At 72.9% G+C, this 42,375-nt stretch carries 41 protein-coding genes, 1 tRNA gene and 3 pseudogenes; 24 read left to right on the forward strand and 21 right to left on the reverse strand.

What is annotated here, in order from left to right; all coding sequences use genetic code 11:
• Window positions 1-231 (forward strand): annotated as a pseudogene (locus ONA70_RS11755) (hypothetical protein); the annotation flags it as partial.
• Between the two features lie 142 nt (window positions 232-373).
• On the opposite strand, the gene ONA70_RS11760 reads toward ONA70_RS11755, so the two are convergent.
• The gene (locus tag ONA70_RS11760; protein ID WP_265006420.1) at window positions 374-1,147 is read right to left on the reverse strand and encodes a CPBP family intramembrane glutamic endopeptidase; all 774 of its coding nucleotides are present in this window, start codon (window positions 1,145-1,147) and stop codon (window positions 374-376) included.
• 134 nt (window positions 1,148-1,281) lie between these two features.
• Here ONA70_RS11760 and ONA70_RS11765 point away from each other — a divergent pair, with 134 nt between their 5' ends.
• Window positions 1,282-2,403 (forward strand): globin domain-containing protein, encoded by a 1,122-nt coding sequence (locus ONA70_RS11765; RefSeq protein WP_265006421.1) that lies wholly within the window; start codon window positions 1,282-1,284, stop codon window positions 2,401-2,403.
• A gap of 117 nt (window positions 2,404-2,520) precedes the next feature.
• Here ONA70_RS11765 and ONA70_RS11770 read toward each other — a convergent pair whose 3' ends face one another.
• Entirely contained in the window at window positions 2,521-4,050 is a 1,530-nt protein-coding gene (locus ONA70_RS11770) for a peptide deformylase (RefSeq protein WP_265006422.1), read from the reverse strand.
• 336 nt (window positions 4,051-4,386) lie between these two features.
• Between ONA70_RS11770 and ONA70_RS11775 the strand changes: the two genes are divergently transcribed.
• Window positions 4,387-5,172 carry a hypothetical protein gene (locus tag ONA70_RS11775; RefSeq protein WP_265006423.1) on the forward strand — a complete coding sequence of 262 codons (786 nt, stop codon included), beginning with the start codon at window positions 4,387-4,389 and terminating at the stop codon, window positions 5,170-5,172.
• A gap of 24 nt (window positions 5,173-5,196) precedes the next feature.
• Here ONA70_RS11775 and ONA70_RS11780 read toward each other — a convergent pair whose 3' ends face one another.
• Window positions 5,197-7,008 carry a DUF2079 domain-containing protein gene (locus ONA70_RS11780; protein WP_265006424.1) on the reverse strand — a complete coding sequence of 604 codons (1,812 nt, stop codon included), beginning with the start codon at window positions 7,006-7,008 and terminating at the stop codon, window positions 5,197-5,199.
• A gap of 210 nt (window positions 7,009-7,218) precedes the next feature.
• Here ONA70_RS11780 and ONA70_RS11785 point away from each other — a divergent pair, with 210 nt between their 5' ends.
• Window positions 7,219-7,929, forward strand: a complete 711-nt coding sequence (locus ONA70_RS11785) for a class I SAM-dependent methyltransferase (protein WP_265006425.1) — start codon at window positions 7,219-7,221, stop codon at window positions 7,927-7,929.
• 63 nt (window positions 7,930-7,992) lie between these two features.
• On the opposite strand, the gene ONA70_RS11790 is transcribed toward ONA70_RS11785, so the two are convergent.
• Window positions 7,993-8,526 carry a YbhB/YbcL family Raf kinase inhibitor-like protein gene (locus ONA70_RS11790; protein ID WP_265006426.1) on the reverse strand — a complete coding sequence of 178 codons (534 nt, stop codon included), beginning with the start codon at window positions 8,524-8,526 and terminating at the stop codon, window positions 7,993-7,995.
• Between the two features lie 203 nt (window positions 8,527-8,729).
• Between ONA70_RS11790 and ONA70_RS11795 the strand changes: the two are divergent.
• A pseudogene (locus tag ONA70_RS11795) lies at window positions 8,730-9,467 on the forward strand (class I SAM-dependent methyltransferase); the annotation flags it as partial.
• 53 nt (window positions 9,468-9,520) lie between these two features.
• On the opposite strand, the gene ONA70_RS11800 reads toward ONA70_RS11795, so the two are convergent.
• A tRNA-Ser gene (locus ONA70_RS11800) sits at window positions 9,521-9,610 on the reverse strand.
• Between the two features lie 96 nt (window positions 9,611-9,706).
• Between ONA70_RS11800 and ONA70_RS11805 the strand changes: the two genes are divergently transcribed.
• Both ONA70_RS11805 and ONA70_RS11810 read left to right on the forward strand, forming a co-directional pair.
• The gene (locus ONA70_RS11805) at window positions 9,707-10,246 is read left to right on the forward strand and encodes an AAA family ATPase (protein ID WP_265006427.1); all 540 of its coding nucleotides are present in this window, start codon (window positions 9,707-9,709) and stop codon (window positions 10,244-10,246) included.
• A gap of 9 nt (window positions 10,247-10,255) precedes the next feature.
• The gene (locus ONA70_RS11810) at window positions 10,256-11,230 is read left to right on the forward strand and encodes an NAD(P)H-quinone oxidoreductase (protein ID WP_265006428.1); all 975 of its coding nucleotides are present in this window, start codon (window positions 10,256-10,258) and stop codon (window positions 11,228-11,230) included.
• Between the two features lie 4 nt (window positions 11,231-11,234).
• Here ONA70_RS11810 and soxR read toward each other — a convergent pair whose 3' ends face one another.
• Window positions 11,235-11,702 carry a redox-sensitive transcriptional activator SoxR gene (gene soxR, locus ONA70_RS11815; RefSeq protein ID WP_265006429.1) on the reverse strand — a complete coding sequence of 156 codons (468 nt, stop codon included), beginning with the start codon at window positions 11,700-11,702 and terminating at the stop codon, window positions 11,235-11,237.
• A gap of 46 nt (window positions 11,703-11,748) precedes the next feature.
• Between soxR and ONA70_RS11820 the strand changes: the two genes are divergently transcribed.
• Both ONA70_RS11820 and ONA70_RS11825 read left to right on the forward strand, forming a co-directional pair.
• Window positions 11,749-12,444: a transketolase gene (locus ONA70_RS11820; RefSeq protein ID WP_265006430.1), complete on the forward strand. Its 696-nt coding sequence runs from the start codon at window positions 11,749-11,751 to the stop codon at window positions 12,442-12,444.
• A 2-nt stretch (window positions 12,445-12,446) separates the two neighbouring features.
• Window positions 12,447-13,334 (forward strand): transketolase family protein, encoded by an 888-nt coding sequence (locus ONA70_RS11825; protein ID WP_265006431.1) that lies wholly within the window; start codon window positions 12,447-12,449, stop codon window positions 13,332-13,334.
• 16 nt (window positions 13,335-13,350) lie between these two features.
• Here ONA70_RS11825 and ONA70_RS11830 read toward each other — a convergent pair whose 3' ends face one another.
• From ONA70_RS11830 to ONA70_RS11860, 7 genes are all read right to left on the reverse strand, one after another.
• The gene (locus tag ONA70_RS11830) at window positions 13,351-14,049 is read right to left on the reverse strand and encodes a glycosyltransferase family 2 protein (protein ID WP_265006432.1); all 699 of its coding nucleotides are present in this window, start codon (window positions 14,047-14,049) and stop codon (window positions 13,351-13,353) included.
• A gap of 153 nt (window positions 14,050-14,202) precedes the next feature.
• Window positions 14,203-14,805, reverse strand: coding sequence for a hypothetical protein (locus tag ONA70_RS11835; RefSeq protein ID WP_265006433.1), 603 nt, complete (start codon window positions 14,803-14,805; stop codon window positions 14,203-14,205).
• A gap of 59 nt (window positions 14,806-14,864) precedes the next feature.
• The gene (locus tag ONA70_RS11840) at window positions 14,865-16,322 is read right to left on the reverse strand and encodes a sensor histidine kinase (RefSeq protein ID WP_265006434.1); all 1,458 of its coding nucleotides are present in this window, start codon (window positions 16,320-16,322) and stop codon (window positions 14,865-14,867) included.
• Window positions 16,315-17,007 carry a response regulator transcription factor gene (locus tag ONA70_RS11845; protein WP_265006435.1) on the reverse strand — a complete coding sequence of 231 codons (693 nt, stop codon included), beginning with the start codon at window positions 17,005-17,007 and terminating at the stop codon, window positions 16,315-16,317. Before ONA70_RS11845 ends, ONA70_RS11840 begins: the two co-directional genes overlap by 8 nt.
• Window positions 17,008-17,087: 80 nt before the next feature.
• Window positions 17,088-17,600 (reverse strand): hypothetical protein, encoded by a 513-nt coding sequence (locus ONA70_RS11850; protein WP_265006436.1) that lies wholly within the window; start codon window positions 17,598-17,600, stop codon window positions 17,088-17,090.
• Window positions 17,601-17,757: 157 nt separating this feature from the next.
• Window positions 17,758-19,359, reverse strand: a complete 1,602-nt coding sequence (locus ONA70_RS11855; protein ID WP_265006437.1) for a glycoside hydrolase domain-containing protein — start codon at window positions 19,357-19,359, stop codon at window positions 17,758-17,760.
• A 260-nt stretch (window positions 19,360-19,619) separates the two neighbouring features.
• A complete protein-coding gene (locus tag ONA70_RS11860) occupies window positions 19,620-20,792 on the reverse strand; it encodes a thiolase family protein (RefSeq protein ID WP_265006438.1) in 1,173 nt (390 codons plus the stop codon).
• 135 nt (window positions 20,793-20,927) lie between these two features.
• Here ONA70_RS11860 and ONA70_RS11865 point away from each other — a divergent pair, with 135 nt between their 5' ends.
• The gene (locus tag ONA70_RS11865; RefSeq protein WP_265006439.1) at window positions 20,928-21,362 is read left to right on the forward strand and encodes a PH domain-containing protein; all 435 of its coding nucleotides are present in this window, start codon (window positions 20,928-20,930) and stop codon (window positions 21,360-21,362) included.
• A 22-nt stretch (window positions 21,363-21,384) separates the two neighbouring features.
• Here ONA70_RS11865 and ONA70_RS11870 read toward each other — a convergent pair whose 3' ends face one another.
• Both ONA70_RS11870 and ONA70_RS11875 read right to left on the reverse strand, forming a co-directional pair.
• Window positions 21,385-22,311 (reverse strand): rhomboid family intramembrane serine protease, encoded by a 927-nt coding sequence (locus tag ONA70_RS11870; RefSeq protein WP_265006440.1) that lies wholly within the window; start codon window positions 22,309-22,311, stop codon window positions 21,385-21,387.
• Between the two features lie 25 nt (window positions 22,312-22,336).
• A complete protein-coding gene (locus ONA70_RS11875; RefSeq protein WP_265006441.1) occupies window positions 22,337-22,867 on the reverse strand; it encodes a peptidylprolyl isomerase in 531 nt (176 codons plus the stop codon).
• 118 nt (window positions 22,868-22,985) lie between these two features.
• Here ONA70_RS11875 and ONA70_RS11880 point away from each other — a divergent pair, with 118 nt between their 5' ends.
• A complete protein-coding gene (locus ONA70_RS11880; RefSeq protein WP_265006442.1) occupies window positions 22,986-23,723 on the forward strand; it encodes a hypothetical protein in 738 nt (245 codons plus the stop codon).
• Between the two features lie 76 nt (window positions 23,724-23,799).
• Here ONA70_RS11880 and corA read toward each other — a convergent pair whose 3' ends face one another.
• The 3 genes from corA to ONA70_RS11895 form a co-directional block, all read right to left on the reverse strand.
• Window positions 23,800-24,948 carry a magnesium/cobalt transporter CorA gene (corA, locus tag ONA70_RS11885; protein ID WP_265006443.1) on the reverse strand — a complete coding sequence of 383 codons (1,149 nt, stop codon included), beginning with the start codon at window positions 24,946-24,948 and terminating at the stop codon, window positions 23,800-23,802.
• A gap of 359 nt (window positions 24,949-25,307) precedes the next feature.
• A complete protein-coding gene (locus ONA70_RS11890) occupies window positions 25,308-26,402 on the reverse strand; it encodes an aminotransferase-like domain-containing protein (RefSeq protein WP_265006444.1) in 1,095 nt (364 codons plus the stop codon).
• Between the two features lie 162 nt (window positions 26,403-26,564).
• Window positions 26,565-26,957, reverse strand: coding sequence for a CBS domain-containing protein (locus tag ONA70_RS11895; protein WP_265006445.1), 393 nt, complete (start codon window positions 26,955-26,957; stop codon window positions 26,565-26,567).
• A 115-nt stretch (window positions 26,958-27,072) separates the two neighbouring features.
• On the opposite strand from ONA70_RS11895, the gene ONA70_RS11900 reads away from it, so the two are divergent.
• From ONA70_RS11900 to ONA70_RS11915, 4 genes are all read left to right on the forward strand, one after another.
• A complete protein-coding gene (locus ONA70_RS11900) occupies window positions 27,073-27,522 on the forward strand; it encodes an NUDIX hydrolase (RefSeq protein WP_265006446.1) in 450 nt (149 codons plus the stop codon).
• Window positions 27,523-27,699: 177 nt separating this feature from the next.
• Window positions 27,700-28,431 carry a phosphocholine cytidylyltransferase family protein gene (locus ONA70_RS11905; RefSeq protein WP_265006458.1) on the forward strand — a complete coding sequence of 244 codons (732 nt, stop codon included), beginning with the start codon at window positions 27,700-27,702 and terminating at the stop codon, window positions 28,429-28,431.
• A complete protein-coding gene (locus tag ONA70_RS11910) occupies window positions 28,419-29,486 on the forward strand; it encodes an iron-containing alcohol dehydrogenase family protein (protein WP_265006447.1) in 1,068 nt (355 codons plus the stop codon). The genes ONA70_RS11905 and ONA70_RS11910 overlap by 13 nt, the downstream gene beginning before the upstream one ends.
• The gene (locus ONA70_RS11915) at window positions 29,461-30,183 is read left to right on the forward strand and encodes a CDP-alcohol phosphatidyltransferase family protein (RefSeq protein WP_265006448.1); all 723 of its coding nucleotides are present in this window, start codon (window positions 29,461-29,463) and stop codon (window positions 30,181-30,183) included. The genes ONA70_RS11910 and ONA70_RS11915 overlap by 26 nt, the downstream gene beginning before the upstream one ends.
• 145 nt (window positions 30,184-30,328) lie before the next feature.
• On the opposite strand, the gene ONA70_RS11920 is transcribed toward ONA70_RS11915, so the two are convergent.
• The gene (locus tag ONA70_RS11920) at window positions 30,329-31,600 is read right to left on the reverse strand and encodes a glycosyltransferase family 4 protein (protein WP_265006449.1); all 1,272 of its coding nucleotides are present in this window, start codon (window positions 31,598-31,600) and stop codon (window positions 30,329-30,331) included.
• Window positions 31,601-31,624: 24 nt separating this feature from the next.
• Here ONA70_RS11920 and ONA70_RS11925 point away from each other — a divergent pair, with 24 nt between their 5' ends.
• From ONA70_RS11925 to ONA70_RS11940, 4 genes are all read left to right on the forward strand, one after another.
• Window positions 31,625-32,485 (forward strand): Fpg/Nei family DNA glycosylase, encoded by an 861-nt coding sequence (locus ONA70_RS11925; protein WP_265006450.1) that lies wholly within the window; start codon window positions 31,625-31,627, stop codon window positions 32,483-32,485.
• Between the two features lie 326 nt (window positions 32,486-32,811).
• Window positions 32,812-34,317 (forward strand): sugar transferase, encoded by a 1,506-nt coding sequence (locus ONA70_RS11930; protein ID WP_265006451.1) that lies wholly within the window; start codon window positions 32,812-32,814, stop codon window positions 34,315-34,317.
• 40 nt (window positions 34,318-34,357) lie between these two features.
• On the forward strand, window positions 34,358-35,581 hold the full coding sequence (locus ONA70_RS11935; RefSeq protein ID WP_265006452.1) for a sensor histidine kinase: 1,224 nt from the start codon (window positions 34,358-34,360) through the stop codon (window positions 35,579-35,581).
• Between the two features lie 2 nt (window positions 35,582-35,583).
• Entirely contained in the window at window positions 35,584-36,345 is a 762-nt protein-coding gene (locus tag ONA70_RS11940) for a LytR/AlgR family response regulator transcription factor (RefSeq protein WP_265006459.1), read from the forward strand.
• Window positions 36,346-36,361: 16 nt separating this feature from the next.
• On the opposite strand, the gene ONA70_RS11945 is transcribed toward ONA70_RS11940, so the two are convergent.
• On the reverse strand, window positions 36,362-36,571 hold the full coding sequence (locus tag ONA70_RS11945) for a hypothetical protein (protein ID WP_265006453.1): 210 nt from the start codon (window positions 36,569-36,571) through the stop codon (window positions 36,362-36,364).
• A gap of 24 nt (window positions 36,572-36,595) precedes the next feature.
• Here ONA70_RS11945 and ONA70_RS11950 point away from each other — a divergent pair, with 24 nt between their 5' ends.
• From ONA70_RS11950 to ONA70_RS11970, 5 genes are all read left to right on the forward strand, one after another.
• Window positions 36,596-37,273, forward strand: a complete 678-nt coding sequence (locus ONA70_RS11950; protein ID WP_265006454.1) for a response regulator transcription factor — start codon at window positions 36,596-36,598, stop codon at window positions 37,271-37,273.
• Between the two features lie 68 nt (window positions 37,274-37,341).
• Window positions 37,342-38,343, forward strand: a complete 1,002-nt coding sequence (locus ONA70_RS11955; protein WP_265006460.1) for a sensor histidine kinase — start codon at window positions 37,342-37,344, stop codon at window positions 38,341-38,343.
• Window positions 38,340-39,959 (forward strand): DUF4153 domain-containing protein, encoded by a 1,620-nt coding sequence (locus tag ONA70_RS11960; protein WP_265006455.1) that lies wholly within the window; start codon window positions 38,340-38,342, stop codon window positions 39,957-39,959. The genes ONA70_RS11955 and ONA70_RS11960 overlap by 4 nt, the downstream gene beginning before the upstream one ends.
• A gap of 31 nt (window positions 39,960-39,990) precedes the next feature.
• Complete coding sequence (locus tag ONA70_RS11965) at window positions 39,991-40,437, forward strand: hypothetical protein (RefSeq protein ID WP_265006456.1); 447 nt, start codon at window positions 39,991-39,993, stop codon at window positions 40,435-40,437.
• 1 nt (window position 40,438) lies between these two features.
• Window positions 40,439-42,079: a sodium/solute symporter gene (locus ONA70_RS11970; protein WP_265006457.1), complete on the forward strand. Its 1,641-nt coding sequence runs from the start codon at window positions 40,439-40,441 to the stop codon at window positions 42,077-42,079.
• 15 nt (window positions 42,080-42,094) lie between these two features.
• On the opposite strand, the pseudogene ONA70_RS11975 reads toward ONA70_RS11970, so the two are convergent.
• Window positions 42,095-42,375, reverse strand: a pseudogene (locus ONA70_RS11975) (hypothetical protein); the annotation flags it as partial.

Genomic DNA, 42,375 nt, shown 5'->3' on the forward strand with positions numbered 1-42,375 from the left:
GTGCGGTCGGCGGGCGCGCCGGTTGACGGGCCGTGGCCGCGCGCCGCCGAGGCGGCCTGGCGGTTGGCGACGCCACTGGCCGCGCAGGCGGGCGGCTGGCTGGGGCTTCGGCTGGCCTCGCGGCTGCTGCCGGGCGCGGCGATGCTCACCGCCGCGGCCGGCGACTCGGCGGCCGCCGAGCGGTTGGCTGCCCGGGCCACCGCCTTCTACCGGCCGGCCCGCGCCCGCTGACCGGGGCGGGCCGGGCCGCGGCACGGGGGCCGGCCGCTGATCCACTCGGGCTGGCGCATCTCGGGCCTTCTGGCGGGCGGAACGCCGCGACATGCCGTATCTCGCGGCGCCCCGACCGGACCGCCGGCGCGACGCGCGGGGGTCAGAGCCAGCTGAACCAGGACTTGGGCAGCAGCGCGTAGCCGACGAAGGCGACCACGTCGAGCAGGGTGTGCGCGACGATCAGCGGGGCCACCCGCCGGGTACGCAGGTAGAAGAGGCTGAAGATCACGCCCATAACGGCGTTGCCGAGGAACGCGCCGAAGCCCTGGTAGAGGTGGTAGGAGCCGCGCAGCACGCCGCTGGTCCCGAGCACCGCGCCGAGCCGCCAGTTGAGCTGCCGCAGCCGGGTGACCAGGTAGCCGACCACGATCACCTCCTCCAGCACGGCGTTCTGCACGGCGGCGAGGATCAGCACCGGCACCGCCCACCAGAGGTGTGGCAGGGCGGCCGGGACCAGGGTGGCGTTGATGCCGAGCTGCGCCGCCGCCCAGAACAGGGCCAGCCCGGGCAGGCCGATGAGCGCGGCCAGGCCGGCACCCCGGGCCAGGTCCGATCCGGGCCGGGTCAGGTCCACCCCGAGCGCCCGCGCCGGGTCGCCGGGGTCCCGCGCCAGCAGGTGTACGGCGAGCAGCACCGGCAGCAGCGCGAAGCAGATCCCGAGGAGTTGGTACGTCAGGTCGAGGTACGGCCGGGCCGACACCGAGGTGTTCAGCGAGGCGGTCTGCTTCGACAGGCCACCGGTGGCGGTCAGCTTGGCGACCAGGGAGACCAGCGCGTACACGGCCGACTGGCCGAGGGAGAGGCCGAGCACCAGGAGCGTCTCGGTGCCCAGGGTCCGGCGGGACACCGGGCGGGTGAGCTCGTCAACCGTCACCGGACCACTGTGCCGCACGGCGACGCGCGTCGGCACTCAGATGAGCCGGTCGCACATTCTGTGCGACCGATGGGCACGCTCCGTGGACATTCTGTGAGGGCCGATCCGCCCGTCAGGAGAAGGAGCGTGCCCCGGTGGAGAACTTTGCCCGGCTGTTGAAGGAGAGCTGGACCCTGGTCGAGGAGGAGCGCGAGCGGCTGAGCGGCCACTTCTACGCCCGGCTGTTCCTCCTCGACCCCGAGCTGCGCAAACTCTTCCCGGTGCAGATGAACGGGCAGGGCGACCGGATCCTGGAGGCGATCGTCACCGCCACCCAGACGGTGGACGACCCGGAGAGCTTCGACGAGTACCTGCGGGCGCTGGGCCGGGACCACCGCAAGTACCACGTCGAGGCCGGCCACTACGAGACCATGGGCGTCGCCCTGCTGGACGCGCTGCGCAGCACCGCCGGGGACGGCTGGAACCTGGAGTACGACCAGGCGTGGCGGGAGGCGTACGCGAGCATCTGCGAGCGGATGCTCGCCGGCGCGGCGGCGGACGAGAACCCGCCGTTCTGGCATGCCGAAGTGCTCACCCACGAACGGTACGGCCCGGACACCGCCGTGCTGACCGTCCGCGCCCTGCAGCACCCGCTGACCTGGCAGGCCGGCCAGTACGTCAGCGTCGAGGCGCCCCGCTACCACCCGCGGGTGTGGCGGACGTACTCGGTGGCGAACGCCCCGAACGAGGACAACGTGCTGGAGTTCCACGTGCGTACGCCGGCCGAAACGGCAGGCTGGGTGTCCGGGGCGCTGGTCCGCCGGACGAAGCCGGGCGACCTGCTGCGGGTGGCCGCGCCGATGGGCTCGATGACGTTGGACCGGACGTCCACCCGGGACGTCCTCTGCGTGGCCGGCGGGGTCGGGCTGGCCCCGATCAAGGCGTTGGTGGAGGAGCTGACCCGGGTCAACCGGACCCGGTGGGTGCACGTCTTCTACGGCGCCCGCCGCCCGGAGGAGCTGTACGGCCTGCCGGGCCTGGAGGAGTTGGTGGCCGCGCACCCGTGGCTGTCGGTGACCCCGGCCTGCAGCGCGGACCCGGACTTCGACGGCGAGCAGGGGGACATCTCCGACGTGGTCACCCGGTACGGCCCGTGGACAACGCACGACTGCTACGTCTCCGGCTCGGCTCCGATGGTCCGGGCCGCCCTGCGCGCGCTCGCTGCCGACGACGTCCCGCCGGACAACATCCGGTACGACACCTTCGGCAGCCGCTAAGCCCTTTCTCCCCCCGAGTCGGGCCGCGTGCTCCTGCCCCCAGGGGCACGCGGCCCGGCCCCCGATCGCCGGTACGCGGGCCGGGCCGGCAACCGGCCCGCGTACCGGAATCACCGTTCAGTAGCGCCAGGGGTGGCCGGTGTCGCGGTACTCCTCGACCGGGACCAGCGGCACGCCGGGGGACATCCGGTCGACGTAGAGGTGCCCGTCCAGGTGGTCGATCTCGTGGGCCACCAGCCGGGCCATCGCGTACTCGAAGGACGTGATGACGCGGCTGCCGTCCCACAGGGCGTGCTCCACGTCGATCCGGAGCGGCCGGGGCACCAGGCCACGCTGGTCGAAGAACGAGAGGCAGCCCTCGTACTGCTCGTCGGTCTCGGCGGCGGCGTCGACCACCCGGGGGTTGAGCAGGACGACCGGCTCGGCGGCCCGGTCGGCGGGGCGGACCACGGCGGCGGCCCAGCCGAGCCCGAGTTGCGGTGCGGCGATGCCGACGCCCTTGCTGAACGGGTGCAGCTCGTCGAGGCGGACCAGGGTGGCGGAGAGCCGGTCGACGACCTCCCGGGCAAGGTGTTCCTCGCGGGGCAGGTCGAGCTGGCGGGCGGGCCGGCGGAGCAGGTCGTCGCCGCGCTGCACGATGCCGATGCCGCGCATCCGGTCGCTCGCCTGCACCCGCACGCCCGGCCCGGGACCGTCCGGCTCGGTGTCCGGCGGCAGGCCGCGGAACCGCCACTGCAGCCGGTAGCGAGCGTTCAGCGGTGGGTCGTCGGTGGCCCAGTCGAAGATCGCCCGGTCGCCCTGGTCACGCCGCTGGATCGGGGTACGCAGCGGCCCCTCCTCCGAGGAGAGGGACGTCTCGGCCCCCCATACCTTCGGGTCGAGGTCGGTGGGGAGGTCGAGCCGGACGGCGAGCTGCCGGGTGGGCAGGCGTACGGCGCGCTGGAACCACGGGCCCCACTTGTCCCGGCCGACCCGGTACGCGTACTCGATGGTGGCCCGGTCGCCGGGATAGAGCGGGAAGCGGCCCTCGGCGTTCTCGAAGAGCAGCCAGATCTCCTTGAACGCGTCCCGGTCGTGCTTGGCCCGCCAGTGCATCAACTCGCGCGTGCCCCCGTCGTCCCGGTACGCCGCCAGTTGCAGCTCGGCGAAGGTGAGCGGGTGCTCCCGGTGGTGCCGGTTGGAGCGGCCCGGGTCGTTGGGATAGCGGTCCACGGCGACCCGGACCAGGTAGCGGGTGACCGGGTCGGTGCCGGCGTTGTACAGCTCGCGCCGGATGACGCAGTGGTAGGCCTCGTCGGCGTAGGTGAGGGTGGCGGACTCCCGCTCGACCACCAGGCCGGTGCCGGGCGGCAACCACTGGCCGGGCACGGGCGGCTCCCGGTGGTTGCCGCCGGAGCGGCCGTGCCGGAGTTCGTCGTACTCGCGGAAGCGCTGCCAGATCGCCCCGCTGGCCTCCAGGACCGCCTCGGCCCGGCGGGCGAAGTCCTCGGTGGGCCGGTGCCGGCGCCCCTCCACGTGGCTGACGTACGACGGGTCGAAACCCATCAGGATCGCCAACTGCTTCTTGGTCAGCCCTCGGTCGGTGCGGTGCCGGGCGAGTTCGGCCGCGAACGAGTCGGCGGCACGCTCGATGGGTGAAGTCGACATCGGCTTCCTCGTACGCGGGAGCACCATTTTCACGTTCCGTGGCCGAGCGTGTACGGAAACTGCCTCGTATTCGACACTCACCTTGACAATTCAGCGGTAAGCATCGATGCTTGCGCCGCTCGCCGACCCACTCGGCGGCGTTTCCCGCCCACCCGGCCGGGTAGTACGCGGCACGCGGCAACGGGCCGCCGGAGTGACCGGGACCTCACCCCACCATCCCCCGCACGACTTCCCCCGACCAGACAGCTGTGGTTAGGCTAGCCTTAGTTCGGGCCGACGGCAGGCGCCGACCGGTGGGGACCATCAGACAGGGGACGGGACAAGGTGACTGCGGTGATGCCGAGGCGCGACGTCGTCGCCGCGCCGCTCGCCCCGGTGACCGCCACCCTGCGCGCCATGTTCGGCACCGACGACGTGCCGGGGCTCGCCCCCGGCCTGCTGGTCACCACCGACGAGGCCCACTGGTCCCCGGCGGCCCGGCTGATCGACGGCACCCTGCTGCCCGAGTTCCTCCGCGCGGCGACCCGGCGCTTCGGCGGCACGCCGCATGCCTGCGCCGCACTGGCCTGGAAGTCGTACAGCTACTGGACCGCGCTGCCGGTGGTGCTCGGCTGGGCCTCGGCCCGGCGGGTGCCGCTGCTCGACCCGGCCGACGTCCTGGTCCACTTCGAGGACCACCACCAGCTGCTCACCCTGGGCCTGCGCAGCTCGACCACGGTCGCCGTGCTGCCCGGCGACCCGCTGGCGCTCGCCGGCCACCCGGACGTCCGGGTGGTCGCCGACGAGGCGGCGCTGCTCGGCGCGCTGCGCGCCACGCTGCTCGACGCCCACTTCGCGCCGCTGATCGCGGCCATCCAGACCGAGGTCCGGCTCGGCACGCGTACGCTGCTCGGCTCGGTCGCCTCGGGAATCTCGCACGGCATCCTGCGCGCCTCGGACGCCCTGCCCGGCTCTGCCGCCGAGACGATCGGGACGTTGCTCGACACGCTTGAGCTCGGCGATCTGGTGGAGCTGGTGCCCGGCCCGGCCGGGGAGCCGACCGTGCAGCGGCGGACCTGCTGCCTGGCCTTCACCCTGCCGCGACCGAAGATCTGCCAGGGCTGCTGCCTCCGCCCGTCCTGAGCGTCCCGCCCCTCAACCCCCCGGTCACCCCACCAGCGGGCGCACGTCCCAGAGCCACACGTCGCCCGTGAACGTCGGTTCGATGCCGGTCAGCGCGGTCATCCCCCGGCCCAGCGCATCGGCCTGTCGCAGCCGGGGGTCGAGGATCACCGCGCCGGCCCGCCAGTAACGCAGGTCGTCGACCGCGTCCACCCGGTCCTGCGGGGTGATCGGCGGCACCCCACCGGTGGTCCGAATCTTGGTGAAGAAATCGCTGGTGGGTCGGGGTGGGGCGGTGAAGAGCGCCACCCGCCCCTTTCCGGGCCGGGTGTCCGGATAGAGGAAGTAGCCCCGGGCCAGCGGCAGGTCCAGTCGGGTCTGCGCGGACCAGCGCAGCGGATCGGGGTACGTGGTGTCGGGCAGCGGCAGGGTGACGATGCTGTGCCCGCCGGCCACGTACGGCCGGTAGGCCCCGGAGGTGACGAAGGCCGGGATCGGGTCGAGGCGCACCGCGGGCAGCGGGGTGGGCAGGATCGGCAGCAGCGCCATGGTCAGCACGGTGCCGGTGGCGAACCAGAGCTGCGAGCGGGCCGCCGGATGCCGCCGGACCAGTCCCCGGACGTGCTCCGCGCCGAGCGCGAGCAGGATCCCGATGATCGGGGTGAGCGCCAGTGACCAGCGGGTGGGCACCACCGAGTGCAGGACCGGCAGGCCCTCCAGCACGGCCCACGGTGCGGGGATGCCGGTGTCCTGCCCGTCGAAACGGATCTCCCGGCCGAGCGAGAAGACGGCGAAGATCAGCCCGACCCCGGCCAGGGCGAGCACCACCACGTTCCGCCGCAGCCACCAGACCAGCGCCACCACCAGGACGGCGAGCGGCCAGCCGAAGAAGGCGTTCTCCTCGGTGGCGTTCTTGGCCAGCCATCTGCTGCCCCGGGCGTCCCCGGCGAGCGACTCCCGGGACCAGGCGACGAACGAGGCGAGGTCGGTGCGGTAGCCCCGGATCAGCCGGGACAGCCCCTGGTACGCGCCTGGTCCGAAGAGTTGCACGTACAGCGGGTAGGCCAGCACCACCCCGGAGAGGACGGCGGCCACCGCGAGCCCGGCGCAGAAGGGCCGGGCCACCCGGCGCAGCGCGGGCCGGGCGACGGCGAGCACGACCACCACCACGCCCAGCCCGATCGCCGTCATCAGCAGGATCTCCAGATTGAGGAAGGCCTGCCAGACGATCATCAGGCCGAGCAGTACGCCGTTGCGCAGCCAACGGCCCGGCTCGGCCAGGCGCAGGGTCCGCCAGACGATCAACGGCACCACGAACTGGCTGACGATGTTGGGGTGGGCGTTGGCGTGCGAGACCATCGCCGGCGCGAAAGCGCAGAAGCCGGCGCCGAGCCAGGCCGGTGCCCGAGCGCCGATCAGCACTCGGGAAAGGACGAAGTACCAGGCGATGCCGGTGGCGGCCATGCCGAGGGTGAGAAAGACCAGAAATGCCCACCGCGGCCCGAACAATACGGTGATCGGCGTCATTGGTAGCGAAATGGATAATACGGACGTATTCGCCATCAGGTTCACACCGTCCGGCACATTCATCCGGTCCGTGGTGAACGGATAGGCGAATTGCGTAACTACTCGCGCACCGTGCGCCATCATCCACTCGAACTGCGCCTGGTCGGAGCGGTTGTCCCGCACCCCGGCCGCGGGGCTCGCCCAGAAGCGCGCGGTGACCAAGAATGCGAGCAGCACGAAGCTGAGCACGGCAGCGAGGTCGATCCACCGCCCACGCGCCGGCCGCTCGCCCTCGTCGGGCGCACTCTCGGCGGCACCACCGTCGGCGGCGTCCGATTGAGGAGTAGTCATGACAATTCAGAGCGTAGTCAGGGTATGGCAGGGCCGTGACATGTTTCTGGGTACTGGCGTACTATGTGCCGGGTTCGCCAACCGCCGATCACGTGCCCTCTCCCGACCGCAATTCGGCCACCCCCGGTGCCCCGATTTTCCCCTCAGCCATCCAGATGGTTGACTCTGTCGGTCCAGGCGCGGGTCAGTCATATCGTGAGGAATCGACGCATGGCAGAAATCACTGGGGATCAGCGCGTCCAGTCGGAGGTGCTCGAAGGGCTGGCGACGGCGGTCAACCACCGCAGGTGGTTCGTCGAGCTGGCCGTGCCCTACCTCGGTGACAATCCCATCGAGATCGGCAGCGGCCTCGGGGACTACGCCCTGGAGTGGTCCGAGCACCTGCCCCGGATCACTGCGACCGAGGCCGACCCCGACCGGCTGGTCCGGCTCAAGGAGCGGCTGGCCGACCGCCCCACCATCGAGGTCCGGCAGATGCTGCTCCCGCACTCCGAGCGCGGCGACTACAGCGCGGCCGTGTCGTACAACGTGCTGGAGCACATCGAGGACCACGTGGGCGCGCTGCGCAGCATGCGCGAGCTGGTCCGGCCCGGCGGCGCCGTGATCATCATCGTGCCGGCGTTCCAGTTCGCGATGAGCCCGGCCGACATCGCCACCGGCCACGTCCGGCGCTACACGAAGAAGACGCTGGCCGCGGCGATGACCGAGGCCGGGCTCACCGTTGAGAAGATCCACTACGCGAACGCGCTGGGCCTGATCGGCTACTTCATGGCCACCAAGGTCTTCCGGCTGATGCCGAAGGAGGGCCCGATGGTGAAGATCTACGACACCCTGGTCCTGCCCGCCACCAAGGCGGCCGAGCAGGCCGTACGCCCGCCGTTCGGCCAGTCCGTCTTCGCGGTCGCCCGCGTCCCGGCCTGAGGTGTAAGGAGGGGCCCCTTGTTAACAGACGTCTGTTAACAAGGGGCCCCTCCTTACCTCCGGTCAGTCCTTGATCTGGTACGTCGGGCGGATCACCGCCCGGGCCAGGGTGTGGAACGCCAGGTTGAAGCCGACGAAGGCGGGGCTCGCCTCCTTGCCGACGTCGAGGCGGTCCACGTCGACCGCGTGCACCGCGAAGACGTACCGGTGCGGGCGGTCGCCGGGCGGCGGGGCGGCACCGCCATAGCCGGTGTCGCCGTAGTCGTTGCGGATGCTGAACGCACCGCCCAGGTCGCTCTCCTTCACCCCGGTCGGCAGCTCGGTCACCGAGGCGGGCACGTTCACCAGCACCCAGTGCCAGAAGCCGCTGCCGGTCGGGGCGTCCGGGTCGAAGCAGGTGACCACGAAGCTCTTGGTCTCCTCCGGGAAGCCCGACCAGGACAGCTGCGGGGAGACGTTCTCGCCGCCGGTGCTGCCGTGCGCGTACCGTGCGTCCATCGGCTCGCCGTTGTGCACGTCATCACTGGTCAGCGTGAACGACGCCACCGTCGGCAGCAGCTCGTACGGGTCCGGGGCGATCGGTCGTTCCAGGGTCATCGAAACGGTCCTTCCGGGTGCGCGCGAATTCCTGCGCACCTTCATACCCCTTCCACGCCCCGGAACGAACCGAAAGCGCGTCGTGTCCGAACGTGACGACCCGTGCGTGCACGTGAAAACGTGACCTACTCTCCAGGGCAGCGACGCCCGGCCCCGTGCGGCGTGGGGCTGGTGACGGCCAGGGAGGCGGCGACATGTCCAGCGCGCAGTTGTACGACACCATCGGAGCCACTTACACCGTGACGCGGCGCACCGAGCCGCGGATCGCCGCAAGGGTCTGGGCTGCGCTCGGCGATGCGCGGACGGTATTGAATGTCGGGGCTGGTACCGGCTCCTACGAGCCCGCCGACCGTGACGTCACCGCGGTGGAACCGTCGGCGCTCATGCGTGCGCAGCGCCCCGCAGGCACAGCACCGTGCGTGGCTGCCGCTGCGGAGAGCCTTCCGTTCGAGGACCAGTCCTTCGACGCAGCGATGGCTTTTGCCACCATCCATCACTGGCAGGACCCGATCGCCGGCCTGCGCGAGCTGCGGCGCGTTGCTCGCCGCGTGGTGGTGTTCACGCACGACACCAGTGACACCGGATGGCTTCGTCGATTCTGGCTCACTCGCGACTACCTTCCTGAAGTCGCGGACCTCCTTGTCGGCCGGCCTTCGCTGACCGAGCTGGCCGGCGCGATCGGAGCCCGCGTGGAGCCGGTGCTCATCCCGTGGGACTGCGTTGACGGCTTCTTCGAGGCCTACTGGCGCCGGCCCGAGGCATACCTGAACGAGAACGTCCGTCGCGGGGTATCGGTCTGGGCCAGAGTCGGGCCGGACGCCGAGCAGAGGGCCGTGCACAGCCTTCGTGCCGACCTCGCCTCAGGTCGGTGGGCAGAACGCAACCGTGACCTCGTCGATCTCGACGCGGCAGAGCTCGGCCTTCGCCTGCTTATCGCCTGAACCGGCGGTCCAGGCCCCACTGCGCTGGTCAGGGGGCGTTTTTGCTGATCAAGTGGCGGAGGGTGTGGGATTCGAACCCACGAGGACATCGCTGCCCTACCGGTTTTCAAGACCAGCGCCATCGGCCACTAGGCGAACCCTCCCGGACACGTCCCCGAGAGGTACGCGACCGTGCATAGTCTGCCACGGACCGCACACCGGCCAACCCGGCGTCCCACCCCCATTGACAGAATGGGCCGGTGTGGGAGACCCCGGGAGTGGTGCTGATCAGCGGAATCATGGCGGCGGGCAAGTCCACAGTGGCCCAGTCGCTGGCCAGCCGGCTGACCCGGTCGGTGCACCTGCGCGGTGACGTGTTCCGCCGGATGATCGTCGGTGGGCGGGCCGAGATGGGAGCACAGCTCTCCCCGGAGGCGTGGCGGCAACTCCGGCTCCGCTACGACCTGGCCGCCGCGGCGGCGGACCGTTACGCCGCCGAGGGCTTCACCGTCGTGCTCCAGGACGTGGTGCTCGGCGCCGCCCTGCCGGCCATGGTCGAGCGGATCCGGCACCGGCCGCTGGCGGTGGTGGTGCTCGCCCCGCGCGCGGAGGTGGTCGCCGCTCGCGAGCGCGGCCGGCTCAAGCAGGGGTACGGCGACTGGCCGGTCGCCGACCTGGACGCCGAGTTCCGGGCGGACACTCCCCGGATCGGGCTCTGGCTGGACACCTCGGCGCACACGCCGGACGAGACGGTGGACGAGATCCTGGCCCGGGCGTGGACGGAGGGCCGGATCGGGTAAGACTGGGCCATGCACGCGATGACGATTCCGAAACCCGGTGGACCCGAGGCCCTCGTCTGGTCACAGGTGCCCGACCCGGAGCCCGGCCCCGGCGAGGTGGTCGTCGAGGTGCAGGCCAGTGCGGTGAACCGGGCCGACCTGCTGCAACGGCAGGGACACTATCCGCCGCCGCCGGGCGCGCCCGCGTACCCGGGGCTGGAGTGCTCCGGGGTGATCGCCGCGCTCGGGCCGGACGTGGCCGGCTGGGCCGTCGGTGACGAGGTCTGCGCGCTGCTGGCCGGCGGCGGGTACGCCGAGCGGGTGGCCGTGCCGGCCGGGCAACTGCTGCCGGTGCCGGCGGGCGTCGACCTGGTGGACGCCGCGGCGCTGCCGGAGGTGGCCTGCACGGTCTGGTCGAACGTGGTCCAGCTCGCCCGGCTGGCGAAGGGCGAGACCCTGCTGGTGCACGGTGGCGGCAGCGGCATCGGCACGTTCGCCATCCAGCTCGGCGTGGCGCTCGGCGCGACCGTGGTGGTGACCGCGCGGGCGGCGAAGCACGCCCGGCTGCGCGAGCTGGGTGCCGCGCACACCATCGACTACCGGGAGCAGGACTTCGTCGAGGAGGTTCGCCGGTTCACCGACGGCCGGGGCGCGGAGGTGATCCTCGACATCATGGGCGCCGCGTACCTGCCCCGGAACGTGGCGGCGCTGGCCACCGGTGGCCGGCTGGTGGTGATCGGCATGCAGGGCGGCCGAAAGGGCGAGCTGGACCTGGGCGTGCTGCTGGCGAAGCGGGCCTCGGTCCACGCGACGGCGCTGCGCTCCCGCCCGCTGACCGAGAAGGCGGAGATCGTCCGGGGCGTACGCGAGCAGGTGTGGCCGCTGGTCGAGGCGGGGACAGTACGGCCGATCGTGCACGCGCGGGCCAAGATGGCCGACGCCGCCGACGCGCACCGCCTGGTGGAGACGAGCGACCACGTGGGCAAGGTGCTGCTGGTCCACTGACCGGTCAGGCCGCTTCGCCATCCGGCTCGACGGGGCCGGGCAGCACCAGCCGGGCACCCGGCCCCTCGGCGGCCAGCGAGTCGCCCGGGTTGTAGAGGGTGCAGCGCTGCAACGACAGGCAGCCGCAGCCGATGCAGCCGTCCAGGTCGTCGCGGAGCTTGCCGAGCAGCCGGATCTTCTCGTCCAGCCGGTCCCGCCAGGACCGGGACAGCGCGGCCCAGTCGTCCGGGGTGGGCGTACGCGAGGACGGCAGCGAGTCCAGCGCCTCCTTGATCTCCTCCAGCGAGACGCCGACCTGCTGGGAGATCCGGACGAACGCCACCCGGCGCAGCTCGGCGCGGGCGTACCGGCGCTGGTTGCCGCCGGTGCGCTCGGCCCGGATCAGCCCCAGCCGCTCGTAGTAGCGCAGCGCGGAGGGGGCCACGCCGCTGCGCGCGGAGAGCTGGCCGATGGTCAGGGTTGCTTCGTGCATCACAGGGCCTTGAGTTGAAGTGCACTTCAACTCCGAGGCTATCCGCATGACGACGACGACCGCCACCGACCCCGCCCTCCTGGCGGCACTGCTGGACCGGGTACGCGCCGACCGCGACTTCGGCCCGAACGTCTACTCGACCCTGGACGTGCTCCAGGTGCTCTACGACCGGGTGCTCCGGATCACCCCGGAGACCGTCGACGACCCGGACCGGGACCGGTTCCTGCTCTCCAAGGGGCACGCGGTCGCCGGCTACTACGCGTTGCTCGCCGCGAAGGGTTTCGTGCCGGTGGCGTGGCTGGACGACCAGGGCGGCCCGGACAGCCGCCTCGGCGACCATCCGGACCGGCTGCTGGTGCCGGGGGTGGAGATCGGATCCGGGTCGCTGGGACACGGCCTCGGGCTGGGCGTGGGCACGGCGCTCGGCCTACGCGCCCAGGGCCGGACGGACCCCCGGGTGTACGTGCTGCTCGGCGACGCCGAGCTGGACGAGGGTTCCAACCACGAGGCGATCGCGTACGCGGGGGCGACCGGGCTGGCCAACCTCACCGCGATCGTGCTGGACAACCACTCGGCGAGTCACGGCTGGCCGGGCGGCGCCGCCGGCCGGTTCACCGTCAACGGCTGGACCGCGGCCACCGTGGACGGCCGCGATCACGCCGCCCTGCACGCCGCCCTCACCGGGCACGACCACCACCGGCCGCACGTCGTCGTCGCGGTCGTCACCGACAACGGGGAGTGAGCATGCGCGACACCTTCGTGGCCACCGCCACCGAGTTCCTGGACGACCCGCGGACCGCCGTGGTGCTGGCCGACATCTCCGCCGCCGCGTTCGCCCCGGCCGCCGCGCGGCACCCCGACCGGGTGCTCAACGTCGGCATCCGGGAGCAGCTCATGGTGGGCGTGGCCGGCGGGCTGGCGCTGACCGGGCTGCGGCCCATCGTGCACAGCTACGCGCCCTTCCTGGTGGAGCGGGCCTACGAGCAGATCAAGCTGGATCTCGACCACCAGGGGGTCGGGGCGGTGCTGGTCAGCGTCGGCGCGTCGTACGACCGGGCGGCGGCGGGACGGACCCACCTCGGGCCGGCCGACGTGGCGCTGATCGACACGCTGCACGGCTGGACGGTGCACGTGCCGGGTCACCGGGACGAGGTGCCGGGGGTGCTGCGCGACGTGGTGTGCGGCCGACGGGACTCGGCGTACGTGCGGCTCTCCACCCAGAGCAACGGGACCGCGTACCCGGACGCGGGTGACCTGCGGGTGGTACGGGACGCCGGGCCGGGCGCGCCGCTGCTGGTGGCGGTCGGGCCGGTGCTGGACCGGGCGCTCGCCGCGGTCGGCGACCGGCCGGTCACCGTGGCGTACACCCATCGGCCACGGCCGTTCGACACCGCCGGGCTGCGGGCCCTCGCGGGCACCGAGGTGATCCTGGTCGAGCCGTACCTGGCGGGCACCTCGGCCCGGGTGGTCGGCGCGGCGCTGGCCGACCGGCCGCACCGGCTGCTCACCCTCGGCGTGGACCGTACGGAGCTGCGCCGCTACGGCTCGGCGGAGGACCACGACCGCTGGCACGGCCTGGACGCCGCCGGATTGCGCCGCTCGGTCGACGCGTTCCTGTCGCCGGCGGGCTGAGTCGGGAGGGGCGGCGTCAGCCGGTGACGGGCCGGCGCCGGGCGCGCTCGCGGGCCAGGATCCAGACCGCCTCGACGCCGTCCTTCCAGGTGATCTTCTTGCCCTCTTCGCGGTTCCGGGCGCGGTAGCTGATCGGGACCTCGTACGGGCGGATTCGCCGGCGCAGCAGCTTGCCGGTGACCTCGGCCTCCATGCCGAACCCGCGGGACCGGATGTCGAGCGAGCGGTACAGCTCCAGCGGCATCAGCTTGAAGCAGGTCTCCAGGTCGCCGATGTAGGAGTTGTAGAGGACGTTAGCCACGGTCGTGACGCCCTTGTTGCCCATCACGTACCAGAAGCTGTAGGCGCTGTGGCTGCCGAAGGTCCGATTGCCGTAGACCACTTTGGCCCGCCCGTCGAGCACGGGCTCCAGCAGCTTCGGGATGTCCTGCGGGTCGTACTCGAGGTCGGCGTCGAGGATGACCATGTACTCACCCTCGGCGTTGTCGACCGCGGTCTTGATGGCCGCGCCCTTGCCCGCGTTGCGCTGGTGGGTGACGACCCGCAGCCGCTGGTCGTCGACCCGGTCGAGCACCTCGGCGGTGCCGTCGCGGCTGCCGTCGTCGACCACGACGAGTTCGATCTCGCACGGGTAGTCCACCGCCAATGCCTGCTTCAAGGCATCCGCTATGCGTTCTTCCTCGTTGTAGACCGGCATGAGGATCGAGAGCTTCACGGGTTCTCCACGGTGGCGAAAGCAAGTCGGCCCTAGCGTAACCTGGCTGATCCCCGCCTCGGTGAGTGCAGCGCCCGGAGGTTTGTCAAGGTCCTGCGGAGAGCGGACTCGAACGGGGACGGCCGCCCTTCGGAGCGGCCGCCCCGCATCCGTTCACCGCTGCTTGAACGGGACCACGATCAGCCGGGCCACGCCGCCGTCGCCGTCTTTCGCACCGGCCACGCCGACCGTCGTACCGACCTTGATGTCGCTGGACCGCACGGTGTGCCGACGCTCGACCACCCGCAGCTTCTCGTCGAACGTCCAGGTCATGGTGAAGCCGTCGGAGCACTTGACGGTCATCGACCGGCCGTCGATGGCGGTCACCTGGCCGCGCTGCACGGCGATGGTCCTCGTGCCGCCGTCCTTGGCCTGCACCACGACCTCGCCGTGCAGGATGTTCTGCCGCAGCAGCACCCGGGCCCGGTGCCGCTTGCGCCACTCCTGCCCCTTCTCACCGCGCTTGTCCTGCGGTCCGGCCTGCTCACCGGCGGAGGCCGAGGGGGCCGGGGCGGCGACCGGATCCACGTCCAGGTCGGCGGCGTCGAAGCCCATCGCGGCGAGCGCCTGCCCGTCCGCGCCCATGGCCGCGGCCACCTCGACCGCGGTCTCCTTCGCCGTCTCCTGCGCGACCTGGGCGGGGCCGCAACCGGCGAGGCCGAGCGCGGCCGCCGCGAAGAGCGCGGTGACGCCGGTGACGATTCCCTGACGTGCCATCGGTTGTCCTCTCTCGTCCGTGGTGACCCCAGCGTGCACCACGCAGGCGGGGGAAGGGGTCAGGCCGATGTTCGGATCAGGTAAGGATCGGCGGGCAGCCGGACGGTGAAGGCCGCCCCGCCCTCCGTGGCGTGCCCGGCGGTGATCACGCCACCGAGCCGGCGGACCAGCCCGGCCGCCAACGCCAGGCCCAGCCCGCTGCCCACTTTGCGCACCCCGCGGTACCGCTGGTGCAGCGCGCCGCGCTCGAACACCACCGCCAGGTCGTCGTCGGTGAAGCCGGGTCCACCGTCGCGGACCTCCACCACGCCGCCGGCGGCCGGGTCCGCGCCGGCCGGCCGGACCGCGAGCACCACCGGCGCCCCCGGGGGTACGACCCGCAGCGCGTTCTCCAGCAGCCCGTCCACCACCTGCCGGATCCGCCCCGGATCGGTGTACGCGGGCACCGGCCCGCCCGGCGTCTCCACCCGGAACGGCACGCCGACCGCCGCGCACCGGTCGGACCAGGTCCGTTCCGCGTCGGCGGCGAGCCGGGTCAGGTCGACCGGTCCCGGCTCCAGCGGGAAGTCTGCTGCCTCCAGCCGGGCCAGCGCCAGCAGGTCGCTGACCAGCCGGTCCAGGTGCTCGGCCTCGGCCAGCATGGTCCGGCCGGTGTCCGGCACCCCGTCCGCGTCGATCACCCCGTCGGCCAGCGCCTCGGCGTAGCCGCGGATGGCGGTGAGCGGGGTGCGCAGCTCGTGCGACACGGAGAGCAGGAACTCCCGCTGCCGCCCCTCGCTGGTGGCCAGCGCGGCGGCCAGCCCGTTGAGCGCGTGCGCCAGGTCGGCCACCTCGTCGGGCGGCTCGACCGGCACCCGGACCGCCCGGTCCCCGGCGCGCAACCGGGCGGCGGCGGTGGCGGCGACCCGGATCGGCCGGGCCAGCCGGCGGGCCAGCAGCAGGCCGGCGCCCACCCCGGCGGCGAGCCCGGCGAGCAGCGGCACCCAGAGGCTGAGCAGCACCTGCCGCCAGGGGCCGCTGGTGGTGGTCCGGGTCAGCACCACGCCGTCGCCGCCGGCGAGCGCCCGCCCCTCGACCAGGGCCCGGTGCCCGTCGACCAGCCGGCGGCCGGAGACGTTCCCGCCGGCCGCGACCCGGCTCACCAGCTGGCGGGGCAGGCCCGGACGGTCCACCTGCCCGGCCCGGATCAGGTAGACGTCGATGTCCTGCTGGCGGAGCTGGCGGATCAGCCGCTCCCCGGCGCTGTCCCGCTGGCGTACCGCGCGGACGCGGAGCACGTCGGCGGCGAGGCGGGCCTGGGCGGCCAGCGCCGCCTGGTCCCGCCGCTCCGCGCCGCGTACCGCCAGGGGGACCGCGACCAGCGCGGTGACCAGCACCGACACCAGGGCGACCGCGCAGGTGACCAGCACCGCGCGGACGGTCAGGGTGTGCGCGAAGCGCCGGCGGGGCGGCGCCGGGGCGGGGCGCGGTCCGATCACCGGCAACGCGACGGTGGGCTGGTGGGCGGGCTCAGGCATCGGCTGCGTACCCGACGCCACGGTGGGTGCGGATCACGCTGGCCGGGCCGAGCTTGGCCCGGACCTGCGCGACGTGCACGTCCACGGTCCGGGTGCCGGCGTGTGCCGCGTACCCCCAGACGCCGGCGAGCAACTCCTCTCGGGTGAAGACCCGGCCGGGCCGGGCCATCAGGTGGGCGAGCAGGTCGAACTCGGTGGAGGTGAGCTGGACCGGGGTGCCGGCGGCGGTCACCGTCCGGCGGGCCGGGTCGAGGGTGACCGGGCCGACCACCCGAGGCTGCTCGGCGCCCGCCGGCGCGCCAGCGGTGCGGCGCAGCACCGCCCGGACCCGGGCGACGAGTTCGCGCGGGCTGAACGGCTTGGTCACGTAGTCGTCGGCGCCCAGTTCCAGGCCGACGATCCGGTCGACCTCGTCGTCCCGGGCGGTGAGGAAGATGACCGGGGTCCAGTCGCCGGCCTCGCGCAGCTTGCGGCAGATCTCGGTGCCGGCCAGGCCGGGCAGTGCGATGTCGAGCACGCAGGCCACCGGGCGCAGCCGCCGCGCGGCGGCCAGGCCGGCCGTCCCGTCCCATTCCACGTGTACGCCGAAGCCGTCCCGGGTCAGGTAGAGCCGGACCAGGTCGGCGATGGCCGGCTCGTCCTCCACCACGAGGACGAGCCCGCGCTGCGCGGCGTCGGCGGTCACCGGCCCATGATGACCGACCGGCGGCCGCCGGGGACGTCAGGGGAATGTTCGGATTCGGTAAGAGCGGGCTCTGAGCGCGGTCAGCGCACCGGGGCGGGGCGGAACACGGCCGGCCGGGCGAACGCCGGCGGCTCGCCGATGGTGGCGACCAGCCGCTCTGCGGGTGTGCGGAGCCGGGTGCGGAAGGCGTGGTTCAGCAGTGCGTCGAGCTGCCACACCTGCTTCGGGTGGTGGGTACGGATGAGGAACCGCTCGCGGACGCCGTCGATCGCGGTGGCCGCCAACTCGACGCACTGCGAGCGCGCGTCGGGGCTCCAGGTGACGTTGCTCAGCTCGCGCAGTTCGGTGTTGAGGTGCAGCCGCAGCCGGTGCAGCACCCGGGTCTGCCGGGTCACCACGAGGCGGCGGTGGGTGAGGAGCATCAGGTACTCGCCGCCGATCGGGTGGTCCGGGCGGCTGCACCGGGTGACCAGGATGGTGGCGTCGCCGGAGCCGACGCACCGGCGGAAGACCGGCATGTGCCGATTGGCAGTCTGGGTCGCCAGGCCGGTCTCGGCGGCGGCCGGAAGGAACGTTCGCGAGAACACGTCCATGCAAGATGCAACGAGCATGTGAGCAGGAGTGATATGGCTCACTCCTGAATTGCGGAACTTCCACCCGTGCAAATCGCACCCGCGGTGCGACGCCGCGGATGGGGGTCGCCCGGCCGGACCCCGCTGCGGGTACGGCGACGTCCGGCCGGTGACCGCGTCAGAGCAGCGGCGTCATGTTGCCCCAGCCGGTGCCGATCCGGACGGCCGACGCCCAACCCGCGCCCTGCCACGGGTAGCGGAGCAGATAGCCGGTCGACGTCTGCACCGCGACCAGGTCCGGCTGCCCGTCGCGGTCGAAGTCGCCGACCTGGACCATGTCCCGCACCGCGTTCCAGCCGCTGCCTACCTTCGTCCGGGTGCCGAGCCGGCCCGCCGCCCTCCCGGGGTAGAGCCACAGGTCGCCGGTGCTCTTCTCCCGGGCCAGCAGGTCCGGGTAGCCGTCCCCGTTGAAGTCGCCGCCACCGTTCAACTCGTCGAGGGTCTGCCAACCGCGCCATGCGAGCAGGACCCGGGGGCCGAACCCGGTGCCCTTACCCGGATAGAGGTAGAGCGCGCCGGTGGAGGTGTGCACGGCAAGCAGATCCTGATAACCGTCCCGGTTGAGGTCACCGATCGGGGTGAGCTCCCGCATCCGGTTCCAGCCCGTACCCACCAGCACCCGGGTGCCGAACCCGGACCCGGTCCCCGGGTAGAGCCACAGGTAGCCGGTCGACTTCTCCCGGGCCAGGATGTCCTCGCCACCGGACCGGTCGAAGTTCCCCACCCGCAGCAGGGCGTCCATGCTGTTCCAGCCGGTGCCGAGGCTCAGCCGACCACTCAACGAGGTGCCGTTGCCGCCGTAGAGGTAGAGCTGGCCGGTGGACGGCTCCCGGTAGCCCACGTCCGACCAACCGTTACGGGTGAAATCACCGAACGGCGTGGCGGGCAGCGGGGCGACGTCGAGGTAGTCGCCGTCGATGTTGATGGTGACCCCGCCGTAGGTCTCGTTGTGCGGGCCGACGTGCTGCTTCATCCGCCGCTTCGGCGACCAGTAGCCGGCCGGAATCGTCGGGTCGTCGGCCGTCGCCACCTTGTCCCAACGGGCGAAATGCACGTAGTCGGGGCGGACGTAGCCCGCCGTGTTGTAGGCGGCGACCTGGTCGGCCACACCCCGGGCCACGCTGCTGTAGAAGCCGGAGAGGTAACCCTGATCGTGCAGGCGCGCGGTCCAGGCGCTCATGAACGTGGTGACCGCCGTGGTGCAGGCGGCGTCCCCACCGGAGTAGTCCTCCATGTCGTAGACCAGCACGCTGTCCCTGGGCAGGCCCAGCTTCTGTGCCTGGAGGACGGCGTCGTCGGCCTGGGAGCGACCCTGGGCGGCGGCCTGCGTGGGGTCGATCCTGGCCTTGCTCGTCTCGAGGCAGGGCGCCTGGAGGCCGACGTACATCGGCACCAGGTGCCAGCCGGCCGCCACCTGCGTGGCGACCCAGTCGGCGGTGAGGTTGGGCTGGGTGCAGCCCCGGTCCACTCCACCGAAGTAGATGGTGACCGCCTGGTAGGGCGAGTTGGCCCGCCAGGCCGCCATGGCGGCGCTGCTCGGCGCGGTGCAGGCGTCGAAGCCGAGACCGGTGTAGGTGCCGGGTTGCGGGCCGACGGCCGCCAGGGCCGGGCTGCTGCTGACGGCGAGCCCGGCGCCGGCGCCGACGACGGCAGCGGCTGTGGCGGCCAGCGTCCGGCGGAAAACCTGGCGCAGCCCAGGCGGCGAGAAGGTGGGTGTCATGATTCCCCGAATCTGTCCCCGTGGTCAGAAGGCCGGCGGCGGACGCCTGGCGTCACTCGCTCCACACGGCCCCAAGATTCTTGCCAGGTCAACGGCCGCCTGTCGACCCCGAACCGAATCTCGTCCCTTTCGCGGCAGTTTGTTAGCCAGTGCAGGGACCGGCCGTCGGGTCCGGTCCAGGCGACCGGGAAACCGTCCAGGGCCAGCAGGAACCGGGCCGGATCGTCCGGAATGGACAGGCCCTCGGGGAACGGGTCGGCTCAGAGCAGCTCGACGATGGTGGCGTTGGCCATGCCGCCGCCCTCGCACATGGTCTGCAGGCCGTAGCGGATCCCGTTGTCCCGCATGTGCTGGAGCATGGTGGTCATGATCCGGGCGCCGGACGCGCCGAGCGGGTGGCCGAGGGCGATCGCCCCGCCGCGCGGGTTCAGCCGCTCCGGGTCCGCCTCGGTCTCGGCCAGCCAGGCCAGCGGCACCGGGGCGAACGCCTCGTTCACCTCGTACACCCCGATCTCCTCGATGCCCAGCCCCGCGCGGCGCAGCGCCTTCGCGGTGGCCGGGATGGGCGCGGTGAGCATGGTGACCGGGTCGTCGGCGGTGACCACGGCGGTGTGCACCCGGGCCAGCGGGCGCAGGCCGTGCCGGCTGGCCCACTCGCTGGTGGTGACCGCGAGCGCCGCGGCGCCGTCGGAGATCTGCGACGCGGAGCCGGCGGTGACCACACCGTCGGCCCGGAACGGGGTGGCCAGCTCGCCGAGCTTGGCCAGCGAGGTGTCCCGGCGGATCCCCTCGTCGGCGGCGAACTTGCCGCCGTCGGCCAGGGGCACCGGGGCCAGCTCCGGGTCGAACGCCCCGGCGTCCTGCGCGGCGGCAGCCTTCTCGTGGCTGGCCAGCGCGAACTCGTCGAGCTGGGTACGCGAGAACCGCCAGCGCCGAGCGATCAGCTCGGCGCCGACCCCCTGGTTGAACGGGAGCGGGTTGTCCTCGGCGACGCCCTCGACGCCCCGGTAGCGCTCCAGGATGGCCGGACTGAACGGCATGCCGCCAGCGACGCTGGAACCCATCGGCACCCGGGTCATCGACTCGACGCCGCCGGCGACCACCAGGTCGGCCTGGCCGGACGCGACGGTGGCGGCGGCGAAGTGCAGCGCCTGCTGGCTGGAGCCGCACTGCCGGTCGAGCGTGGTGCCGGGGACCGATTCCGGCCAGCCGGCAGCCAGCACGGCGTTGCGGGCGACGTTCCAGGACTGCTCGCCGACCTGCGACACGCAGCCCCAGACCACGTCGTCGACCTCAACCGGATCGATGCCGGTCCGCTCGGCGAGGGCACGCAGCACGTGCGCCGAGAGATCGACCGGGTGCACGCCGGCGAGGCTGCCCTTGCGCCGCCCGACCGGGGTCCGTACCGCACCGACGATGACCGCGTCACTCATGTCTACTCCCCGGTAACTTGGGCTGGCTCGATCCTACGTCCTGAGGCGGCCGGTCGTCCTCTCCCCGGTTGCCGGGCGTCGCCGGTTTCCGGCGGACATCGCGACCGGTGGGACGGCTGGCATGCTGGGGCGGTGATGCCACAGTCGCCCCCGGCCCGCCAGTGGCGGGTGCCGGCGGTCCTGCCGGTGGTCAAGCTGGCCGGCGTGCTGATCCTGGTCGCGCTGGGTCTGCTCTTCGCCGGCAGCGACCGGGTCCAGCTGGTGCTCGCCGGGCTGGCCGCCGCCGCGCTGGCCGGCTGGGCGGTACGGGATCTGGTCGCGCCGGTCCGGCTGGCCGTCGACGCACAGGGGATCACGGTGATCCGGGGCTTCGCCGGCCGGCGGTTGCTGCCCTGGCCGGCGGTGGAGGCGATCCGGGTGGAGCGGCGTACCCGGCGCGGGTTGACCGCCGAGACGCTGGAGGTCGACGCGGGCGAGTCGCTGCACCTGTTCGGCCGGTACGACCTGGACGCGCCGCCGCAGGAGGTCGCCGAGGCACTGCGCGCCGCCCGGGCCGCCGCCGGACGCTGAGCGCGCGCCCTGCTTACCTCGGTCAGCCGGTCAGCATGGCGGTGCGCACCAGCACCAGGCCGAGCAGCGCCACCGCGATGATCGTGCCGCCCGCCGCCTGGAACAGGGTCCGCCGCATCCGTGGCGCGTACGCCAGGGCCAGCGCCATCACCGCGCCAGCGACCAGGCCGCCCAGGTGGCCGGCGATCGAGATGTGCGGCACGGTGAAGGTGAAGACCAGGTTGATCACCAGGATCGGCACGATGGCCGAGGTGTCCCGTCCGAGCCGGCGCATGATCACGAAGATCGCGGCGAACAGGCCGAAGATGGCGGTCGACGCGCCGGCCGAGGTCTGGTTCGGCGCGCTGAACAGGTAGACCGCGACGTTGCCGCCGAGCCCGGCGACCAGATAGAGCGCGAGGAAGCGCAGCGGGCCGAGCACCGCCTCCAGAGTCCGGCCGAGCACCCAGAGCCCCCACATGTTGAGCAGCAGGTGCGGCAGGCCGTAGTGCAGGAACATCGCGGTGACCAGCCGGTACCACTCGCCGGAGGCGATGCCGTGGACCGGGCCGAAGGGGACGTACGAGGCGTAGGCGAGCACGGCACCCCAGTTGGTCAGCGGCGTGGAGCCGCTGATGGCCGCTTCCGTGACCCTGTTCCCGGCCGAGGCGAGGGAGAGGAGCATCACCAGCACGTTCAGGGCGATCAGCGTCTTGGTGACGTAGCCCTGGCGGCCGGCGGCACCGCCCCCGAAGGCGGTACGCGCCGGCCGCACGCTGCGGCGTCCCTCGCTGACGCATTCCGGGCACTGGTGCCCGACCGAGGCCTCCCGCATGCACTCGGGGCAGATCGGCCGGTCACAGCGGGTGCACCGGACGTAGGTCGCCCGATCGGGGTGCCGGTAGCAGACCGGTGCGGTCGGCACCGGTCCGTCGGTGGCGTCACCTGCCTGCCCGGAGCGCTGAGTCATGCGAGCAAAGGTACCTGCGTAACGCTCAGGCCGGCTTGTGCTCGATCTCGACGCGCTCGATGACGACGTCCTGGAGCGGGCGGTCGCTCGGGCCGGTCGGGGTGTTCGCGATCGAGTCCACGACCTTGGCCGACTGCTCGTCCGCCACCTGGCCGAAGATGGTGTGCCGGTTGTTCAGGTGCGGCGTCGGGGACACCGTGATGAAGAACTGCGAGCCGTTGGTGCCCGGCCCGGCGTTCGCCATCGCCAGCAGGTACGGCCGGTCGAAGCGCAGCTCCGGGTGGAACTCGTCGGCGAACTTGTAGCCCGGGCCGCCACGACCGGTACCGGTCGGGTCGCCCATCTGGACCATGAAGCCGCTGATCACGCGATGCGAGATGGTGCCGTCGTAGTACGGCCCGCTGCCCGGCTGGCCGGTGCGCGGGTCGATGTACTCCCTGGTGCCCTCGGCCAGCTCCAGGAAGTTGCGGACGGTCTTCGGCGCGTGGTTCGGGAAGAGCTCCAGCCGGATCGGGCCAGCGTTGGTGTGCAAGGTGGCGTAGACAGCCTCGGCCACGGGTACTCCTCACTTGTTGGTCAGTTCCATGCGGATCCTCCCATGTGCCCGATCTGGCCGTGCGGAGGCATCCGAAGGTGGAGGATGACGGAGGAACAAACTCCCAGGAGGTGGGACCGTGTTTGGAATCGGGCGGCGCAAGACCCAGGGGCAGCTCGCGAAGGCCGAGCTGAACCAGGGCATCGGTCACCTGAGGCAGGCCGCGACGCACGCGGCGAAGGGTGCCGGCGCCACGGTCGGCCCGCGGGTCCAGGCAGCCCGGGGTGCCGTCGCGCCCACCGCGGTCATGGTCCGGGACCGGGCCTCGACCGGGGTCGCCTCGACCGTCGCGGCGCTCGCGCCGCTGGTCATGGCCATGCGCAACGCGCAGGCCGAGGCTGCGGGCCGGACGACGAAGGGCCGGAAGGCCGCCGCTGCCAAGCCGGCCGCCGTGTCGAAGAAGGTCAAGGCCAAGAACATGAAGATCGCCAAGAAGAAGCAGAAGAAGTCGCGCGGCATGATGGCCGGCCTGCTGGCCGCCGGCACGGTCGCCGGCCTGGCGGGGGCGATGGCCATGCGCCGCCGCCGCGAGCAGTTGGAGTGGACCGAGTACGACCCGGCCGGCAACCTGGAGCCGATGCGCGAGGACGTGGACACCATCATGGTGGAGACCCCCGACCCGACCGCGAAGGTGACCCAGGCCGGCGCCGGCGGCGCGTCGACCGCCAAGGCGAGCAGCCAGCCGGTGATCCAGTCGACCGACAAGGTTCCCTCGGTCGCCGAGGGCGCCCGGGACGTCTCCGGCCGCCCGGCCGACGACGTCACCAAGGCGCTGAACACCGAGAAGAACACCGCCAAGGCCAGCGGCCGCCGCTGACCCGGCGGGCCACGCAAAGCGCCGGCCGCGTGGGGTACGCCCCGCGCGGCCGGCGCTTCGACGTGTCGGTGCGGGCTCAGAGCCAGCCGTTGCGGCGGAACAGCCGGTACAGGGTGAACGAGGACACCAGCATCAGCGCCCAGACGCCCGGGTAGCCGTAGGTCCAGTCCAGCTCCGGCATGTACTTGAAGTTCATGCCGTAGATGCCGGCGATCGCGGTCCACACCGCCCCGATGGCGGCCCAGGCCGCGATCTTGCGCATGTCGTTGTTCTGGTCGACGGTCACCTGGGCCAGCCGGGCCTGGAGGATCGAGTTGAGCAGGTCGTCGTACGAGTTGACCTGCTCGACCGTACGGCTGAGGTGGTCCTGCACGTCCCGGAAGTAGCGCCGTACCTCCTGCGGCACGTCCCGGTTCATCTGCGAGGTGAGGGTGAGCAGCGGGCGCTGCAGCGGCACCACCGCCCGCTTGAACTCCACCAGCTCCCGCTTCATCTGGTAGATCCGCTGGATGCGACCGCTGCCCTGCCGGTCGAAGACGTCCGCCTCCAGCACATCGAGGTCGTCCTCCAGCCGGTCGGCGACCTCCAGGTAGAGGTCCACCACCCGGTCGGTGACCGCGTACGCGACCGCCCACGGGCCGTGCTCCAGCAGGTCCCGCTTCGCCTCCAGGTCGGCCCGGACCGCCGACAGCCGGCAGGCGTCCCCGTGCCGGACGCTGATCAGGAAGTTCGGCCCGATGAAGAGCATCACCTGGCCGGTCTCCACCACCTCGGAGTTCTCGGTCAGCTCGGTGTGCTCGCAGTAGCGGGCGGTCCGCAGCACCAGGAAGGAGACGTCGCCGAAGCGCTCCAGTTTGGGGCGCTGCTCGGCCTTGACCGCGTCCTCCACGGCCAGCTCGTGCAGCCCGTAGGTGGCCGCGATGGCGCTCATCTCGTCCAGCTCCGGCTCGTGCAGGCCGATCCAGACGAAGGCGTTGCGCGCCTTGGCGGCCGCGGCCAGCGCGTCGGCGTAGTGCCAGTCGCCGGGCATGCGCTTGCCGTCGACGTACAGGCCGCAGTCGACGATCCCGCTCCGGCCGGGACCGGCCGGTTGGGGGGTACGCGGGGAGCCGTCGGCGTTGAGGATGCGGGACATGGCGCGGACCGGTGCCGCCCAGGCCCGTGGCCTGAGCCCCCGGCCGCCGTTCTGTCCGGCGGTGCGGTCGCGTGCCACTCGGTCGGTCATCTCGCCCCCTCCCCACGATGCTGCGGCTTGCAGGTTACGCCGATTCGGGCGAACCGCAGCGTGGGCGAGCGCGGCGGTGCGGGGACCGGTGCGAGGCTCGTCACTCGACGGGTGGCGCCGGGCGGGCCGGCCGCGTCAGGGGGGTGAGGGGCGACACGGCCCACCCGGCACCCTTGGGGGGCGGGAGTGGTGCTGCCGCGCCGAGCGGTCCGGGCGGGGGCGAGATGCGGCTCCCCGGTCGACGGACCCGTCACCGAAGAAAGGGTGAACGGCGCTCGCAGCATTGTGTGCCGCCGGCCGGCCCAGCGGGAGGGCTGAGCCGGCCACCATCGTCAAACTGTCGGAAACCCGACAGAAATTCAGCCCCGAACGGCCGCCATCGCCTCGGCGAGCCGCCGGACACCCTCGTCGATCCGGTCCGCGGTCACCGCGGAGAAGGCCAGCCGCAGCGCGTGCCGGCCGCCCTCGATCAGGAAGTCACTGCCCTTGACCACCGCGACGCCGCGCTCGGCGGCCGCCGGGGCGAGCCGGTCCACCTCGACGTCCTCCGGCAGCTCCACCCAGAGGAAGTAACCACCGTCCGGCTCCACGAACCGGGCCTCCGGGATGTGCCGCCGCAGCGACTCGGCCAGCACCCGGGCCCGCTCGCCGAGCGCGCTCGACACGGTACGGATCGACCGCTCGACGTCCCCCGAGACGCAGAACTGGTGCACGATCGCCTCGGACACCATGCCGGGCGAGATGTAGAGGTTGGTGGCCTTCTTGGCGATCGACGCGATCAACTCGGCCGGGCCGACCAGGTAACCGACCCGGACCCCGGGGCAGACCGTCTTGGTGAAGCTGGAGGCGTGCACCACCACGCCCCGGGTGTCCATCGACAGCATCGACGGCAGCGGCTCGCCCCGGAACCGGATGTCCGCGTACGGGTCGTCCTCGAAGATCGTGAAGTTGTACTCGGCGGCCAGGTCGAGCAGCTCCCGGCGCTTCTCGAGCGAGAGGGTCACGCCGGCCGGGTTCTGGTAGTTCGGGATCACATGGGCCAGCCGCGGCCGGACCCCCGACTCCAGCAGCTTGCGCAGCTCGGCGGTGTCCAGACCGTCCGGCTGGATGGTCACCCCGTGGATCTCGCCGCCCATCTGCTGGAGGTTGAGCAGCGTCCGGTCGTACGTCGGGCGCTCGACAACCACCGCGTCGCCCCGGCGGACCAGGTGGTCGAAGAGGAAGGCGTCGGCCTGGAGCGAGCCGTTGGTGATCAGCACCTGATCGGCCTCGACGCCGTGCTTCTCCGCGATCCACTTGCGCAGGGGCGGGTAGCCGACGGAGGTGCCGTACGCCGTGATCCCGGCGGGGTCGGCGTCGAAGGCGCGGACGGCGGCGGCCTTGAGCCCCTCGACATCGACGATGTCCAGCGAGGGAGCGCCACGGGCGAAGGAGATCAACTGCTCGGCGGTCATGCGCACGAGCCTAGGGCCTGGTCCGGGCGGTCCGGCCGGCATACACGCGAAGTTCAACATGCGGGCGGTCGATCCGCCCGACCGGCCGATACGGGACCCGAAGCGGGCTCGCGAACACCCCGTCCCGGGGGCCCCGCGGGGCCCCGGCCGACGTCTTGCGGATCAGACCGTCGTCGTGGCGTGCCGGCCGGCCCAGACCCGCATCAGGTCGCGCACCGAGATCACCCCGGCCACCTCGCGGCCGTCCAGCACCACCAGGTGCCGGAAGCCGCCCCTCGCCATGGCCGCCGCCGCTTCCTCGACCGTCCAGTCCGGACCGGCGTAGACGACGTCCCAGGTCAGGTGGGACCCGGTGCACTCCACGTCCGGGTCGAGCCCGGCGCCGATGGCGTTGAGTACGTCACGTTCGGTCATGATCCCGATCCCCTCGGAGTCTGGGTCGATCACGACCGCCGACCCGACCCGGCGGGCCGACATCATCCGGGCCGCCTGGCGGAGCGTGTGCTCCGGGCCGACCACGAGCACCTGGCTGGACATCGCTTCCCGAACCTGCATCACACATCACTCCTTCGGGACGGTGGCACCGGTACGGACATGGTGCGCCATCGATGCGTACCGGGACAAGACCGGGCATCGCCGCGAACGGCTCCCACTCGCTACTGTCGGTCCTGTGCCCACCGAGCCTCTCCGCTGCGCCGGCGCGCTGATCGTGGACGACGACGGCCGCATCTTCATCCAGCGTCGGTCCCCCGAGCGACGGCTCTTCCCGAACTGCTGGGACATCGTCGGCGGCCACCTCGAACCGGGCGAGACCGTCGAGGAGGCGCTGCGGCGCGAGGTCGCCGAGGAGACCGGCTGGTCGGTGTCGCACGTGCTGGGCCTGGTCGGCGAGTACGCCTACACCGCCGACGACGGGCTGGCCCGGGTGGAGACCGACTTCCTGGTACGGGTGGACGGCGACCTGAGCCGCCCCACCCTGGAGGCCGGCAAGCACACCGAGTTCCGCTGGCTGGCCGAGCGGGAGGTCGAACTGCTCGACGAACACCGTGACGTCAACGACGGGCTGATCCGGCGGATCGCCGAGGACGGCTTCGCCGCGCTGCGCTCGATCGGTCTGTGAGCGCGACCGTCGAGCTGCCACCGCACCGGTCCGCCGTGCCGGCCGCCGAGGAGCGCGTGCCGGTGCTCGCCGTACCTGGCCGCCCGGCCGGGCTGAACCACGGATGACGGCGGGCGGCCGACCGGCCGCCGGTATCCTCCACCGGTGACGAGCAGTAGTACTGAGGAGGAAGCCGGCATGATCGGGATGGTCCTCGCGGCCGGCGCGGGACGGCGCCTGCGCCCGTACACCGACACCCTGCCCAAGGCCCTGGTGCCGGTCGACGGCGAGACCACCATCCTGGACATCGCGCTGCGCAACCTCGCCGAGGTGGGGCTCACCGAGATCGTGATCGTGGTCGGCTACGCCGCCGACGCGGTCCGCGAGCGGCAGGCGGCGCTGGAGGAGAAGTACGGCGTCAGCCTCACCCTGGTGCACAACGACAAGGCCGAGGAGTGGAACAACGCGTACTCCCTCTGGCTGGCCCGGGAGCACTTCTCCCGCGGCGTGCTGCTGGTCAACGGCGACACCGTGCACCCGGTCAGCGTGGAGAAGACCCTGCTGGCCGAGCGCGGCCCGGGCATCCTGCTGGCGATCGACAACATCAAGGCGCTGGCCGAGGAGGAGATGAAGACCACCTTCGACGCCGCCGGCCAGCTCACCCGGATCACCAAGCTGATGGACCCGCTCGACGCGTACGGCGAGTACATCGGGGCGACGCTGATCGAGCCGCAGGTGGCCGACGCCCTCGCCGACGCCCTGGAGGCGACCTGGCGGCGCGACCCCAACCTCTACTACGAGGACGGCTACCAGGAGTTCGCGGACCGGGGCGGCGAGGTGCGGGCGGCGCCGATCGGCGACGTGGCCTGGGTCGAGGTGGACAACCACGCCGACCTGGCCCGGGCCCGGGAGATCGCGTGCCGCTACTAGCCCGGACCATCCTCACCCCGCTGCACATCGACGTCCGGCGGGGCGCGGTGGCGGACCTCGCCGCGATCCTCGTCGACGGCCGGATCTCGGCCGGGGGCGACGTGGCGGTGGTGGTCGGGCCGGGGCAGGGTGAGCAGATCGCCGAGCTGATCCGGCCGTCGCTGCGCTCGGCGGACGTGTTCACCGTGGCCGGCGGCACCCTGGACGCCGCCGACGACCTCGGGGCCAAGCTGCGCCACCGGTCGTACGACGCGGTGGTCGGCATCGGCGGCGGCAAGACCATCGACGTGGCGAAATACGCCGCCACCCGGCGCGGGCTGCCCATGGTCACCGTGGCGACCGGCCTGGCCAACGACGGCATCGCCTCCCCGGTGGCCAGCCTGATCACCGACGGGATCAAGGGCTCGTACGGGGTGCACATCCCGATCGCCGTGATCGTCGACCTGGACTTCGTCGAGGCCGGCCCAGAGCGGCACAACCGGGCCGGGATCGGCGACGTGGTGAGCAACATCAGCGCGCTGGCCGACTGGGAGCTGGCCCGGCAGGTACGCGGCGAGCCGGTCGACGGGCTGGCCGCGTCGCTGGCCCGGATGGGCGCTGAGGCGGTGCTGGCCCATCGGGGTGACATGGGTGACGACGCGTTCGTCACGGTGCTGGCCGAGGCGCTGATCTCCACCGGCCTGGCCATGGCGGCCTGCGGTACCAGCCGTCCGGCCAGCGGCGGCTGCCATGAGATCATGCACGCCATCGACGCGCTCTACCCGGGCACCGCCTCGCACGGTGAGCTGGCCGGGCTCGGCGCGCTCTTCTGCACCTTCCTGCGCGGCGACGAGCGCCGGTTCGCGGAGATGTCCGCCTGCCTGGCCCGGCACGGCCTGCCCCGGCTGCCGGCCGAGGTCGAGCTGACCGACGACCAGTTCGTGGAGGCGGTGCAGTTCGCGCCGGCCACCCGGCCGGACCGCTACACCATCCTCGAACACCTCGCGATGTCGCCTACCGAGACGCGGGAGCGGCTGGCAGACTACGCCGATGCACTCCGCGACCGCCTTGGCTGAGCCCCGCCCCACCGTCGCCGACTTTCACCGGATCAACCGGGGAGGCGGCCTGTTCAGCGAGTCGATCAGCCAGTGGATCGGCGCGGTCTTCGCGTTGGTCGCGCAGCGGCTCGGCCTGCGCCCGACCGCGCTGACCATCACCAACCTGGTGCTCGGCCTGGCCGCCTCGGTGACCGTGGTCGCGCTCGCCGGCAAGGTCGCCGCCGGGGCCGTGCCGGCCTGGGCCGTCGGGCTGCTCGCCCTGGTCGCCTGGCAGATCGCGTACGCGCTGGACTGCGCGGACGGGCAGCTCGCCCGGGTGACCGGGCAGAGCAGCCCGGCCGGCGCCCGGGTCGACGTGCTCTGCGACGTGGCCGCCCAGATCGCCCTGGTCACGGCGCTGGGGGCGACCGTCGTGGCGCAGCGCCCGTCGACGCCGGCCTGGCTGGTGGCGGTCTTCGCCGGCACCTGGATGGTCAACCTGGTGACCTCAGTGATGCAGGCCGGACCGAACGCGGCCAGCATGGTCACCTCGACCTCGCTCCCGGTACGCCTGGTGAAGCTGGTCCGGGACTACGGCGCGGTGATCTTCCTGGCCGGCCTGGTGCTCACCTTCGCCCCCGCGCTGACGGTGTGGGTGGTCGTCGCCTTCACCATCGTCAACGGTGGCTTCCTGCTCGCCAGCATCGCCTTCTCCGCCCGCGCCTCCCTCCGCTGACTGCTCGCGCCCTCGCGCCCTCGCGCCCGCCCGCCGGTGGGCGAGGCGGCAAGTTCGGGGAAACTGCTGCCTCCGGGCGGCCGGAGGCGGCAACTTCCCCGAAGTCGCATGACGCGGACGAGCGGGCAGGCGGCGGGCCGCCGGATCAGCGGGGGCGGGGGGTGGCGGTGAGGTCGGCGTAGATGTCGATGAGGCGCTTGGTGACCACGTCTGGGTGGAAGATCCGCTCGTAGCGGGCCCGGGCGGAGGCCGCCAGGGCGGCCGCGCCGGCCCGGGCGACCGGCAGGGCGGCGGCCAGCGCGGCCGGCTCGGGTGCGACCACCCAGCCGGCTTCGCCCGGCTTGATGCCGTCGGGGATGGCCGGGCGGTGGGAACCGCCGGCGGGGGCCGACGCCACCTCGGCCGGGCCGGTGCCGGCCGGCTCCCGGGGGGTGTCCGCGCCGACCAGGTACGGGATGCCGCCGAGCGCGGTGCCGAGCACCGGCCGGCCGCTGGCCAGCGCCTCGATGATCACGGTGGGCAGCACGTCGTGCCAGGTGGAGGTGGCCAGCACCACGGCGCTGGCGGTGAGCGCGGCGCGTACCCCGGCCCGGTCGAGCTGGCCCAGGTAGAGCACGTCCGGCCGCTCGGCGGCGGCCGCCTCGACCAGTGGGCGCAGCTCGCCGTCGCCGGCGATCCGCAGCGGACCCAGCGCGCCGACCGGGTGCCGCCGCCACGCCTCCAGCAGCAGGTCGAGCCCCTTCTCCGGGCTGAGCCGGGCCAGGTAGAGGAAGCCCTCGCCGAGCGGCGCCGGGGCGCCCGGATCCGGGACCGCGTTCGGCTTGACCACGATCCGCTCGTCCGGGATGCCGTAGTCGCGCAGGTGGTCGGCGACGGCGCTGGTCAGCGCGATGAACCGGTCCACCGACCGCCAGGTGGGCCGGTGCACGGCCAGGGTGGTGGCCATCAGCGCGCTCTGCGCCCGGGAGCCGCGGTAGCAGCGGTGCACGATCGCCGGCACGCCCAGTGCCCGGCCCCGGCAGTCCTGGCAGATCACGCCGTCCCGGAAGTAGAGCCCGGAGGAGCAGACCTGGCGGTAGTTGTGCACCGTCTGCACCACCGGCACGCCCCGCTTGTGCGCGGTCCGCACCACCCAGGGTGAGAGCAGGGGGTACGGGTTGTGCAGGTGCAGCACGTCGGGCCGGTGCTCGGCGAGCAGCCGGTCCAGGTCGTGCTGGGCCTGCGGCGCCCAGATCGGGGAGATCGGCAGCAGCGCCTTGGCCGCCGGGGACATCGCGGGGATCTCGTCGGAGCTGCGCAGGAACGGCAGCACCTCGACCCCGGCAGCGGTGAGCTGCTCGATCTCGGCGTCGACGATCGTGTTCTCGCCGGAGGGCTGGGCTTCCCGGTACCGGTTGTGCGCCACCACGATTCTCACGGCAAAGAAGGCTACCGTTGTACGGTGCCCGAACTACCGGAGGTCGAAGCGCTCGCCGGTTATCTGCGCGAGCGGGCGGTGGGCCGGCGCGTCGAGCGTGTCGAAATCGCCGCCATCAGTGCCCTGAAGACGTACGACCCGCCGCCCAGCGCGATGGCGGGCCGGGCGGTGGTCGGCGCGGGCCGGCACGGCAAGTTCCTGGACGTGATCTTCGACGGCGGGCTGCACCTGGTGGTGCACCTGGCCCGGGCGGGCTGGCTGCACTACCGGGAGGCGTTCCCGTCAACCGCCCCGCTGCGCCCCGGCAAGGGCCCGATCGCCCTCCGGGTACGCCTCGACGACGGTTCCGGCTTCGACCTGACCGAGGCGGGCACCCAGAAGAAGCTGGCCGCGTACCTGGTGACCGACCCGGCGCAGGTGCCCGGGGTGGCGAAGCTCGGCCCCGACGCGCTCGCCGCCGACCTGCCCACCTTCGCCGAGCGGCTCCGCAGCCGGCGGGGCCAGGTCAAGGGGGTGCTGACCGACCAGGCGGTGCTGGCCGGGGTCGGCAACGCGTACTCCGACGAGATCCTGCACGCGGCGAAGCTGTCCCCGTTCGCGATCACCGACCGGCTCGGCGACGACCAGTTGGCGGCGCTGCACGCGGCGACCCGGACGGTGCTGGGCGACGCGGTCCGCCGCTCGATGGGGCAGCGGGCCGCCGAACTGAAGGGCGAGAAGCGCTCGGGGCTCAAGGTGCACGCCCGGACCGGGCTGCCGTGTCCGGTCTGTGGCGACATCGTGCGGGAGGTTTCGTTCGCCGATTCCAGCCTCCAGTACTGCCCCACCTGCCAGACCGGCGGCAAGCCGCTCGCTGACCGTAGGTTGTCCCGACTCGTACGGTGAGTAATTCCACTCTCCGATTACGGAGAGGAATCGACCCCTGATCGCCGAACCTCCCACTACGCGCCTCTACCGGGGCCGCCATCCATCGGTATAGTGGCTCGGTCCCCGGCTTCACAACCGATACGGAGCCGGCCAGATCCCCGCGAGCACCGACGGACGGGACTTCGCCCTGGGCGGCCGTCCGGCCCGGGCCCGCGTGGGAGACTGGAACGGTGGGCGACCCGGGTCCTCACGGCGCGTGAGGGCGTGGGTCATGCGGGAGGACATGGGTTGAGGTGACGACAAGCCTCCAGCGCCCGGTAACCAACACAGGCCGGAGCAAGAGCGTGCGGCACGTCGACAGCTTCGAGATCCAGCCGCCGACTCCGCCGTCGCACAACGGCGTACCCCGGTCGGCGTGGGCCCGCGCCCGGCGTCGGGTCTCCCGCTGGCACCGCCCGTACATCGCGATTCTGCTGCTGCTCGACTTCGGCGCGGCGGCCCTGGCCAGCTTCCTGGCCATCCAGATCTTCGAGCAGGCCGCCTCGGGCTTCAAGGACGCCCCCCAGTCGTGGTTCTACACGGTCGCGTTCCTGCTGCTCCCGCTCGGTTGGTTGATCATCCTGTGGGGCAACCGGGCGTACGACCGGCGTTATCTCGGCCTCGGACCGGACGAGTTCAAGCGGGTGATCCGGGCCGGCGTGGCGGTCGCCGCCACCGTCTCCTTCATCGCCTTCGCGACCAAGACCTCGCTCTCCCGGTGGACGGTCGGCTTCGCCCTGCTCGGGGCGATGCTGCTGATCCTGCTCGGCCGGATGGTCGCCCGGGCGACGCTGCACGCGATCCGCCGTGGCGCCGGTCAGGCCGGGCACCGGATGGTGCTGGTCGGCACCCTGCCGGAGTGCCTGGAGGTCCACACCGCGGTCACCCGCACCCCCAGCGCCGGCCTGGTGCCGGTGGCCATCCACCTCACCGACGGGTACGCCGCCGCCCGCGGCATCGAGACCCCGGTGCCGGTCTACGCCGGCCGGGACGTGCTCGCCCTGGTGCGGGAGGTCGGTGGCGACACCATCGCGGTCTGCGGCTCGGCCAGCGCCGAGCCGGGCGAGCTGCGCCGGCTGGCCTGGCAGCTGGAGGGCTCCGGCGTCGACCTGGTGGTCGCGCCGCAGCTCACCGACATCGCCGGCCCCCGGGTGCACATCCGCCCGATCGAGGGCCTGCCGCTGCTGCACGTCGAGGAGCCGACGCTGTCGGGTCCGGCGCTGCTGGTGAAGAACCTGATGGACCGGGTGGCCGCCGGGCTGGGCCTGATGCTGCTGATCCCGCTCTTCGCCGCGATCGCGATCGCCATCCGGATCTCCGACCCCGGTCCGGTCTTCTTCCGGCAGCCCCGGGTCGGGCACGAGGGGCGGACCTTCCGGGTCTGGAAGTTCCGCACCATGTACGTCGACGCCGAGGAGCGGCTGGCCGGTCTGGTCGACCAGAACGAGACCGACGGCATGCTGTTCAAGATGAAGCAGGACCCCCGGGTCTTCCCGGTCGGCCGCTTCCTGCGCGCCTCCTCGCTGGACGAGCTGCCCCAGCTGATCAACGTGCTGTGGGGCGAGATGTCCCTGGTCGGGCCGCGGCCGCTGCCCGCGGACGACGGTGACTTCCTGGGCGACGTCCGGCGCCGGCTGCTGGTGCGGCCGGGCATGACCGGGCTGTGGCAGGTCTCCGGCCGCTCGGACCTCTCCTGGGACGAGGCGGTCCGGCTCGACCTCTACTACGTCGACAACTGGTCGCTGGCGTACGACCTGAGCATCCTGTGGCGGACGGTCGGCGTGGTGCTGGCCCGCAAGGGCGCCTACTGACCCCTTGGCGGGCGCGCCCGCAACGGCGAGGATCTGGGCCGTGGGTGGCAACCTCTCCGCCGTCTTCGGCGTGGTCTCGCTGGTCAGCGCGCTCGGTGCGGCACTCTGGGCGGTGCTGCGGCTGCGCGGCCGGCGGGGCATCGCGACGGCCACCCAGCGGGCCACCTATGAGGTGCTGCACACCGCCGGCCTCGCTGCCGAGCCGCTGCGGGCCGGGCTGAGCGGCACCGGCGCGGCGAAGGCCGTACGCCATCTGCGGACCCTGGTGGGCGCGGCCGGGCTGGCCCTGACGGACCGGGAGGTCCTGCTCGCGCTCGACGGGCGCGGCGCGCACCACGGCGACCAACTGCTCGCGGCGGCCCGGAAGGCGGTCGGCACCGGGCGGTCGACCGTGCTGCGCGAGTCGGAGCTGCACTGCGACCTGGTGGACTGCCCGGTACGCGGCGCGGTGGTGGCCCCGCTGAGCGCGGACGGCCGGGTGGTCGGGGCACTGGTGGCGGTCGCCGACGGGCAGCCCGCCCCCGGGCTGGTGCAGGCGACCCTGGAGACCGCGCACTGGGCCGGCGATCAGCTCGCCCTCGCCGAGCTGGACTCGTCCCGGGAACGCCTGGCCCGGGCCGAGGTACGCGCGCTGCGTGCCCAGATCAGTCCGCACTTCATCTACAACGCGCTGACCGCGATCGGCTCGTTCGTCCGGACCGATCCGGAGCGGGCCCGGGAGCTGATCCTGGAGTTCGCCGAGTTCACCCGCTACTCCTTCCGGGCGCACGGCGAGTTCACCACGCTGGCCGAGGAGCTGCGCTCGATCGACCGGTACCTGACCATCGAGCGGGCCCGGTTCGGTGAGCGGCTCCAGGTGCGCCTGCAGATCGCCCCGGAGGTGCTGCCGGTGACGCTGCCGTTCCTCTGCCTCCAGCCGCTGGTCGAGAACGCCGTCCGCCACGGGTTGTCCCGCAAGCCGGGCACCGGCATGGTGAGCATCGAGGCCCGGGACGCGGGTGCGGAATGTCACATAACGGTGGAGGACGACGGAGTGGGGATGGATCCGACGACGCTGACCGCCGGGATCGCCGAGCTGGCCGGTGCCGGCAGCGACCCGACCGACGACCCCGGCCAGCACGTCGGCCTCTCGAACGTCGACGAGCGGCTCCGGTCGGTCTTCGGGGACCGGTTCGGCCTGGTCGTCGAGACCGGTCTGGGTTCGGGTACGAAGGTGAGCATGCGGGTGCCGAAGTTCCACCCCGGCGTACGGGCCGGCTCGTGACCATGAACGCGACCGGGTTTCTCCGGGTGCTCGCCGTGGACGACGAGCCGCCGGCGCTGGACGAACTGGCGTACCACCTGCGCGCCGACCCGCGGGTGGCCCGGCTGCACACGGCCGGGGACGCGACCGAGGCGCTGCGGGTGCTCCGCGACGGCGACGTGGACGTGGTCTTCCTGGACATCCGGATGCCCGGGCTGGACGGCATGGAGCTGGCCCGCGTGCTGCGCCGGTTCGCCCGGCCGCCGGCGATCGTCTTCGTCACCGCGTACGACGACGGCGCGGTGGACGCCTTCGACCTGGGCGCGACGGACTACGTGCGCAAGCCGGTACGGGCCGAGCGGCTGGCCGAGTCGCTGCGCCGGGTGATCGGCTCCCGGGTGGTCCCCTCGCACCCGGCGGCGCTGGCCCGGGCGGAGGAGGACCCGACCATCCCGATCGAGCTGGCCGGTACGACCCGGATGCTGCCCCGCTCGGCCGTGCGCTGGGTGGAGGCGCAGGGCGACTACGCGCGGCTGCACACCAGCGACGGGTCGCACCTGGTCCGGGTCTCGCTGGCCACCCTCGCCGAACGCTGGGCCGACGCGGGCTTCGTCCGGATCCACCGGTCGTACCTGGTGCAGCTGAAGCTGATCGCCGAGCTGCGGCTGGTCAACTCCGGCTACGTGGTGGTGATCGACGGGACCGAGCTGCCGGTGAGCCGCCGGCACACCCGGGAGTTGAAGGACAAGCTGGTCCGGGCGGCGAAGCAGGACTGGAACCGCTGAGTCGGCACGCGAGCGCTCAGAAGATGTCGGCGACCGGGAGCACGAGCGGGAACGGATCGTCCGTCCGGTACGTCTCGGGCGCGGCGAGCATGGCCACCTCCCGGTAACCGGCACCCCTGGCATCCCCACCGGTTGTCCACAACGACCCGGCCGTTGTCCACCGGGTTATCCACAGGAGTGACGCGTTCTCCACAGGTTGTTCACAATGCGCGCCACCGATCTCCACCGCTGCTCCCTACAGTCGGACGGCATGAAGGAACGCCGGGTACTGGTGGTCGAGGACGAGCGGACCATCGCGGAGTCGGTCGCCGCCCGCCTGCGGGCGGAGGGCTTCACCGTCGACATCGCCGGGGACGGCCCGAGCGCGGTCGAGAAGTTCCGGGCCGGGCAGCACGACCTCGTCGTCCTCGACGTGATGCTGCCCGGCTTCGACGGGCTGGAGGTGTGCCGGCGGATCCAGGCCGACCGGCCGGTGCCGGTGCTCATGCTCACCGCCCGGGACGACGAGACGGACCTGTTGGTCGGACTGGCCGTCGGAGCCGACGACTACCTGACCAAGCCGTTCTCGATGCGGGAGCTGGCGGCCCGGGTGCACGTGCTGCTGCGCCGGATGGACCGCGTGGTCAGCGTCCCGCCGGCCACCCTGCGGCTGGGTGACATCGAGATCAGCCCGGCTGAGCGGCGGGTGGTCAAGGATGGCGCCGAGGTGCACCTGACGCCCACCGAGTTCGACCTGCTGGTACATCTGGCCGGCCGGCCGCGTACGGTGCTGCCCCGGGAACGGCTCCTCGCCGACGTCTGGGGCTGGGCCGACGGCTCCGGCACCCGTACCGTCGACAGCCACGTCAAGGCGCTGCGCCGCAAGCTCGGCGCGGACCTGATCCGGACGGTGCACGGCGTCGGGTACGCGCTGGAGGTCCCGGCGTGATCGGCCCGCTGGTGGACTGGCTGAACGATCACCTGCCCCGCCCGCTCGACCCGGTCCGCTCGATCAAGATGAAGCTCGGCGTCCTGCTGGTCGCCTCCTGGGCCGTCGCGGTCGGCTACTTCTGGTACGGCGTCGGCTGGCTCCCCCCGGGCACCGCGCTGACCGCGATCGGCATCGCCCTGCTCACCGCCCAGGTTCTCGCCCACGGCATGACCTCGCCGCTGCGCGAGATGACCGCCGCCGCCGGGACGATGGCGCGCGGCGACTACACCCGTCGGGTCCGGGCCACCTCGCGGGACGAGGTGGGCGAGCTGGCGCACGCGTTCAACAAGATGGCCGGCGACCTGGCCGCCGCCGACCAGCGCCGGCGCGAGTTGATCGCGAACGTCTCGCACGAACTGCGTACGCCGATCAGCGCGTTGCAGGGCGTGCTGGAGAACCTGGTCGACGGGGTGGCCACCCCGGAACCGGCGGCGCTGCGCGCGGCGCTGGCCCAGACCGAGCGGCTCGGCCACCTCGTCGCCGACCTGCTCGACCTGTCCCGGATGGACGCCGGGGTGGTCCCGCTGCGCCGGGTGCGGATCGACGTCGCGGACTTCCTCGACGAGGCGGTGGAGCACGCCACCGCGACCGCCGCCGGCACCGGGCAGGAGGTGCACTTCCGCCTCCGACCGCCGGCCGCGCCGCTGACCGTGCACGCCGACCCGGGGCGGCTGCACCAGGTCTTCGCCAACCTGCTCGACAACGCCGCCCGGCACAGCCCACCCGGCGGGACGGTGCTGGTGGCCGCCGAGGAGCGCGCCGGGCAGCTGTACGTCGAGGTGACCGACGAGGGCGACGGCATCCCAGCCGCCGAGCGGTCCCGGGTGTTCGAACGGTTCACCCGGGGCGAGCGGGCCGCCGGGGGCGGGACCGGGTTGGGCCTGGCCATCGCCCGCTGGGTGGTCGAGCTGCACGGCGGCACCATCCGGGTCGCCGACCCGCCCGCCCCGGCACCGGGTGCCCGGGCCGGCTGCCGCATCGAGGTCACCCTTCCGGGTACCGAAACCGTCCGAGGAGAGGCCGCATGACCAGCGCACCCCTGCCCCGTCCGACCGGCCCGCACCCGTACGCGGCCCCGCCGCCGGTCGCCCGTCCCGCACCGCAGCCGTCCGACTGGGAACGGCGCTGGCCGGGCGCGACCGGGGCGGCCCGACCGGTGGTGCTCGGCGCGGTGGCGGTGGCCGCCGCGGTGGGCGCCTCGGTGGTGCCGCTGGACCGGCCGGGCCTGGGTTGGTTGGTCGCGGCGGTCGCGGGGGCCGCCGCGCTCGGCACGGCCGCCGTCGCCCGGCCCCGGCCCGCACCGCCCGCCCCGGCGGCCGGGGCGCCGCAGGTCGGCGTACCCGGAAAGGCCGGGACCACCGAGGTCGCCCGTCCCGACGCCACGGGGGCGCCGGGTCGGGCGGCCCGGCTGGTCTGGGCGGTCGCGACCGTCGCCCTGGTCGGGGTCGGCACGGTACGTGCCGCCAGCTGGCTCTTCGCGCTCTGCCTGCTCGCCGCCATCGGCACCGCCTCGCTCGCGGTGGCCGGCGGGCGTACGCCACTGGGCCTGCTCACGGCCGGTCTGCTGCCGCCGGTGGCCACCCTGCGCGCGCTGCCCTGGGCAGCCCGGGGACTGCCCCGGCCCCGGCCGGACGGGCCGAGCCTGGGGCGGACGCTGGTCAGCGTGGTGGTCACCGTCGCGCTGCTGCTCCTGTTCGGGCTGCTCTTCGCCTCGGCCGACGCGGTCTTCGCCGACCTGGTGGCCGGGGCGCTGCCCGACGGCTCCACGCCGGGCGCGCTCGGCTGGCTGGTCCGGCTGCTGCTGGTCGGGGCGGTGCTGCTCGGCGGGGCGTACCTGGTGACCGCGCCGCCCGACCTGGAGCTGCGGGCCGGATCGGCCCGGGTGGTCCGGCGGCTGGAGTGGGTGCTGCCGCTGGCCCTGCTCGACGCGCTCTTCGCCGCGTTCGTGCTGGTGCAGCTCACCGTGCTGTTCGGCGGCTCCGGGCACGTGCTGAGCACGGCCGGCCTGACCTACGCCGAGTACGCCCGGGGCGGCTTCTGGCAGCTTCTCGCGGTCTCCGCGTTGACCCTGCTGGTGATCGCCGGCGCGGTGCGCTGGGCGCCCCGGCGCACCCGGGCGGACCGGGTGCTGATCCGGCTGCTGATCGGCGGGCTGACCGGGCTCAGCCTGGTGATCGTGGCCTCGGCCCTGTACCGGATGCAGGTCTACACCGACGCGTACGGGGCGACCCGACTGCGCCTGGTGGTGGCGACCGTGGAGCTCTGGCTGGGGCTGCTGTTCGTGCTGGTCGGGGTGGTCACGGTCCGGCTCCGGGGTGCCTGGCTGCCGCGGCTGGTGCTGGGCGCCGGGGTGGTCGCCCTGCTGGGGCTCGCCGTGGTCAACCCGGATCGGCTGATCGCCGAGCGCAACGTCGACCGGTGGCAGCGGATCGACCGGCTGGACGTCGAGTATCTGTCCCGGCTCTCGGCCGACGCCGTACCGGCGCTGGACCGGCTGCCCGAGCCGCTGCGGTCCTGCGCGCTACGTGAGATCGCCGCGCAGCTGCCCGAGGACGGTTGGCGGGCTGCCAACGTGGGCCGAGCGCAGGCCCGGGCAGTGTTCGGGGCGGAGCGGGCGGCGGTCGCGGGGACCCCCTGCCCTTGACATTCCCATTGATCAGGCCAGACTGCCGGGGATGGCCGGAGGCGAGGAGCAGGACGCCCCGGAGCGCCCCACCGCGGCCGCTCCGGTCCCGGTGCCGCGCGCTCCGGCACCGCCCCGGCGTACCCGGATCGTGCTGGCCGAGGCTGCCCGGCCGGGCAGCCGGGCGGACCGGACCCGCTCCGAGCTGGCCCAGCAGACCCGGGTCGGCGAGACCCTGGTCCAGGGGCTGGTCCGGGCTCAGCTCACCCTGGCGCTGCGGTTGAGCCTGCTGGTACTGATCGGGCTGGGCGGGCTGCCCTGGCTGTTCGCCATCGCGCCCTCGGTCGGGCGGGTCACCGTGCTCGGGATCAACCTGCCGTGGCTGCTGCTCGGGGTGGTCGCCTTCCCGTTCCTGATCCTGGTCGGCTGGGCGTACGTGCGGCTGGCGGAACGGAACGAGCAGGACTTCACCGACCTGGTCCAGCGGCCGGAGCGCTGACGTGGGCAACGGCTACGTCGTCCCGGCGATCGTGGTGGTCACCCTGGTCACCGTCGGGATCGGCTTCTACGGGCTGCGGCTGGCCCGGACCACCTCCGACTTCCTGGTCGCCTCGCGGGCGATCAGCCCGACCTGGAACGCCGCCGCGATCGGCGGGGAGTACCTGTCGGCGGCGAGCTTTCTGGGCGTGGCCGGACTGATCCTCAAGTACGGCGTGGACGTGCTCTGGTACCCGGTCGGCTTCGCCGCCGGCTACCTGGCCCTGCTGCTCTTCGTGGCCGCGCCGCTGCGCCGGTCCGGGGCGTTCACCCTGCCGGACTTCTGCGAGGTGCGGCTCGGCTCGCGATGGCTGCGCAAGCTGGCCACCGTCTTCGTGATCTTCATCGGCTGGCTCTATCTGGTGCCGCAGCTCCAGGGCGCGGGCCTGACCCTGGCCACGGTCGCCGGCTCGCCGTACCCGGTGGGGGCACTGCTGGTCGCGGTGGTGGTGACCGCGAACGTGGCGCTGGGCGGGATGCGGGCGATCACCTTCGTCCAGGCGTTCCAGTACTGGTTGAAGCTGACCGCGCTCGCCGTACCCGCGATCTTCCTGGCGTTGCAGTGGCAGGCCGACGCCCGCCCGGCGGTGACCCCGCCCGACGGGCCGGCGTTCCGGACCGCGGTCACCGTCGTGGTCGAGCACCGCGCGACCCTCGCCTTCCCCGACGGCGACGTCCGGGAGGTACGCCCCGGCGACCGCCTGGACTTCGCGGCCGGCGACCCGGTGCCGGAGGTCTCCGGCACGGCCACCGACGCGGCCGACTGGCTGCTGCCGGACACCGCCGGGGACGACGACCGGGGACTCTTCGCGACGTACTCGCTGATCCTGGCCACCTTCCTGGGCACCATGGGCCTGCCGCACGTCCTGGTGCGCTTCTACACCAACCCGGACGGCGCCGCGGCCCGCCGCACCACCCTGGTGGTGCTGGCCCTGGTCGGTGTCTTCTACCTGCTGCCCACCATCTATGGCGTGCTGGGCCGGATCTACACGCCGCAACTGCTGGTCACCGGGCAGACCGACGCGGTGGTGGTGCTGCTGCCCACGGCCGCGCTCGGCACCGGCACGGTGGCCCGGTTGCTCGCCGCGCTGGTCGCGGCCGGGGCCTTCGCGGCCTTCCTCTCCACCTCGTCCGGCCTGCTCACCAGCGTCGCCGGGGTGATCTCCACCGACGTGCTCGGCCGCGGCTCGGTACGCGGCTTCCGGCTGGCCACGGTGATCGCCGGCGGGGTGCCGGCGGTGCTCGCGCTGAACGTCTCGGGCCTGGACGTCTCCCAGGTGGTGGGGCTGGCCTTCGCGGTGGCCGCGTCGAGCTTCTGCCCGCTGCTGGTGCTGGGCATCTGGTGGCGCGGGCTGACCGACCTCGGCGCCGCCGCCGGGGTGCTGGTCGGCGGCGGCGCCGCGGTCGGCGCGGTGCTGGTCACGGTGCTCGGGCCCCCGCTGAGCGGCTGGCCGGCCACGCTGACCACCCAGCCGGCCGCGTGGACGGTGCCGCTGGCGTTCACCGTGATGGTGGCGGTGTCGGTGGCCACCCGGCGCCGCCTGCCGGCCGACGTCGGGGTGACCATGCTCCGCCTGCACGCCCCGGAGACGCTGCGCCTGTAGCGCCCCCGAGGCCGCTCAGCAGGCGTCGGCGCCGACGCAGAGCCGGTCCGCCATCGGTTTCGCGAAACGGCGGGCGTCGGCCGCGGTGGCCTGGTGGTCGAGCCGGAGTTGGGCCACCAGATCACCCTGGCGGACGAACAGCCAGCGGCTCGGGATCCCCTCGATCTCGCCGGCCACCAGGACCGAGTCCGCACCGCCCAGCCCCTCGGCCAGGATCGACAGCGAGTCGCCCGAACGGGCCGGTATGCAGCCGGTGGCGATCCGCCGGACCCGCTGCATCACCGTCTCGGCGTTGC

The sequence above is a fragment of the Micromonospora yasonensis genome (assembly GCF_026013475.1).
Lineage (GTDB): Bacteria > Actinomycetota > Actinomycetes > Mycobacteriales > Micromonosporaceae > Micromonospora > Micromonospora yasonensis.

Bases quoted from the DNA above. Each gene is read 5' to 3' on its own strand.
- ONA70_RS11770 (WP_265006422.1), bottom strand. From the start codon at position 4,050: ATGTCGACTTCACCCATCGAGCGTGCCGCCGACTCGTTCGCGGCCGAA.
- ONA70_RS11775 (WP_265006423.1), top strand. From the start codon at position 4,387: ATGCCGAGGCGCGACGTCGTCGCCGCGCCGCTCGCCCCGGTGACCGCC.
- ONA70_RS11780 (WP_265006424.1), bottom strand. From the start codon at position 7,008: ATGACTACTCCTCAATCGGACGCCGCCGACGGTGGTGCCGCCGAGAGT.
- ONA70_RS11785 (WP_265006425.1), top strand. From the start codon at position 7,219: ATGGCAGAAATCACTGGGGATCAGCGCGTCCAGTCGGAGGTGCTCGAA.
- ONA70_RS11790 (WP_265006426.1), bottom strand. From the start codon at position 8,526: ATGACCCTGGAACGACCGATCGCCCCGGACCCGTACGAGCTGCTGCCG.
- ONA70_RS11810 (WP_265006428.1), top strand. From the start codon at position 10,256: ATGCACGCGATGACGATTCCGAAACCCGGTGGACCCGAGGCCCTCGTC.
- soxR (WP_265006429.1), bottom strand. From the start codon at position 11,702: ATGCACGAAGCAACCCTGACCATCGGCCAGCTCTCCGCGCGCAGCGGC.
- ONA70_RS11820 (WP_265006430.1), top strand. From the start codon at position 11,749: ATGACGACGACGACCGCCACCGACCCCGCCCTCCTGGCGGCACTGCTG.
- ONA70_RS11825 (WP_265006431.1), top strand. From the start codon at position 12,447: ATGCGCGACACCTTCGTGGCCACCGCCACCGAGTTCCTGGACGACCCG.
- ONA70_RS11835 (WP_265006433.1), bottom strand. From the start codon at position 14,805: ATGGCACGTCAGGGAATCGTCACCGGCGTCACCGCGCTCTTCGCGGCG.
- ONA70_RS11840 (WP_265006434.1), bottom strand. From the start codon at position 16,322: ATGCCTGAGCCCGCCCACCAGCCCACCGTCGCGTTGCCGGTGATCGGA.
- ONA70_RS11850 (WP_265006436.1), bottom strand. From the start codon at position 17,600: ATGGACGTGTTCTCGCGAACGTTCCTTCCGGCCGCCGCCGAGACCGGC.
- ONA70_RS11855 (WP_265006437.1), bottom strand. From the start codon at position 19,359: ATGACACCCACCTTCTCGCCGCCTGGGCTGCGCCAGGTTTTCCGCCGG.
- ONA70_RS11860 (WP_265006438.1), bottom strand. From the start codon at position 20,792: ATGAGTGACGCGGTCATCGTCGGTGCGGTACGGACCCCGGTCGGGCGG.
- ONA70_RS11865 (WP_265006439.1), top strand. From the start codon at position 20,928: ATGCCACAGTCGCCCCCGGCCCGCCAGTGGCGGGTGCCGGCGGTCCTG.
- ONA70_RS11870 (WP_265006440.1), bottom strand. From the start codon at position 22,311: ATGACTCAGCGCTCCGGGCAGGCAGGTGACGCCACCGACGGACCGGTG.
- corA (WP_265006443.1), bottom strand. From the start codon at position 24,948: ATGACCGACCGAGTGGCACGCGACCGCACCGCCGGACAGAACGGCGGC.
- ONA70_RS11890 (WP_265006444.1), bottom strand. From the start codon at position 26,402: ATGACCGCCGAGCAGTTGATCTCCTTCGCCCGTGGCGCTCCCTCGCTG.
- ONA70_RS11895 (WP_265006445.1), bottom strand. From the start codon at position 26,957: ATGCAGGTTCGGGAAGCGATGTCCAGCCAGGTGCTCGTGGTCGGCCCG.
- ONA70_RS11905 (WP_265006458.1), top strand. From the start codon at position 27,700: ATGATCGGGATGGTCCTCGCGGCCGGCGCGGGACGGCGCCTGCGCCCG.
- ONA70_RS11915 (WP_265006448.1), top strand. From the start codon at position 29,461: ATGCACTCCGCGACCGCCTTGGCTGAGCCCCGCCCCACCGTCGCCGAC.
- ONA70_RS11940 (WP_265006459.1), top strand. From the start codon at position 35,584: ATGAACGCGACCGGGTTTCTCCGGGTGCTCGCCGTGGACGACGAGCCG.
- ONA70_RS11950 (WP_265006454.1), top strand. From the start codon at position 36,596: ATGAAGGAACGCCGGGTACTGGTGGTCGAGGACGAGCGGACCATCGCG.
- ONA70_RS11955 (WP_265006460.1), top strand. From the start codon at position 37,342: ATGAAGCTCGGCGTCCTGCTGGTCGCCTCCTGGGCCGTCGCGGTCGGC.
- ONA70_RS11960 (WP_265006455.1), top strand. From the start codon at position 38,340: ATGACCAGCGCACCCCTGCCCCGTCCGACCGGCCCGCACCCGTACGCG.
- ONA70_RS11965 (WP_265006456.1), top strand. From the start codon at position 39,991: ATGGCCGGAGGCGAGGAGCAGGACGCCCCGGAGCGCCCCACCGCGGCC.